Genomic DNA, 57,671 nt, shown 5'->3' on the forward strand with positions numbered 1-57,671 from the left:
CAGGATCATGATCGCGAGGACCACGAAGGTGTAAGGGCGCGACAGCGCGAGCTTCACCAGATGGAGCACCGAGATATTCCCCCGTCAGGCTGATCGCGTGCTGGTCTGGCGGATCGGATCCGCGCTGCGCCGCACCATTGCCGGGGAATGTCTCCCCGGTTACGCCGATGTGCCGAGTGAATTTGTGTTCATGTGCCGAAAATGACGGAATCCGTTCCTCAGCCGTCGATATCGGAATGGGCGCGGGCGATTATCGTTGCGATCAGGCCCGGTTTCGCATCGGCCAGAACCAGTCGAAACTTGTGCAGATGCACAATGGCGGTCACCACGCTGAGGCCCAGCCCCGTGCCCGGTCGATCGCGATCGCGATCCCGCCGGTAGAAGCGCCGCAGGACCGCCTCGCGTTCCTCCCCCGGAATGCCCGGCCCGTCATCGGCGATGCTCACCCAAACCTCACCATCCACGACATCTGTCGTAAGCGTGACGGTGGACCGCGCGAACTTGATCGCATTATCGATCAGGTTCGAAAGCGCTTCGAGTAGCAATTGGGGATCCGCCGTCACCATCGCGGGCCGGGAAGGCTGAACGGAAAGCATGATCCCGCCATCTTCCGCGACGGCCGCGTGAAGCCCCGCCGCCGTTTCCACGAGCCGGCCGAGATCGATCGCGGCAAAGCGCGAGGTGCGCGCGCTCGCCTCCAGTTCCGCGATACGCAGGAGCGCGGAAAAGCGTTCGAGAACGATATCCAGATCGCCGGTCAGCCTGTCCATGGCATCGGCCGACCCGGCGCCCTCGAGGCGCTCATGATAATCGAGCAGATTGGCCTTCACGCGGGCGAGCGGCGTGCGCAGATCATGGGCGATCGCATCGGTCACGCTCTTCACCTGGCTCAGCACACGACCGAGATCGTCGACCATGTCGTTGATCGTCATCGCGACCTGATCGAGTTCGTCGCCCTTTCCGGCGACCGGCATGCGCACATCCAGCTCGCCCTCCGCAATGCGCCGACAGGCCCGTTGCAGGTTACGGATGCGGGCCAGCGGCGCGCGGCTGATAAGCGCGCCGATCAGCAGCGTTCCGGGCAGGATGATGAGGACCGTGCTGGCGATCACCTCCGACACGACCTTCAGGAGATCGCGGCGTTCGCTGATGTCACGACCGATCAGCGTGATCCGGCCATCCACGCGCCGGCTCGCCAGGATACGCATCGCCGCCTGGCCGGCCTGCGCCGGCACATCGTGCGGGCGATCGAGACGGAGATCGGAAAAAGGGCCGATGTCCCCCGCGATCCGGCTGCGGCCATCGCTGGTCAGAAGGCCGAAATGATCCAGCCCCTTGGCATTGCGGGCCACTTCGGCCGTCACCTCTTCGGCAAGCCGGGACGAGGGATAGGCCGCCACGCGCTGCGCCTCGCGGTTGAGGATCCCCTCGCTCCGGGCGATCAGCTGGCGCGCGGTGATCAGATAGATCACCACCGCCATCGTCACCATGGCGGTCGCGAACAGGCCCCCCAGGATGCAGGTGAGCCTGAATGCCGAGGTGTGCCCCACCTCGCGCCAGCGCAGTCGCTCAGGCGAGATCGAGACGATAGCCCTCGCCTTTCACGGTGGCGATCGCCACACCGCGCGAGCCGGTATCCAGCTTCTTGCGCAACCGGGCGATGTGGACGTTGATGAGATTCGGGCCGGGATCGAAATAATAGCCCCACACCTGCTCGAAGATCACGCGCCGCCCCACGACCCGGCCAACATTGCGGACCAGGAATTCCAGCAGCCGGAATTCCATGTCCGGCAGCCGCAATTCCTTGCCGTCGAATGCAACCGCGCGATCCAGCAGATCGATCTCGAGCGGGCCTGCGCGCAGGATCGTCTCGCGTCTCGCATCGGTGGGGGAACGCCGCAGCAAGGCCTCCAGCCGCGCGACCAGCTCGGGATAGGCGAAGGGCTTGATCAGATAATCATCACCGCCCGCGCGCAGGCCGGCAATCCTCTCGTCCACATCGGAGAGGGCGCTCACCACCAGAACGGGCGTCAGGATCGCCCCTTCCCGGATCCGGCCGAGCACTTCCAGCCCATCCAGCTTCGGCAGCATCCGATCGAGCGTGATCGCATCGAAATATTCGGACCGGGCAAGCGAAAGCCCCGCCTCGCCATCGTCGGCGACGACGACGCTGTATTCGTGTTTCTCCAGATGCGCCTTGATCGAACGGGCGACCGTGGGATCGTCTTCGATGACCAGCACGCGCGGCATGGCGCCGATCTGCTCCTTCCGTGAATAGGAACGGGGGCTGTCGCATGCGCCTCTCCCCCTCGCAAGCGCTCGCCACGATCGATCGCGGATCGATGACCGGGATCGCGGGCCGGCGCCGGCGTCATGGCGGGACAACGGGTCGGCGGTCGGCGGTCCGCGCCTTCAGTGCCCCTGCACGAAGGCAATACGGCGCCGATTTCATGGGATTCACGCATTTTTCACGGTCTTTTCGCGCGCTCCCGGCCGCCAATTGGAGCATTCAGAAGCGGCAGGGCGGCATCGGCCGATGTAGCCGCCAGGATGCGGGACCAGAGTTCGAAGGGGATGGAACGAGGAGGATGGTTCGAATGTGTGCAGCGACATCTTCCGATTGCCGCGCATCGTCGGCCGTCCCGAGCATCCTGTGATCTATCCAGCACGCCCGTGCCGATCGGGGCGAGGGCCGTGTGAAACGGATCCCAACAATCAGCGGCTCGGGGGAGGAGCGTCCGCTTCGCTCGCCGCTGATGGGGGACGGGGCGGCGCATTGGGGGCGCCGTCCCGGTTAATTTCAACTCGTTATTACTGAGCATGTAGCTTGAGCGTTTTGTGCAGTAGCCCTGCTTTTGATCCCGCCCGCCACCAGATGTCGGCATGCCCTGCGCCGAAATCCGGGGTCCGGGCGCCCGCGCCCCTTGACCGATCCCGCGAAGTGCAGCTTTACCCCGCCGGGAGACCGGTTTACGCTTCACGGCCGGGAAAAGGGGCAGGCCGGCGATGCCGATCACGTCAAGGCAGGTCGAGCCGCGGGCTGCTGAAAGGCTGCAGCTCCGCCTGTTCGGCGAATTTGCCGCCCGTGAAGGTGACGGTGGCCCCGAAGTCACGCCGCGAGGCCGCAAGGCGCGCGGAATCCTTGCCTATCTCGCCCTCACCAACCGCCATCGCGCCAGCCGCGAAGTCATCGCCGAACTTTTCTGGAGCGATCGCGGAGAGGAACAGGCGCGCGCCAGCCTGCGCCAGTCGCTCGCCGAACTGCGCAAGGCGCTGGGCCTGTGCGCCGATGCGATCGAAATCACGCGCGATACGATGCTGCTCCACGCCGGGCTGTTCGAAAGCGACGCATCCACCGTCATCGCCGCTGCCCGCGACGGCAGGCTCGCGGAGCTTCCCGCTCTGTTGCAGCAGATCGATTCCGAATTGCTGCGCGATCTGGAGGGGCTCTCCCCGGCGTTCGACGCTTGGCTCATGGTCGAGCGCACGGCGCAGCACAATCGCCTCGTCGCATCCCTCCTGGAAGCCGCGGAGGGGCGGCTGACCATGGAGACGGCCAGACACGTTCGCGATATCGCCAACCAGCTCGAACGACTGGACCCGGGCAACGAGGCCGTGGCCCGGCTCGGCATGCGCGCCGATGCGCTGGAGGGCAATCTGGCTTCCGTCCATCGCCGCTTCCGTCGCCTGTCTTCCGCGCTGGAAAAGGAATTCGGCGTCACGCCCTCGGCCGAAACACATGCCGCCTTCACCGAGCTTACCGCGCTTCGCCCGATGCTGGATCAGCCGGAACTCGGGGCCGCCACCGCGCCTGCGGCCGAGGCGACGAGCGTGAAGGCCAAGGCGGGCACCGTCGTCGAGCCGCCGGTGGTGATCGTGGCGCCGGTGGCCTGGATCGGGCGGGGCGAGAATGGCGCGGCGATCGCCACGATTTCGACCGACGAAATCTCCACGCTGCTCGGCCGCCATCGCGATATCCGTATCCTGGCGATCGACAGTTCCGATCTCGATCGCGTGGCGGATGTCTGCAGCACGGCCGTGGTGACCTATCTCCTTTCCGGCACGCTCCGCGAAGTGGGTGAAAAATTCCGGCTGAACGTGAAGCTCGCCAGCAATGACACCGGCATGTTGCTCTGGTCCGAGCAGATCACGATCGAGGAAGCGGATCTCGACAAGGCCGTGGATCTGATCGTGCAGCGCACGGTGGGCGCTGTGGCCCCGGTGATCGAGCGCGACCTGATCCTGAATCTGCCGCCGCGCGTTCACGGAACCGATCACAGCTATGCCGTCTATGCCCGCGCGCGCAAACTGGCGCGGACCGGCGAGACCTTCGAGGAAATCAAGGAAGCGGCCGATCTGCTGGAGAGCATCGCGCTGCGCACGCCTTCGGATGTCCGCGCGCGATTGCTGCTGGTCCAGCTCTACAACACCGATTTCTGGCAGACATCCGCAGGCCACGACACGGTGGAGCTGCGCGCGCGCGCCCTGTCGCTCGCGCGCGAGGCATGGGCACTGGATCCGCATCATCCCGTCGTCCATCTGCGCCTCGGCTGGTGCCACTTGCGGGGCGGCAACTGGTCCGAATCCACCCAGGCCTTCGAAAAGGCGCTGGATCTGGGGCCGAACAATGCGCGGGTCATCAACGCGGTCGGCTCGGGCCTCGCCTTTCTCGGTGAGATTGCGGAGGCGCAGGCGCTGATCGCGCGCGCCTTTGCGATCAATCCCTTCCCTCCGCCTGACTATCATGCCGATGCCGCCGTTGTGCTGGCGCTGGCGGAGCGGACAGAGGAGGCGGAGGAGCAGTTTCGCGGCTCCACGCACACCGGCCTCCATTATCAGGCGGTACGGCTGGCCAATGCCGCCGGCCACCAGCCCAGGGATCGCGTGAGCCAGCTCGCAACCGATCTGCGCCAGCGTTTCGCGCGGGTCTGGCGGGGTGCCACCCCGCTGGACGATGAAACCATCATCGAATGGACCAAGCGCTTCATGCCGCTTCGGCAGAGGGCCCACCGCCGCCTGATCGACGACGGCTTGGCCCGCGGCCTCGCTCTGGCCGGGTAATTCACACAGTAGCGCAGCGCTCCGCACCACGTTCATCATAGGGAGGTTTTATGGACGATCTTCACGTTTATGTTTCTTCGGAGAAGACCGAAGGCGCGGAACCGGCGCTGGCGAAGCCCGTCTTCCTCATCGAGCATGAGGGCAAGCTCTATCTCACCAAGGCCGTGTGGGAATATCATGCCGGCGACGATGCCTCGGATGCGGTGAAGGTGGGCGTGGGCCAGATGCGCGAACTGTTCGAAAGCCATGTCGATCCCAGCCTGAAGGCCGCCGCCGTGCCGCCGCAGAAGCTGGAAGCCAGCTCCTTCGAGGTCAGCCGGCCCTAACACCGCCCGTGTCACGGGACATCGAGCAACGTGCCGCGGCCGCCGCGGCGCGTTGCGAGGTGACGCGCCTTGCCGACGTCACCGGGCTCGATCGGGTGGGGGTGCCCGTATGGCAGGCGGTTCGCCCCCTCAGCCGCGCTCTCTCCGTCCATCAGGGCAAGGGGCTGGATGCCCGTTCGGCCCGGATCGGCGCCTGCATGGAAGCCGTGGAATCGGCGACGGCCGAAGCCTGGCTCGGCGTCGGGCCGGATTGTTCTTGGCGCGCCTTGCCGCTCGACCGAAGATCCCCCGCCATCGATGATTTCGCGCGCGCGCGCGGCCTGCTCGATCCCGATCGGATCCTCCGATGGGTGGAGATGAACCCGATCGGCGAAAGCCTTCCCTTCTTCGTGCCCGAGATGATCGTCTCGATGGATTTCACGAGGGCCGATGATCGCGAGTTCGGCCGGTGCAGCACCGGGCTTGCCGCGCATTTTTCACGGGATGCGGCGATCCGTCACGCGCTGCATGAAGTGATCGAGCGCGACGCGCGCGGCGCCTGGCAGCGAAGCGGGCGCGCGGGATCGGCCGGATCGCGCATCGCGATCGACACGATCCCCCATGGCTGGTTCCGGGAACTTGTCGGCCGACTGCGTGACCTCGATATCCTGGTGCGCGTCAGCCGGGTCCCGGCGATCGTCGCCCTGCCCGTCTTCGTCGTGGAACTGCTCGACGGGGCGGAGCCGGAGGGCGATCATGCGGCGGCCGCCGGCGCCGGAGCGCACGAACAGGCCGAAGCGGCGCTACGCGCGGCCCTGCTGGAAGCGCTGCAATCGCGCCTCACGATGATCGCGGGCACGCGCGACGATCTGCCGATGCGGACGGCCGACCAGCATCGCCGCCCGCTGGGCCTCGGCTTTCCCACACCCGGATTCATCACGGAGCAGACCTTCCCCACGGACGACTATGCCCCGCTCGACGACGCGCGGGCCATCGATGATCTCGCGCGGGCGCTGGCCGCCGCCGGCTATCCCCGGATCGGCTGGCTTCGGCTGTCCGATCGGGACGCGGACGCGATCGTGGTAAAGGTCGTCGTGCCCGGCCTTGGCGATCTCTGGCGCGAGCGGCGGCGCGCGCCCGCATGACCATCATCGCCTTCGCCGGGCCGAGCATGCCTGCCGATCCGGATCCGGCGATCGACTGGAGGCCCCCCGCTTCGGCGGGAGACATGCTCACCGTCATGCCGGAGCGCCCGGAAAGGATCGTGCTGATCGACGGCTATTTCGCCGTCCGCCCGGCGCCCTGGCACAAGGAAATCCTGCTCCTGATGGAGCAGGGCATCCCCGTGATCGGCGCGGCGAGCATGGGCGCGCTGCGTGCCGCCGAGCTTGCGCCTTATGGCATGATCGGGGTCGGCGCGATCTTCGCCGCCTATCGGAGCGGGCGCCTGGTGGCCGACGATGAGGTTGCCGTGCTGCATGCGCCGCGCGAGCTGGGCTGGCGCGCTCTGACCGAGCCGCTCGTGAACGTGCGTGCGAACCTGCTCGCAGCGGTACGCGGACGGGTGATCCGTCCGCCCGATGCCAAGATCATTCTCCGGGCGGCGGCCACGCTGAACTTCCGCGACCGGCACTGGCGCCGCATTCTGGAGCATGCCGGCGCGCACCTCGACGCCGGCACGGCCGACACCTTCGGCGGCTGGCTCGCCGGGCACCGCATCGATCTGAAGGCGCTCGATGCGGCGCAGGCGATCCGCCTGGCACTGGACGCCGCCCTCCCCGCCATTGCGCCCGTTGCGGCACCGCGGACATCCTTCCTGCGTCACCTGAGCGAACATGTGGGGGTCGGCCTGCCGCCCCTTCTTTGACGAAGCCGATATCCTGCCCGCCCGCGCAAAGCCCCGTCGCGAGGCGATCGTTCAGCCGCGCGCGAGATGCGGGGCAGCGACATCCCCGGCTCCTTCCCGGTCCGCCGTTTCGAGCAGCCGGAGCAAGGACCTCGCGAACAGGATCATGAACAGTCCGCCTACGATCGGCAGAAGCGCCGTCATCAGGAAATAGAAAGACGGCCCCAGCGCCTCGTAATAGCGCCCGAGATAGCCCAGCAGGAAGAAGCCGCCCGCCGTTGCGAGATTGGAAGCGGCGAACATCGTGCCGTTCACGGAGGCGGGCGCGAAGCGGGAGATCAGCGCCTTTCCCGGCGGATCCCACCAGGCATAGGAAAGATCCAGCAGCAGATAGAAGCCGAGCCACCCGAGCAGCGGCACCTTCGCCAGCTGGGCCATCAGGCCGATCATCAGGAAGGCGGCGGCAACCATCAGATTGCCGATGCCGATCTTGCGCACATCGCTCGGCTCCAAGCCGCGCCGGCCGAGCCTCGCCCACAGCATGCCCACCAGGAGGATGCCGATGATCGTCATCATCCCATCCACGCTCATGATCCAGGTGACCGGCACCTCCCACGGGCCGACATGCCGATCGACCGAGCCATCCGCCCACACCAGCATGATGCTGTAGGCCTGTTTCGCGGCCGCGATGGCGAAGATGCGCGGCACCATCGTGATCGCCAGCGCGCCGATCGTGATCCATTGCGCGCGGCCCAGCCGCTTTCCCGCCCCGCCGCGGATCATGATCTGCGCCGGCAGATGGCGGCGCCCGCACAGATAGACGAGGAGGCCCAGCATCATGCCGATCCCCGCCGCCGCGAAGCCCCAGCGCCACGCGACCCTTTCGCCGAGCGTGCCGACGATGATGGGCGAGGCGAAGGCCCCGATGTTGAGCGCCACGAGATAGAGGCCAAAGGCGCGCGTGCGCCGGCTGTCCTCGGGCGCATAGAGGCTGCCCACCTGCGCGGCGAGATTGCCGATCAGGCAGCCGCCCCCCAGGATCAGCAACACCAGCGCTAGCAGGAAGGCCTGCTCGATCGCCATCGCGAGATGCCCGGCCGCCATCAGCACGGCCCCCAGCGTGACGGTCTTCGTGCGCCCGATCACGCGATCGCCCAGCCACGATCCGATCAGCGGCACGACCATCATGAAGCCCGAATAAAGGCCGAACGTCTGCGCGGCGAAGGCAAGGTCGCTCATCGGCCCGACGATCGCGCCGAGCGCCGCGCGGAACCCCGCCAGCCCGGCGACATCCCCCGCCACGCTCGGCAGGAGCAGATATTTCGTCATGTAGAGCATCAGCAGCGATTGCATGCCGTAGAAGGAGAAACGCTCCCAAAGCTCGGTGCCGGCCAGATAGCCCAGGCCGCGCGGATGGCCGAAGAAGGCGGTATCCTCACCGCCGGGTGATGGCCGCCCGGCCTCCCCCCCGCCCCGGCCCCCGGCGCCCGCTCCGCTCACCATCATGCTCCATCCTCACGTGCGGAGCATCGACCCTGCCTCCTCCGTCACGCTAGGCTGACCGGAGCGGCTGCTCAAGGCCAAAGGACTGAATCGAAGCGGTTTCACGCCGCGCTCAGGGGATTGCGGAGACCCGCAAAGATGCTCTCCATCCATCGTGGCCGGCGGCCGGACGAACCCCCGACCGGAGCCCGCCCGCAAATTGTTTCCTCGATTTTTGGCATCGATCGCGCGATGACAGGAACAGGCATCAGGTCTTGGACGATAGTCGCGTCATGCCACATGCAGGAATCGAACGGCCCGAGGGCGCGGCCGAGGATTGGACGATCGATCAGGCGTGGGAAGCGTACACGCCGGCGGAACATGCCATGTGGGATCGCCTCTTCGCCCGGCAGGCGGGGATGCTGCCCGATCGCGTGGTGCCCGAATTCATCGATGGCCTGGATATCCTGCGGATGACGCGATCCGGCATCCCGCATTTCGGCGAGCTTTCCGATCGGCTGATGAAGGCCACGGGGTGGCAAATCGTGGCCGTCCCGGGCCTGGTGCCCGATGATGTGTTCTTCGATCATCTCGCCCATCGCCGCTTCGTGGCGGGCCGCTTCATTCGCACGCCGGATCAGATCGATTATCTGGAGGAGCCGGATGTGTTCCATGACGTGTTCGGCCATGTCCCGCTGCTCGCGCACCCCGTCTTCGCCGATTATATGGAAGCCTATGGCCGGGGCGGGCTGCGCGCAGACAGCATGGGCGTGATCCGGAATCTCTCCCGGCTTTACTGGTATACCGTCGAATTCGGTCTGATCCGGCAGCAGGGCGCGCTCCGGCTTTACGGCGCGGGCATCGTTTCCTCGCACGGCGAATCCCTCTTCGCGCTCGACGATCCCTCGCCCAACCGGCTCGGCTTCGATCTCGAGCGGGTGATGCGGACGCGATATCGGATCGACGATTATCAGCAGACCTATTTCGTCATCGACAGTTTCGAGGATCTGCTGCGTCAGACGATCGAGACGGATTTCGCGCCGCTTTATGCCAAGCTGGCGGACGGACGGGAGATCGAAGCGGACGCGATCCTGCCGGGCGATCGGCTGCTCACGCGCGGCACGCAGGCCCACGCATCGCCCCCCGCCGCATAGCGCCCGAGACCGGGGGATCGGGCGCGCCGATCACGGCCGGTCGCGTTCACCATCTTGTTTCTCGCAAAATCCCCGAATGGCGTTAGGAGAATATCATTCTCGCGTGACTCGATCGCCGTCGCCCCGTTCGAGGCGCACGATTCCCGCCGCGCGAACGCCCGGGGGGGTGGATGCGCAGGTTGTGGGTTTTCACTTCGGGGGCTGCGCGGCTCATTGCCGCATCCCTCGCGCTCGCGTCCCCGGCGTGGGCGCAGGAGCGCGTGCCGGATAGCGTTCCCAGCCGTGAACAGATCCAGCCGCCGACACCGGAGCCCGATCCTGCGGCCAGAAGCCGCGTTCGCATCGATTCCGGCCGGGCCACCGCCACGCCGCCCTGCCCGTTCGACACGTCCACCGTCCAGGTCGATCTGCGCACCGTCCGTTTCGTCTCGAGCGACGGCAGGCCGCTTCCCGCCCGGGTGCTGCGCGAACTGGCAGGGGTGGCCGTGGCGCATCCCGGTGAACAGCCCGTCGCGATCGTCTGCCATATCCGCGATGCCGCCACCTCCGCCCTGCGCCGGGCGGGCTTCATCGCCTCCGTGCAGGTGCCCCCGCAGGAGATCACCGGAGGCGAACTGGCACTGGCGATCGTGCTGGCGCGCATCGTGGAGGTGCGGGTGCGCGGCGAGCCCGGCCATTATCGCCGCACCCTGCTGGAGCGTATCGCCCAGCTCAAGGCGCTGGATCCGCTGGACGAGCATGAAGCCGAGAGGATCCTGCTGCTGGCCGGTGACATTCCGGGGCTCGACGTCCAGCTCGCGCTGCGCCCGGCAGGAACGGCGCCCGGCGCCGTCATCGGCGATCTCACCATCGTCCGGCGGCGCTTCGCCTTGCTCGGCAACGTCCAGAATTATGGATCGAAGCAGATCGGGCGCACCACCGCTTATGCGCGCGGCGAGATATACGGCCTGCTGACCGCATCCGATCTCGCTTATGTCGGCGCCTCCACGACGCCCCGATCGCATGAACAGAAGGTGGGCCAGATCGGCTATATCACGGGGCTCGGCAGCGACGGCGCCACAGTCGGCGTGCGCGCGAATTACGCTTTCTCGCGCCCGGAGCTGGAGCAGCTGGATCTGCGCTCGCGTTCGGTGATCGGCGGTATCGATCTGACGGTGCCGATCGTGCGCGCCGTCTCCCACAATGTCACGCTGGGCGGCGGAGCGGAGCTGATCGAGCAGCGCACGCGCATCTACGGAGGCGGCATCTCCACGCCTCTGAACCGGGACAAGCTCAGGATCGCCTTCCTGAGGGGGTCGGCCAATCTCCGCCAGCGCCGGAGCGACGGCACGGATATCTATGCGCTCGGCGCGAGCATCGAGGTCCGGCGCGGCCTCGGCATCCTGGGGGCGACGCCACGCGGCACGGACGGCAGCGACGGCGGCTATACCTCGTCCCGCTTCGGCGCCGATCCGCAGGCATGGGTGGTGCGCGGCACCTTCGATGGCACGGTCCACGCCGGGCCGGTATCGCTGGCGGAAGGCATGCGCGGGCAATGGGCCAATCATCCGCTGCTGAATTTCGAGGAATTCTCGATCGGCAATCTTTCGATCGGGCGCGGTTACGATCCCGGCTCCAACAGCGCCGATCGCGCGATCGGCGTGCAAAACGAGCTGCGCGTGGATCTGCCGCTGCTGCGCGCGCTGCCGATCCAGATCTTCGGCTTCGGCGATATCGTGTGGCTGCGCAATCTCGACATGAACACCACCGAAGGCCATCGCCGCCTGCGTTCGGCCGGCGGCGGCGCCCGGGTGGTCCTGCCCGGACGGCTGCTGTTCGAAATCACCTATGCGCATCCCTTCGATCGGGCCTTGTCGTTTGACGATCGGCCGCCCCCCGCGCGCCTGCTCGCCTCGCTGACGGCGCAGTTCGCGCCCCAGATCCGCTGAGATGCGCGGCGCGACGCCCCTCCCCGGATGCCGTCGTCTCCGCCGGCGGCTGGGCCTGTCGACGGCGCTCGGCACGGGGCTGCTGCTTGGCGTCACGCCCGCGCAGGCACAGACGCTGCCTGTGGAGAGCGACATCGTCTCGGCCGTGAACAGCGCGGCGAACACCGCCGCCACGATCGACAAGAGTTTCGGCGCCGATGCCGTATCGATCGGCCTGCACGACGTGGCCACGGTGATCAACTGGACGCATTTCGACATTCCCGCCGGAAAGTCGATCGGCTTCACCGATGCCACCGCCACGCCCGGCACGGTCGGCCTTTCGGTGCTGAACCGCGTGATCGGGAGCGACAGCGTCACGCCGGGCACGTTCGTGGTGCCGCAGAGCCGCATCGACGGGCAGCTCAACGCCGCATCGAACATCTCGGTCTATCTCATCAATTCCTCCGGTATCCTCTTCGGGCCGGGCAGCGTGGTGAATGTGGGCGGCCTGATCGCCAGCAGCCAGGCCTTGCGCGACGCCGATTTCTTCACCGGCCAGCTCCGCTTCCGTCCCGAGGACGCGCAGGGACAGGCGCTGACCGGCGGCGGCATCGAGGTGAAGGCAGGTGCCACGCTGCGCGCGACCGGGGACAGGACGCTGGGCCGCAGCGATCTGATCCTGGTGGGCGCCTCGGTCGCGGTCGACGCGCCATCGGGCAGCGATCCCGCCGCGACGCTGACGGCGCAGACCGGCACCGCAGCCGCCGATACGGACGGAGACGTGGGCGTGATCGTGGCCGAAGACGTCACCATCACATCGGCGCCGGGCAGCCCGCTCGCGCTCACGATCACCAAAGGCACCAACGTCAGCGGCGCCTTCAAGGTGAACGGCACGATTTCCGGCCGCAACGTCACTCTGGCGCTGGCGACGCGCGACGCGGTCGCGGATACGTTGCTTTCAATCGACGGCATGGTCACGGCCACCGGCGTTACCGTCACGGATCGCGGCGTCGTGCTGAGCGCGGATCGCGCGGTCACGGGCGCGGTAGCCCATCTGCCCGACGATCCCGCCGACATCGGCGCCGTCGCCTCGGCCGATATCGGCGCATCTGTTACCAGCGGCGGCTCGATCGTCACCGCCACCGCCGGCACCATCGCCGCGCGCGGCGCGCTCAACACGGCCGGAGCGGGGGACGTGACGATCCTGTCCGGCGGGGCGGCCACGCTGGCGGGCAGCGTCACCGCCGGCTCCGACTATATCGTCAGCGGCGCCTCGATCACGATCGGCAAGGCTGGCGAAACCGTGGAGCAGAGCGCGGTGGGTCGGGTGGATCTCACCGCCACCACCGGGGGCATCGTGGCGGCAGGCACGCCCCGCATCACCTCCAACAGCGCCAATGCCGCCTTCTCGCCCGTCAATCGCGGGCTCTTCCTCGATGCCGTGAACGGCGGCATCGACCTCTCCGGTTCGTCCCTGTTCGCGGGCACCGACACGACCGGCTATTCGCTCCAGATACGCAACAATGCGGCCGATCCCACGAAGCTTGGCGCGCTCACGCTGGGCGATGTCACGGCGCACGGCATCACACTGGCCGGCACGGTGCGGATCGCGACGCAGGGCACCACCGCCTCCTTCGACGGCGGCGTGACGACCGGCGCGCTGACGCTGGCGGCGGCGGACTTCACGATCGCCGGCAGCGCCGCCATCGGCAGCCTTCACGCCATTTCGGGTGACGCCGCGATCACGACCACTGGCACCGGCCATGGCGTGACGATCGGCGCGATCGCGGCGGATGCGGGCGGGGTATCGATCTCGGCGGCAGGCGCGCTGGGCTTCGCCTCCCTCGCCGCGAGCGGACAGGCTACGCTCGACGGCGCCAGCATCGCCAGCGGCGGCACGATCGGCTCCGCCAGCCTGTCCGCCACGGCGGCCACCAATGCGACGCTCACCGGCGCGATCACCACGACGGCCGGGGATGCCACCATCACCGCGACATCCGGCACGCTGACTGTCAGCAGCATCGACAGCGCCGGGGGGATAACGCTCGGCGCGCCGGGCACTGCGGGCGATGCGCTGATCGGCGCCCTCTCCACCACCGCCGGCAACGCCACGATCGCCGCCGGGCGCCTCGCCTCCGTGATCGGAGACCTTGCCATCCACGGCGATTATGCCGTCAGCGGAACATCGGTGGTGCTGGGCGGCGACCAGAGCGCGACGGGCGCGATCACCATCACCGCCGGCCAATCGATCACCGCCGGCGGCGCGGGTTCGCTCGCCGCCAATGCCGATGGGCTCGACGATGAGGCCCTGACCCTGAACCTGACCGACGCGGCCCCGTCCGTAACGCCGGTTCTGGACCTCCTGAGCGGTGGCGGCCTTGCGATCCACGCCAACGCCAGCGCGGCCAGCGCTTTCCGGATCGGCCTTGCGAGCAGCGATGTCGCGATCCTGCTGGGCTCGGTGGAGGCCGGCCGCCTCCAGAGCCGGATCGGGACGAGCGGCCCGTGGATCGATGGGCTCACCTCGACGAGCACGAGCGGCATCCGGGCGGGCGACATCACATTGAGCGGCGGGCCGCTGCTGCTGAACACGCCGAACGGTGCGCTGGAAACCGGCCGGCTGACGGCGCCGACCATCACGCTGTCCGCCTATCGGATTCTGGCTGGAGACATCACCGCCACCGCCGGATCGATCACGATCGACGGCCGGGGGGGAGACGTGGCCGCCGGCATCCTCACCGCATCGGCCGCGACCGGCGATATCATCGTCGATGCGAGTGGCGGCACCGAATCCCTCGGCCTCCTCGGCCTGACGGCGGGCCGGGACGTGCTGATCGGGCAGACCGGCGCCTTCGCCAACGCCTTCACCCTTGCAAGCGCAGGCACCGCCGGGCGCGACTTCAAGCTGACCTCGAACGGCTCGGCCAGCTTTTCGGCGACCATCACCGCCGGGCGCGACATCGCCCTGGGCGGATATGACGGCCTTCAGCTGACCAGCCTCTCCGCCGGTGGCACGGTGACGCTCGCGAGCGATCTTGGCGACATATCGGGCAATGCCCTGAATGCGCGCAGCGTGGCGATCGACGCCGGCCGCGCGCTCCAGCTCGGCACGCTGACGACCACGGCCGGCGACGCCTCCCTTCTCGCGCGGGGCGGCGACGCGATCATATCCGGGGCCGTTACCGTGGCCGGCGGCGCCTATCAGATCAGCGGCCAGTCGGTCAGGCTCGGCACGAGCGGCAGCGCGATCGTCCAGAAAGCGAGCGGCGCGGTCACGATCGAGGCGCAGGGCGGCACGCTCGTCGGCCAATCGGGCCTCACCCTGCAATCGGACAGCGGCGGCGCGGGCAACCTCGCCCTGACATTGCTCACCGGCGGCACGAGCGGGGGAGACATCTTCTTCGCGGGCACCACCCTGCTCGGCGGATCGGCACGCCAGTCCGATGTGCGGATCGGATCACGGATCGCGGGCAATGGCGTGGCGCTGGGCGACGTTGCGGCCGCCAATCTGCTGGGCGCGAGCGGCGGCGCGACCTTCGGCGTGGGCATCGTCCGCAATGCCGCCATCACGATCGGCAATGTCGACTTAAGCGGCGCACTGACGCTGCAGGCGAGCGGCGATATCCTCACGGCCGGCACGCTTTCGGCGCGAAGCGTGACGCTCTCCTCCGGTTCGACGGGCAGCGCCGCCCCGATGTCGGCCGTCTCGATCACCGCACAGGCGGGCGCGGTCACGATCGTTGGCAATGGGGCACTCACCGTCAGCGGCGCGATCACGGCCGATGGATCCGGCCTCGGCGATATCAGCATCGATCGTACGGGCGCGCTGGCGATCGGCAGCCTTTCCGCCCAGCGCGATCTGCTGATCGGCCAATCGGCGGCTGCGACGAGCCTCACGATCGCCGGTGCGAGCGACGCCGGGCGCAACCTCGCCATCACCAGCAGCGGCGCTCAAGGCTATGGCGGCCTGGTGCGCGGCGCCGGAAACGTATCGCTGAGGGGCGGTACGCTTGCGCTGGGCGGTGGCGTGACCGCCACCACGGGGGCGCTGGCGCTGACGGCGCTGACCGGCAACCTTTCGGTGCCCACGCTGAGCGCCGGCGCGGGCGCGAGCCTCACCGCCGCGAACGGCACCGCCAGCGTCACCGGCGCGGTTTCGCTCACGGGCGATTATTCCGTCACCGGGAGCTCCGTCATTCTCGGCACGGCCGGCACGACGATCGTGCAGCAGGCGCAGGGTGCGATCACGATCACCGCCACCGGCGGCACGCTCACCGGCCTTTCCGGCCTCACCCTCCACGCCGACACCAACGGCGATGGCAATCAGGCGCTCTCGCTGGTGACGAGCGGCACGAACGGCGGCGACATCGCCTTCGGCAGCGTCACGCTCCGCGCCGGCAACGGCACGCACGGCAGCCCGATCCAGATCCGCTCGCGCCTTGCTACGAACAATGTGGCGCTGGGAGACCTGAGCGGCGGAAGCCTTCTGGGTGCGGTCGGCAATGCGGCCTTCACCACCGGGATCACGCGCAGCGCCGCGATCACGCTTGGAGACGTGACGCTTGGCATCAACGCGCTCTCCGGAACCGACAGTTCGCTCCGGATCAGCTCCGGATCGGGCACAATCGCAACCGGAGCCCTTTCCACCACCGGGGCCGTCCTGCTCGCCTCGAACGGCGCGACCGCGATCGAGACTATCTCGGCGGGCGGTGTCGTGCAGATCAGCGGCAGCGGCGCGCTGACCATTGCCGGTGCGATCGCCGCTGCGGGCGGAATCACGATCGATCGCGGCGGCACGATCGCCCTCGCCTCCCTCACCGCCCAGGGCGACATAGCGATTGGCCAAAGCACGGCTCCGGCAAGCCTGTCCCTGTCGGGCGGCATCACGTCCGGTGCGGGCGGAATCGCCATCAGGAGCAGTGGGGGCCAAGTCTATGGCGCCGCGCTCTCCGCCCGCAACGCGGTGCGCATCGCCGGCGCTTCCGTCCAGGCGACCGACATCGTCTCCGGGACCAACCTGATCGACATCGCGACATCGGGCGCGACGACGGTCGGGACGCTCACCAGCGCCACCTCCGCCACGATCACGGCGGGGAGCGTGGCGACCGTCAGCGGCGCCGTCGCGGCGGGCGGCGCCTATTCGGTGACGGGCGCGTCGGTGCTGCTCGGCAATGGCGCGGTCCCGATCTTGCAGCGCGCCGAGTCGATCCTCGCCGTCGCGACCAGCGGCGTCATTTCCGGCGGCGCGGGGCTCACATTGCGAAGCGACCTAACCGCCACCGGCGCGGGAACCCTCATCCTCGACGGCGCGGGCGGCATCGCGCTCGATTCCGCCGCGCGGCTGGAGGGCGGCGCGGACGGCACGGGCGATATCGGCGTGCGGGCCGGTGACGGGCAGGCGATCGCGCTCGGCGTGGTGAAAGCGCGTACCCTGACCGGCGTGGACAGCCTGCACGCGCTGACGGCCTCGCTCGCGACATCCGGCACGCTCTCTTTCGGTGGCACCGTCACCACACTGCGCACCCTCGATGCCTCCGCCGTGGGCGCGCTCACCACGGAGCGGATCGACGTGACCGGCGCGGGCCAAGATCTGCGGCTCGCGGCGAGCGGCACGGCCGGCGACCTGATCGCGCTCGGCCCGCTGAACGCGGCGGGCGCCCTGACGCTCGGCGCCGCGCGCACCCTCCGCTTCACCAGCGCCACCGCGATCGCCGGCGCGGCGAGCGCGATGGCCGGCGGCGCGCTCAGCGGACAGAGCCTTACCGGGGGCACGACGGCGACCGCGACGGCGGGCGGATCGCTCACGCTGACGACACTCTCGGGCCAGACCGGCGCCTCCGCGCGGGGCGCGAGCGTCGCTCTGGGCAGCGCGGCCAGCGCCGAAGGATTGCTCAGCCTCGTGGCGACGGCGGGGGACGTGGTGACGCCCGGTGCAATGTCCGCCGGCGCGATCCTGTTGCGCGCCAGCGGCGATATCGCGATCGATCAGGCCACGGCCGGCGCGGGGAGCGACCTCATCATCGCCGCCGCGACGAATGTTCGCGGCACGGCGGCGGGCACGCTCGCGAGCCTGTCGGCCGGTCGCGATATCATCATCACCGCGAGCGGACAGGTGAATCTCGCAGAGGCTGAGGCGGGCCGCGACATCACGATTGAAGGCGGCGCCCTCTCCCTTGGCCAGACCACCGCCACGACAGGCTCGGCCAGCCTTACCGCGAATGGGGGCGATGCCACGATCGGCATGCTCCTCACGGGTGCCGCCGCTCACATCACGGCCGACGGGGGAGCAGCCACCATCGCCTCGCTGACGGCCGGCGGCGATACGACGATCCATGCGGGCAGCATCGTCCTTCCGCTCGCCCGCATCGGGGGCGGCGCGGAATTGACGAGCGTCGCGGGCGGCATCCTCGCAAGCGATCTGATCGCAGGGTCGGCGATGATCGCGGCGAATGGAACCGCCACGCTGGGGCAGATCGAAGCCAGTTCCGGCGCTCTCGTCGCCGGCTCGCAGGGAGCGCTCAGCGCGACGACGCTGATCGCGCAGGGCGACGGCAGCATCAGCGGCGCGACCCTCGATATCGGAACCGCCACCAGCGGGGGAGCGCTGGGCCTGACGACAACGGCGGGCCTCCTCCGGATCACGCAGGCTTCGGGCGTGGCGGGGCTCTCCATCCTGTCCGCCGGCGCGGCGCAGATCGGCACGGCCATGGCGAGCGGCGGCACCGGCGATCTGGCACTTGCCGCGACCACCCTGCGCGGCCTGACGCCGGACACGGGAGCCATCCTGTCCGCGGGACGCGACCTGACCGTGAATATCAGCGGCGCGGCTTTGCTCGGGCAGGTCACCGCAGGCGGTGCGGCCTCCCTCGGCGCCGCAGCCCTCGATCTTGCGGTGCTCGACGCCGGGCAGGCGACGATCCTCGCCAGGTCCGCCGCCGCAAGGATCGGCGGAATCACGGCCGGCGGCAGCGTGACCATCACGGCCAGCGCGGGCGATGCCATCGTCGCGACGATCGGCGCGGGCGGCGCTGTCTCGCTCGACGCGGCGACCATCGACGCGACCAATGTCTTGGCCGGCGGAGCGCTCACGGCACGAAGCCGGGCCGGCGCGCTCGATATCGCCTCCTTCACGGCGACGGGAGACGCGACCCTCTCCTCCGCCACGGACATGATGATCGATCGGGGCGCGAGCCTGGCCGGCGGCATCGCCATCGACGCCGGTGGAACGTTGGTCGCGGGAAACCTGGCGGCGGCGACCCTGCTGCGGACGAACGCGGCCACCTCCACGATCGGAAGCGCACGCGGCGATCGCGTGGATATCACGGCTCGAAGCGGCGCCCTCCGGCTGACCGACGCGACGGCGGCGACCAGCCTGATCCTCACCAAGCGGGGAACGACCGGTGGCCTTGCCGGCAGCGGCCCCCTGATCGTGACGGCGGCTTCGGGCGATGCCACGATCGACAGCAGCACGACGATCGCTCTGGCCTCGCTGACAGCCGGTCGGGATGCGAGGCTGATGGCTACAGGCGCGATCACCGCCGCGACACTTCAGGCAACCGGCAATGTCATCGCCAGCGGCGCGGCACTCACGATCGGCACGATCGCGGGCGGCACGTTCAACGCCGCGGCCGGCCCCGGCGGCGCCGGCCTGGGCACCGCAACGATCGTGGGCGATGTCACGATCGCATCCGCAGCCAACCTCTCGATCGATACGCTTGTCACCACGAACGGTGCACTGGCGCTGGGCGCCACCAACGGCTTCGTGCGCGCGACGCGGCTGGACGCGTCAGGCGATATGGCCATCAGCGGCGCCACGCTGGATCTGGCGACGATCTCCGCCGGCGGCACGATCACCGCGATCGCCGGGGGCGGAGGGGGAACTCTCCGTTCCATCAGCGCGGCTGGCAACGTGAGCGTCGCCTCGGCGGCGGGGCTCACGATCGACACCATCGCCAGCAGCGGTGGCGCGCTGGCCGTGACCGCCGAGGCTGGCGATCTGGTGCTGGGCAATGGCAGCGCCGCCACGAGCGCCCGCCTTGCCGCCAGCAACATGGCGCGCGTCACGCAATTGCAGACAACCGGCGACGCCGGGATCAGCGGCTCCGGGCTGGATCTGGCGACCGCGACGATCGGTGGAGCCCTGAATGCGACGGCGGGCACAGGCGGCGCGACGATCGGCACGATCAGGACGGCCGGCGACGCGACGATCACCGCCGCCGCCAGCCTCGTGATCGATACGATCGCCAGCGCGAACGGCGCGTTGACACTGACGGCGACCGCAGGCGGCCTGACACTCGGCGACGGTACAGCGGGAACGACCGCGCGCCTGACCGCCGGGGGCGCCGCCCGCGTTTCGAAGCTTCAGGTGGCGGGCGATGCGATGGTCAGCGGGAATGCGCTGGATCTCGCTGGGGTGACCACCGGAGGGACGATCGAAGCAATAGCGGGCCTGGGCAGCGCCAAGCTCGGCACGATTGCCGCTGCCGGAGACGTGGCGATTGCCTCGGCGGCGGGGCTGACGGCCACCGCGCTCACCAGTGCGGCCGGCACGCTGATCCTCACCGCGAACGGCGGAGATATCGTGCTGGGCAATGGCAACGCCGGAAGCACGGCACGGCTCGCGGCCAGCGGCACTGTGCGCGTCGCGAAGCTCGAAGCGTCAGGCGACGTGATCGCCAGCGGTAGGGCACTCGATTTCGACATCGTAACCACGCGGGGAGCACTCGACGCGACCGCCGGCGCGGACGGCGGCACGCTCGGCATGATCGCGGTCGCCCGGGATGCCACGATCACGTCATCCGCCGGACTGACGATCGGCACGCTGGCCAGTTCGGGCGGCGCATTGGCGCTGGCGGCAGCCGGCGGAGATATCGTGCTGGGCGATGGCGGCGCGGGGACGATCGCGCGCCTCACGGCCAGCGGCACCGTTCGCGCTTCCCGCATCAACGCGGGGAGCGACATCATCGTCCGTGGCGATGGACTGGATCTCGCGACGCTCACCGCAGGCGGCTTGCTGAGTGCGGCGGCCGGCGCTGGCGGCGCCACGTTCGGCACCGTCAGCACGGCCGGCGACGCAGCCGTCAATTCCGCCGCCGGTCTCGCCATCGGCACGTTTGCAAGCAGCGGCGGCGCGATCACCCTTGCGGCGGCCGATCAATTGTCGGCGGACATGCTGGCCAGCGCGCGCGCCATCAGCGTCGCGGCCCACCGGATCACGCTGGGCACGGTCCGGTCCGGCGCGAGTTTCGCGGCGGCCACGCAACCGGCAACTGCCGCGATCAGGACCACCGCTCTTTCCATCGCCACCCCGACCGATGCGGCTGCGGACGGCACTTTGCAGATCGACACGCTTTCGGCGCGGGACGATGTGACCCTCACCACGGCGGGCGATCTGGTGATCGCATCCGTTACCAGCACCAGCGGCAGTGTCACGCTGGGAGACGCCGCCAGGATTTCCGTCGCGCTCGCCTCAGCCGCGCGCGACCTGACGATTTCGGCGGGCACCGTCTCGGTGGGATCGGCAACCGCAGGGGGAGCCATCCTCGCGACGGCGACATCCGGGGATATCGGCTTCGCCTCGCTGGGGGCATCCTCGGTCATGCTGAGCGCCGCCGGCACAGCCACGGTGAGCGGGGCGGCCCGCACCGCTGGCGACTATTCGATCGCGGCGGCGGCGATCATGCTGGGCGATCCCGGCGGGGCGGCCACCACGCAGAATGCCGGCGGACGCGTGACACTGACGGCGAGAACGGGTGCGATCACCGGACAGGCCGGACTGGGCCTTTCATCCGGATCCTCCGGCATCGCGATGACGGCGACGGGAACAGGCGGCGCGATCCGCTTCGCGCCCGCGACCATCAATGCCGGGGGCACGGGCAACGTTGCGATCGAAGCAGCCGGCGCGGCCATGCTGGGCGGCGTGACCGGCCGCGCGATCACGATATCGGCCGCCGATGTGGCGCTGGAAGGCGCCATGGCGGGCGACAGCATCACCCTCACCAACCGTACGCCGGCCAACCCCACGCGACTGGGCGATGCCCCGGCCGAAGCCGCGACCGAATTCAACGCGGGCGACACGGGTTTCAGCCTTTCCAATGCGGAAATCGCGCGGCTTTCGGCGGCGAGCCTCGTGATCGATGCGCAGGGCGGCGCGGTGCGGACGGGCGATCTTTCGCTCACGCCGGCTGCCGGCAGCACGCTCTTCCAGATCCGCACCAGCGGGCGCGTGGATGTGCTCGGCCGCTTCGTCGCCTCCGGATCGCCGCTCACCCGCCTGATCGTGCTCGGCGGCGGCGCCAGCGACGAGGGCCGCGCCTCCATCCTCCGCGTGGCGACGACGGCCGCCAATGGTGGGCGCCTGCTCGTGGATGGCGCGACGCTGGATCTGCGCGCCGACAGCATCGGCGTCGGGCTGGACGGTGGCTTCCTCGATGCGATCGGCATTCGCGGCGCCGCGCCGATCGCCGCCGCGGATGTCGCCTCCCGCTTCGTTTCCCAGCCCAATTCCTCGCTGTACAACGCGACGCTCGGCAATGCGCAGGGCATCTACAGCGATCCGCTGACGGTGCAGGCGGGCCGGCTGATCGTTCGCTACGCCAATTTCGCGCTTTTCCAGAATAGCGGCCAGCCCGGCACGCAGAGCGGCCTCGTGATCGGCACCGAAGGCCAGTCCCAATCGCTGCAACTGTTGCCGAGCGCCGGCACCAACGCCTTCGCGATGTTTGGCAAGATCAACAATATCGGCAGCACCGCCACATCGCTGCTCGGCGGCAACATGCTGGTCATCGGCGGCGAGGTTTCCCGTTCGAACAGCCGCGCCAACGGATGCCTGATCGGTGCCGCCGGCGGGGGCTGTCTTTCGGCATCGATCGTGCAGCCGACACTGAGCGTATTCGATACCAGCCGCGCCGCAATCTTCCGCACAGGCGACGATCTGACGCTGCCTTTCGATCCTTCGGTGGGCACGAGCAACGAGGCGCTCTTCTCCGACATCTCCTCCGTCCCCTGAGGATCGGGGCGGCGCGCGGGCTTCCGCCGATCAGCGCTGCCCGATCGAATGTTCGTTGGCCGCCACATGCTGCGCGGCGGGCAGGGGCGGCGTGCGGGAGAGCATGGTCTTGCTGGCATCGCCGACGAGGAAGAAGGCGGCCCAGAAGAAGGGATGGGAGACATCGGGCCGGGCGATCACCATCGTCTGGGCACGGCGCAGCGCCATGCCGATCGTATCCGTCCTCCCCGTGGCATAGAAAGTGCGGACGAAATCCACCGTCTGCGGGCCATCCGGCACCTTCCAGTATGTGGCCAGAACCGACCTGGCATTCGCGGTGATGAACGCCCGCACGAGGCCATCGAGCGTCGCGGCCGATTCATCCTGCCCGCCGAGGCGGCCGCCGCGCGTGGAAACGCCCGCCGCCGTCTCGCAGGCGAGCAGCACGACGAGATTGGCATCCAGCCGCAGCCGCGCGATTTCGGAGAAGGTCAGCAGCCCATCCGATTGCGGCTGATCGGGGGGTGCCGGCGCCGCCAGCGTGGTCAACAGCGAGGGCGGCACCACGGAGCAGCCCCAGTGCGATTCCGGCAGGCCATGCGTAGCGAAATGGATCACCTGATATTGCAGATAATCGCCCGCATCGCTTGCGGCCATCATCGCCGTATCGGTGAAGGCCCGGCCCGTCACCTCCGGCGCCTCGGGATTGCCGAGCGCCAGCGCTGCTATGCCCAGTTCGGCGGCGGATACGGGCCGCACGCGCCGCATGATCCCGGCCAGATCATCATAGGCCATCGCGCAGCCAAACCCGAAGGAGACGGGCCTTGGCGTCATGCCTGCGCTCGCCTCGATCGGCGGGGCATTCTGGCCGAAGCCGATGAACGGCCGCGGCGCCACCGATTCCGGAAGCGCGCGGGCGATCAGGAAGGAACGGGGCGACAGGGCATTCGAAATTTCCGCGCGGCTCGCGAGGAAATCGACATGGCTATAATCGTTCGGCTCCAGATCGAAGCGCGCGCGATAGGCCCGCACCGAAGCAGGATCCGCGACCATCACGCCCGCCGGAAGATTCTGGAGCGCGCCCGAAAGATCGAAGACGATGGCCCTGGCGTCCACGATCGCCTGCCGCGCCGGGCCGGCGACAAGCTCGAACAGATCATGCGCGGCGACCACGTCGAAGAAGGGCAGGCTGTCGCTATTGTCGCGGATCGAATTCAGGACCCGCGTGGCGACCTCGTCCGTATCCTCGCTGCTGCCGGCCAGCGGATATATCCACGCTTTCTCGCGATCGATCACCGTCGCCCAGGCATGGGTGCGCAGCCGGCTGATCTTCAGGTAAATTTCCCCCGGCCTCAGCGCGGCGCGCACCTCGCGCACCGTGGCGGGGCGATCGTCCACCGCGCGATAGCGGCTGTCGGAGGCGATGGTCGCGTTCAGATCGGTCAGCTTGGCTTCCGCCGTGCGCCGTTGCGCCTCCAGCGAGGCGAGCGAGACGGCATCGTCGGCCGGCGCGGCGGCGATCGCATAGCGCAGCTGCACGATCTGCCGCTCCACTTCGCCGCGATCGCGCACCTTCGCGCCCAGCGTGCCATCCGCCGTCACGACCGATTGAAGCTGCGCGAGCTGGCGCGCAATACCCGGCTCGCCCGCCGACTGCACGGCGCGGAAATAACGCTCGGCCAGCTCGGCGGTGGGCGCCTGGGCATACAGGGTCGTCAGCGTTTCGAGATAGGATTCCAGGGACGCGGGCACGATGCCGCCCGCATCCGTGGAGGCGATCAGCGCATCCACGCCGGCATCATAAGCGGTGAGCAGATCCCGCATGGAAACGCCCGGACGGCGGGCAAGGATGTTGGTACGCTCCAGCTCGGTCTCCGCGATCATCAGCCCTTCAGCATTGCCGGGCGCGCCGATCCTGCGGCCCGGCCGATCGAGCGGGCACGGCTTCTGTTCGGAAGGCGGCTGCCCCTGCAACGAGGCGATCGCGCAATCGAACAGCGACAGCGCCACATCCACCTTGCCCTCGCGCACGGCGACGCGCGCATATTGGCGCTGGACGCGGGATTTGATCGCGGTGAGCGTATCGGATTCGACGCTCCGCTGCAACTGGGCGATCCCTTCCGCCGCGCGATCCAGCTCGTCATTGCTTTCCTGCGTGCGACCGAGCGCGAGCAGGGCGACGCTGCGCGCCCAGCGGCGCTGCGCCTCCAGCATCAGTCGCGCGAGCTGCGCGCCATCGACAGAAGAGAGGGCCGCCGACACGCCGGCACCCGGCGGCGCCTGATTGAGCCGGCTGAGCGTGGCCGGATCCAGCAGGAACTTCGCCTCTCCCCCCCTATCCGCCATCGCGGCCAGCGCTTCCGCCCATTGGCGGCGATTGAGCAGATCCAGCCCGCGATAGACGGCGCGCTTCGCCTCCAGCGCCGCCGCGCGATCCGAACGGGCATTGGCCGTCAGCACGGCGCCGGCGCGGGCGAAATGATCGTCTGCGGCATCGAACTGGCGGATGTTGCTATCCGCGAGGCCTGCCTCCAGTTCCAGTTCGACACGCGTCAGCGCCGCGCCATCATTGTCGAGGCGCGACAGGGCATCGTTCAGCAGGCGCGAAGCCTCCACATAACGCCCGCGATGATTGAGCTGGATGCTCGCCTGCAGCGCCGCCGAGGCATCGAAGACGGCGCGCGCGCTCGAAACCTCCGCCATTCCCGCCGGTTGCGGCAGGCGCGCGGCCGAAAGCGTCGGCGTCACCACCACATCCCGATCGGCGGGCGACGGGGCAACCCGCGCCACGGTGCGCAGCATCGCCTCCAGCGGGCCGAGCGCGGTAGGCGCGGCCGCCCCCACATAATAACGCCCATCCCGCCGGAACTGCACGCGCACGGCGGCGGCAGCGAGCGTCGGATCATAGCAGGCCCGTGCCTCGACAGCGCCGATCCCGTCGATCGTCTGGGTAATGGCGGTGCCGCACTCCTTCACGTCGGCCGCAGCGGCATGGGCCGGATCCAGCCGAAGCGCATAGCCCTGCTGCCGGCTCGCGGCCACGCCACGGCAGGTGAGGCCCCATGCCGCATCGAATGCGTCACCCAGGCGGGGATCGCGCCAGTTGCGCGTGGCGGAACAGGGCTCGCCCGTCGCATCGCGGCCGAGCACGAACACATCAGGGGCCTGCCCACGGAGGCGTGGCGCCGCCCCGCCCGTCTGCGCCATCAGCACAGCGGCGGAGGCGATCGCGATCAGGCGCTTCATCGCGCGCGCCTCATCTGACGCGCGGCGCGGGCGTTGCCGCCGGTTCGGATCCTAGGCGGGCACGGGGAAAGGCAACCCGGCTGCCATAAGGCGCCGGGACGATCGCCAGACCCCGTTCCACATGATTCCATTCCCGCTTCCGCCCCCGGTCGCGCCCGTCATGGCCTTGCCACCCACCGACGATAGACCCGCGCCCCGCGCCTTCCAAGAACCAAAGCCCGGCCCTGCGACGATCCGAGCCGCGACGATTCGATCAGATCGCGGCGCACGCTGCCTCGGTTATTTCTTTTCGGGCACGGCCTCGTCCACCAGCCTGTCCAGCCTGGCGCGATCGCTGGCCGAATAATCCTTGAGCGCGCCGCACCCATCCTTGCGCGCGAGAAAGCTGTAGCACTGCCTGTCAGGCTGGGCCGCGATATAGGCATAGCGCGCGATCACGCCGAGCAGGCCGATCACCACCAGCCACAGCAGCCAGCGCATGGCGCCAGAAGGCGCGCCGCCCCCTCCCCGCCTCGTCCGCTTCGCCTTTGCCTTGGTCGCCACGTGCCTGCCTCCTGTGTGTCGCGGGCGAATAGCGCGCGCCGCCGCCGCCCGAAAGCCGCAGAAACGCGATCGATCCGGCGCCCGCCCGCACATCGACGCCCCTTCCCTGCGAAGGGGCCGCAGGCACGGCGCGCTATCCCGCCCTAGACGCCCATTTCCATCACGGCCGGGTCCGGCCCGATGCGGCCGTCGGCGCGATCCAGCGCCTCGATCGTGCGCAGATCCTCATGGTCCAGCGCGAAATCGAAGACATCCAGATTGGGCGCCAGCCGCGCCGGGGTGGCCGTCTTGGGGATCACGTTGAGGCCGCTGTCGATATGCCAGCGGATGATCGTCTGCGCGGGCGTCTTGCCATGCTTCTCCGCGATGCGGCCGATCACGGGATCGGCCAGCGCCTCGCCTCGCCCCAGCGGGCTCCAGCTGGTGGTGACGATGCCGTGGCGCTGATGGAAGGCGCGCAGCTCCCGCTGCTGGAAACCCGGATGCAGCACCACCTGATTCACGGCCGGCACCACGCCCGTCCCGTCGATGATCCGTTCAAGATCCTCGATCCGGAAATTGGATACGCCGATCGATCGCACGCGCCCTTCGTCGCGCAGCCGGATCAGCGCCTTCCAGCTTTCCAGAAAGCGATCGATGCGCGGCACCGGCCAGTGGATCAGGTAGAGATCCAGTTCATCGATGCCGAGCCGCTTCATGCTGGCATCGAATGCGGCGAGCGTCCGGTCATAACCCTGATCGGCATTCCAGAGCTTGGTCGTGACGAACACCCAGTCCGGGCAATCGCGCACCGCGGCGCCCACGCCCTCCTCATTGCCATAGATCATTGCCGTATCGACGTAGCGATAGCCCGCATCCAGCGCGGCGCGCACGATCGCCTCCGTCTCCACCGGCGGCGTCTGGAACACGCCCAGCCCGAGCTGCGGAATCCTATGCCCGTCATGAAGCAGCTGCGTGGGGACGTCCGTCATGATTTCCTCCTGATTTCCGCCGGCGCGGGCCTGAAATACAGGCTAGCGCCTCAACCGTTTCGCCAGCATCGCGATCCCGCCGATCGCACCGATTCCCGCCAGCGCGAGCAGGATGAAGCCCCCGCTCGTCCACAGCACGGCGGAGATCAGCAGCATCATGAAATCGCCGATCGCCAGAGTCAGGCCCACCATCTCAATCGTCCGGCCGCTCGAATTCGGAAATCACGCGATGCCCGCCGCGCAGCAGCAGCCCGCCGGCATGATCGCGGCAGGCGGCCTCCGCCTCCTCGGTGGAAAGGCAGGTCGCGATCGTCCGCCAGCCATACCAATAGCCTGCCTGCGCGAGATACCAGTCCCGGCTGCCGCGCCCGGAGACGAGCGCCTCCCAGATGGATTTGCGCTGGTGCACGACGCGATAACGCTTGGCCACGCGATATTACTCCGCCGCCAGCAGGGATTCCGCCCCGCCGAGGTCCACCGACACGAGGCGCGACACGCCGCGCTCGATCATCGTCACCCCGAACAGGCGGTGCATGCGGCTCATCGTCACCGCATTGTGCGTCACCACCAGATATCTCGTGTCCGTCTCTCTCGTCATCGCCGCCAGCAGATCGCAGAAGCGCTCGATATTGGCATCGTCCAGCGGCGCGTCCACCTCGTCCAGCACACAGATCGGCGCGGGATTGGTGAGGAACAGCGCGAAGATCAGCGCCACGGCGGTCAGCGCCTGTTCCCCGCCGGAAAGCAGCGTGAGGCTGCCGAGGCGCTTGCCCGGCGGCTGGGCCATGATCTCCAGCCCCGCCTCCAGCGGATCATCGCTGTCGATCAACGCGAGATGCGCCTCGCCCCCGCCGAAAAGCGTGGCGAAGAGTCGCCGGAAATGGCCGTCCACCGCCTCGAACGCGGCCAGCAGCCGCTGCCGCCCCTCGCGATTGAGGCTCCCGATCGATCCGCGCAGCCGGTTCACGGCAAGGCCCAGCTCCTCGCGTTCGGCGGCATTGGTCGTGCGCGCCTCCTCCAGCTCGGCCAGTTCGGTCTCCGCGACGAGATTGACGGGACCCAGCCGTTCGCGATCCGCCACCAGCCGATCGTGGCGGCCACCTTCCTCCTCGGCCGGGCGCAGCGTGGCGGAATCGAAGCCGATCTTCTCGGGCAGGGTGGCCGCCGGGCACTGGAAACGATCGCCCGCCGCCCGGCTCAGTTCGCCGCGCCGGGCCTCCTGATGCTCGGCATGGGCGACGAGCGTGGCCCGCGCCTCGCGCGCGGTGGCCAGCGCCTCCCCCGCCTGCGCGGCGGCGGCCTCGATCCGGCGCAATTCCATCTCGCGCCCGCTCTCCGCCTCGCGCGCGGCACGCGCCGCCGCCTCGGCGCTCGCCGCCGCCTCGCTGGCCTGCGCGATCTCCTGCGCCAGTTCGTCCGGGCGGGGCGCGAGGTTCGCATGCTCGGCCTCGGCGGAGGCGAGCCGCCGGGCCATCTCCTCGATCCGCTTGGCGGCATCGCCCGCACGCGATCGCCAGCCCTTCGCCTCGCCCTTCGCCGCCTCGCGCCGACGCTGATCGCGCGCGATCGTCTCGCCCAGCGCGGCCGCCCGCCCGCGCGCGGTGGCAAGCTCGGCGCGCACCAGATCCGCCGCCGCGTTCAGGCGATCCAGCGCCGCGCGCGAGGCCGCCCGGTCCGGCAGCGCCGCGACATCGACCTGCGCCGTCGATACGGCCTGCTGCGCCTCGGCCAGTTCACCGTCCGCCCGTTCCCGGCGGCCCTGCAAGGCTGCGAGCGAGGCTGCGTGTCGCTCGGCGGCGGCCTGCGCCTGATCCTCGCGCCGGCGGGCGTTGCGAAGCTGCTCCTCGGCCGTGGCCAGCGTGCGGCGCGCGGCATCCGCCTGATCGCGCGCCGCGCGCTGCATCGTGGTGGCGCCCTCCAGCGCCGCGCGCGCGGAGGCCGCCTCGTCGCGAAGCCCCCCAAGCCCGCCCTCGATCTCGCGCAGTCGATTGGCGCGCACCAGCCGTTCGGCCGCCGCCGCGCCGACATCGCGCGCGACATAGCCGTCCCAGCGGCGCAACCGGCCCGCCAGCGTCACGATCCTCTGCCCCACGGCGAGCGGCCAGCCTTCGTCCGTTTCGACCACGCCGACCTGCGCAAGCCGCCGCGCCAGCGCCTCCCCTCCCGAAACGAAGTCCGCCAGCGCGCCGACACCGTGGGGAAGCGCCGGATCGCCCGGCTGCACCTCCGCCCCCGACCAGGCCCGCGCGCCGGCGCCGCCGATCGGCGCGTCGAGATCATCGCCCAGCGCCGCCGCCAACGCGCGCTCATGGCCCGCCGCCACGGTGAGCCGCGTCAGGGCCCGATCACCCGCATCGCGCGCCAGCCCCGCCGACAGAGCCTTCGCCTCGCTTTCCGCGCGCGCCAGCGCCGCCGCCGCGAGGCCCGAGCGCGTTTCCGTCTCCTCCCGCGCGAGCGCCGCCTGCTCGCGCGCGGCCTCCGCATCGCCGATCGCGGCGCCCGCGCCCGACACCCGGCTCTCCGCGGCAGCGACCTGCGCCTTCGCCTCCTCCTGCGCGGCCACCAGCGGCGCGGCATCGCCCAGCGCCGCCACCTCGCGCGCCACGCGCTGCGCCTCGGCATCGGCGCGCGCCAGCCGCTGACGGGCCGCCGCGAGCGCCGCTTCGGCCACGCGCGCCTCCGCCTCCTCGGCCGCCGCCGCCGCCAGCGCCTGCGCGACCGCGACCTCCGCATCGCGCACCTTGCGCTCCGCCCCGGCCAGCGCGGCATCGTTGCCGGCGCGTTCGGCCGTGGCCTGCGCGATCGCGCCGCCGAGTGCCTTATCCTCCTCGTCCAGCGCCTTCAGCGCCGCCGCCGCATCGATCGCCAGCGCATCCTCGCGCTCCCGATCCCGCTTGAGCAGGGCCACCGCGCGGGACAATTCCTCCAGCCGCCGCTCGACGCGCTCATCCTCGGCGCGGATCGCCTCCAGCCTGTGCCGGGTGGCGCCCGCCTCCTCGCGCGCGGCATCCGCCTTGGTGCGCGCCTCGGCAAGGGCGGTGGTCGCAGCGCCGATATGCGCGGAGGTCGCCCGCTGCGCCTCCGCCGCCTGCGCCACGGCCTGTTCGGCCTGCGCCGCCTTGGCGCGCGCCTGTTCAGCGCCTGCGGCCGCCTCGCGCCAGCGCGCGAAGAGCGTCCGCGCCTCGGCTAGGCCGATCTCGGTGGAAAGCGTGCGATAACGCTCGGCGGCGCGCGCCTGGCGGCGGAGCGCGGTCGCCCGCACCTCCATCTCGCCCAGCATCTCATCGATCTTCTCGAGATTGGCCTCGGTGCCGCGCAGCCGGATCTCGGCCTCGCGGCGGCGCACATGCAGGCCGGCTATGCCCGCCGCCTCCTCCAGCATCTCGCGCCTCTGCTGGGGCTTGGCCGCGATCACGGCGGCGATCCGCCCCTGGCTGACGAGGGCAGGCGAATGCGCACCGGTCGCCGCATCGGCGAACAGCAGCGCCACGTCTCGCTGGCGCACATCGCGCCCGTTCAGGCGATAGGCGGAACCGGCGCCGCGCTCGATCCGGCGGACGACTTCCTGCTCGCCATCCGGCAGCTCGACGAGCAGGCTCACCTCCGCGAAATCGCGCGAGGGGCGGCTGGCCGTGCCGGCGAAGATCACATCCTCCATGCCGCCGCCACGCAGCGACTTGGGGCTGCCTTCGCCCATCACCCAGCGTATGGCTTCCAGCAGATTGGATTTGCCACAGCCATTCGGACCGACGATGCCGGTCAGCCCCGGCTCGATCAAAAGCTCGGCCGGCTCGACGAAGCTCTTGAAGCCCGCGAGCCGGAGCTTCCTGATGCGCATCGCCCCGGCCCCCGCGCGCCCGAGATCAGCTTCCGGCGAGCGCGGTGAGGCGTGCGATCAGCTGCGGCGCGACCGGGGATGTCGTATTCGGCACCGTCCACAGCTCATCATTGATGAAGAAGGTGGGCGTGCCCGTCACATTCTTCTCGGTGGTGGCGATATTGGTGTTGTTGGCGAGCGCCTCGGCCGCCGAAACGTCGCTCAGGCATTTGTCCTGATCCGCCGCGGAGATGCCGCGCGCGCGGAAGAAGGCGTCGAGGCCCATATAGGAAGCCATCTTCTTGAAGAGCTGGGCCTGCTCCGTTCCCTGCAGATCGGCCTGCTGCGCGGGCGTGAGCGCCATCGCCTTGCCCACCCATTCGGCCTGGGCGGCATAGGCCTGTTCAGCCAGCTTGAAGAAGGGCTCGGCCCCACGGCAGCGGGTGAGCAGGAAGGCCGGAATATCATAGCTGTTCAGCACGAACGGGCGATATTCCCAGCTCACCTTGCCGGTCTTCACGAACTTCGCCTGGATGGGCTCCGCGCCCTCGGCGGTGAAATCCTTGCAGTGCGGGCAGGTGAGCGACGCATATTCGACCAGCTTGATCGGCGCATCGGGATTGCCCATCCGCACGCCGCCCTCGGGCGTCATGCTCGCCACGTCGGTCCATTCCTTGCCGGCCGGCGGTGCCACGGCGGCGACGGGGCCGCTGGGCAGAGGGGCCGCATTGGTATCGGCCGCCTTCTTCGAGCAGGCGGCGAGCGAGAGAGCGATCACGAGAGCGGCGACGGGCCGGCGAGACATCATTCCAATATCCTCGACATGAATTCAGATACGGCGATCCGGGCGGATCAGCCCAGAGCGGCTTTCAACCTGGCTTCCAGCCCGGCCCAGTCATGCACGCCTTCCGCCCGCTTTCCATTGATCTCGAACAGCGGCGTGCCGGGGAAATCCGGCGTCCAGATCGCCTGCGCGGCGGCGGAGAGAGAGCGCTGCTCCTCCGCATTGGCGAGGCAGGCGTCGATCCTCTCGCGTGGCAGGCCGTGCTTGATGAAGAAGGTATCCAGCCCGGCGCCGGCCGCAATCGCCTTGCCGGCGTCCGCCTCGGTCATCTCATCCAGCTTGGGCGCGGTCTGGCCCCATTTATAGCCCTTCTGCAGCCAATCGGACTGGGCCGCGAACAAAGCAGGCTTCACCGCGAAGAACGGCACCGGACCGCTGCATCGCGCCAGCACGGAGGCGGCGAGATCGAAGGGATCGCGCAGCGCCAGCCGCACCTCATAGCTGACGAGGCCGGTGCGGATGTAACGCTGGGCGAGCGGGCTCGCCCCTTCCGCATCGAAGGCCGCGCAATGCGGGCAGGTGAAAGAGAGATATTCGATCAGCTTCACCTTAGCGGCTGGATTGCCCTGCACGAACGTGCCCGAAGCCGTGCGCGTGGCGACCTTCGTCCAGTCCTTTCCGGCGGGTGCGGCCGCGGCGGCGGGCTTCGCCGGAGCGGCGGCCGACACCGAGGGCGCGGCGAAGGCGAGAATCAGAAACGGCAGCAGCCGTCGGAGAAGGTGGTTCAATCGTTGCTCCCGCGCGGCCGGCCGGCCGAGAGTTTCGGAATACCGGTGGAGGCGGCGACCGCGCCCGCCAGCGCCGACAATGTTTCGCGCAATTCCGGATCGGCGATCGCGCGCAGGCTTTCGCCAAGCTCCACGGGCACCGGCTTCAGGGAGGGCGGCGCGCGGCGCGGCGCGGGCGCCGGGGCGACGGCGCCCTGCCGGATCGCCAGCTTCACCACAGCCGGATAGCCGAAGAAGCGGTTCACCCGCTCCACGATCGCCGGCGCAACATGCTGCATCATCGTGGCATGGCTGCCCTGCACGACGAGATTGAGCACGCCATCCTGCTTCTTGCCCTGCGGAAAGCGGATCGATTCGGGCGTGGAGACGTCGGCATAGCGCTGGCCGACGATCTCGGCCCAGCGCGAGACGATCGAGGACTGGACGAAACCGAAGCGCTTGAAGGCCATCGCCCCCACCTGGGGCACCATCTCCGCCACCGATCGCACGCCATTGGCGCGGGGTGCATCGGCGCGGGCGCCGGGCGCCTTGCGAGTCTTTCGTTCCGTCATCCCCGCCGCCATGCCATAGGCCCGCCATGCTCGTCGATAGCATGTCCCCGCGATCCGGCGCACCGACAGGCCCCGTGCCGCCTTCGGCGGCGCTGCTGGCATGGTATGACATCCATCGCCGGACGCTGCCGTGGCGCGCCGATCCGTTGGGGCCACCGCCCGATCCCTACGCCGTCTGGCTCTCCGAGGTGATGCTCCAGCAGACGACCGTGGCGGCGGTGAAGCCCTATTTCGCCCGCTTCCTTGCGCGCTGGCCCACGGTGGAGACGCTCGCGGCGGCGGCGGATGCCGATGTGATGGCCGCCTGGGCCGGGCTTGGTTATTATGCCCGCGCCCGCAACCTGATCGCCTGCGCCCGCGCCGTCGCCCGCGATCATGGGGGGCGCTTTCCCGATACGGAGGAAGGCCTGCGCGCCCTGCCCGGCCTTGGCGCCTATACGGCCGCCGCCGTCGCCGCGATCGCCTTCGGCCGGCGCGCGGTGGTGGTGGATGCCAATGTCGAGCGCGTCGTCGCCCGTCTGTTCGCGGTGGAGGAAGCCTTGCCGGCCGCCCGGCCCAAGCTGCGCCAGCTTGCCGACACGATCACGCCGGACGAGCGGGCCGGCGATTTCGCGCAGGCCATGATGGATCTGGGCGCGACGATCTGCACGCCGCGCTCGCCGGCCTGCGCCCTCTGCCCGCTGGCCGGAGGGTGCGCCGCCCGCGCCGCCTGTGCCCAGGAGGATTATCCCCGCAAGATGGCGAAGCGGGACAAGCCGGTCCGGCGGGGAACCATCTTCTGGCTGGAAGCGGAGGGGCATGTGCTGCTGCGGCGGCGGCCGCCCAGGGGCATGCTGGGCGGCATGCGGGCGCTGCCCAGCGGGCCGTGGCAGGAGCAGGATCCGGCCCTTGCCGATGCCCCCGCCCCGGCCGACTGGCGCGCCTTGGGCGGCGGACGCCATGTCTTCACCCATTTCGCGCTCGATTATGTCGTGGTGGGTTCACTGGCTTCCGATCGCCTGGCGGAGGGCGAATGGTGGCCGATCGGGCGGATCGAGGAAGCCGGCCTGCCAACCCTGTTCGCGCGCGCAGCCGCCCTCGCCCGATCGCAGACGGAGAAAGCGTGATGAGTTTCACCCCCGGATTCACCGGATCCGCGCTGGATCGCGTCGAGACCGAACGGCTGGCGCCCGACATCGTGCCTCGCCTGCTGGGGGACGGGGATGCCCTGTTCCTCGACATGCCCGATTACCTGCCCGCCACGAACGGGGCGGGCCTGCTGTGGACACCGCCGCCGGCGGACATTCCCGAGGACCAGTTCGTGCTGCTCGGCCGGATCGCCGGCCGGCCGCGCTTCACCCGGCTGGAACCGGGGCGGCAGGGCGCGCGGCGCAGCCCCGAGATATTCGCGCTGATCGATTCGCTTTCGGCGGCCGACGCCGCGACCTACGGCATGGCGCGAAGCCTGCTCGACTGGCATGCCCGCCACGGCTTCTGCGCCTTTTGCGGCCAGCCGAGCGCGCTGATCCGGGCCGGCTGGGCGCGGCAATGCCCGGCCTGCGGCACCGAACATTATCCGCGTACCGATCCCGTCGTCATCATGCTGGCCGAATATGGATCGGGGGCCTCGGCGCAGGTGCTGATCGGCCGGCAGCCGCAATTTCCGGCGGGACGCTATTCGGCGCTCGCCGGCTTTCTGGAGGTGGGCGAATCGATCGAGGGCGCGGTGGGACGCGAGCTTTTCGAGGAAGCGGGCGTTCGCGCCGGGCGCATCCGCTATGTCGCCAGCCAGCCCTGGCCCTTTCCCTCGCAGCTGATGATCGCCTGCATCGCCGAAGTGGCGGACCAGACGATCACACTCGACCGGAACGAACTGGAGGACGCCAAATGGGCCAGCCGCGCGGATGTCGCGGCGGCGCTGGAGCATGTCGAAGGTGCCGCCTTCCTTCCGCCCCCGCCCTACGCCATCGCCAACACGCTGCTGCGGGCCTGGCTGGAGGGAGCATAGCGCCCCACGGCGTTCTCCCGCGCACAGGACAGCCCCGGTCGACGCCTACGCGCCCCGCGCGCCGGCCTTCAGTAAAACATGGCGCTCGTCAGATGCGCTCGTCAGACGACGGTGCGCGCGCGCTCCTGCGGATAGGTGCCCAGCACGCGCATCCACTTGGTGTGGAACTCCAGCTCCTCCAGTGCGCGGCCGAGATTGGCATCCTCGGGCCGCCCCTCGACATCGCAATAGAATTCGGTCGCGGCGAAGCTGGCGCCGCGCTGGTAGCTTTCCAGCTTGGTCATGTTGACGCCGTTGGTGGCGAAACCGCCCAGCGCCTTGTAGAGCGCGGCCGGCACGTTCTTCACCTCGAAGATGAAGGTCGTCATCGTCGGCACGCCCTGCGGCGCCACTTCGCTGCGGGGCGCGAGCTTCACGAAGCGGGTGGTGTTGTCATCCGAATCCTCCAGGCCATCGGCGAGGATCTTCAGTCCATAAAGATCGGCGGCGAGGCGCGGCGCGATCGCCCCCACCTCTGGCCGGCCCAGTTCCGCCACCGCAGCGGCGGCACCCGCCGTATCGGGATAGGCGACCGGCTTCAGCCCGCGCTCACGCAGCCAGTGGCGGCACTGGCCCAGAGCCTGCGGGTGGCTCATCGCCTCCGTCACCTCGCCGCCCAAGCCCATCAGGCAATAACGGATCGGCATGAAATGCTCGCCCACGATCGAGAGGCCGGATTCGGGCAGCAGGAAATGGATGTCCGCGACGCGGCCGTGCAGCGAATTCTCGATCGGGATCAGCGCCTGGCCGGCGCGCCCATCGCGCACGGCATCCAGCGCATCCTCGAAATGGAAGCAGGGCAGAGGCAGGCAATCGGGCGCCACCGTCATCGCCGCGATATGCGAATTGGCGCCCGGCGCGCCCTGAAACGCCACCGCGCGATCCGGATCCTGGGCGGCGGCTCGGGTAAGCTCCGCGACGAGCGCGCGGGCGGGGGCGGGATAGCTTTCCATAATGGCCGCCGCGCTTAGGTTTCTCGGAGGCTCGCCGCAACCTTGCGGCCCCTTCGTTCGCTGATTAAAGCGAACCATAATAAATCTAAGTCTGGGGGCGGCATGAACGATCGAGGCAATACGATTGCGGGTTGGGTCCTCGCTGGCGGCATCGTCGCGCTGGGCCTCTCGATCGTCACCGGCGAACATTTCATGGCCGAACGCCCCGAGAAAATGGGCTATGAGGTAACCGGCGTGGAGGCCGAGCCCGGCGAGGGCGCCGCCGCCGCCGAAAAGCCCTTCGCCTTCTACATGTCCGCCGGCGATCCGCAGAAGGGCGCGGACGTCTTCAAGAAGTGCACCGCCTGCCACAATGCCGACAAGGGCGGCGCCAACGCGCTCGGCCCGAATCTCTATGGCGTCGTCGGCGAGGCCGTGGGCCAGGGCGCGGGCGGCTTCGCCTTCACCGATGCCCTGAAGAGCAAGGGCGGCAACTGGACCTTCGACACGTTGAACGAATGGCTGAAGAGCCCGAAAGCCTATGCGCCGGGCACCAAGATGACCTTCGCGGGCCTTTCCAAGCCCGAGGATCGCGCCAACGTGATCGCCTATCTGAACCAGCAGAGCGACCATCCCCAGCCGCTGCCGGCCGCTCCCGCCGCCGATGCGCCGGCTGCCGCCGCGCCCCCCGGAGATGCGGCCGCAAGCGAAGCCCCCGCCGCGACCCCGGCGGAAGAGACCCCAGCGACCGCTGCCGAAACGACCAACGAGGCCAAGTAAGGGTTGCGGGGCAGGCGCTCCGCATCCCGGCGCCCGCCCCGCCGGGTGCTCACCCGACCGTTCGATCGCCCACCTCGACTGTGGAAAGTGACATCAAGGTCGCGCTTTCGGGCGCATGCTCACGCGCGCGGCGCGAGCAGGCCAGACGTTCCATGAAATCCTACATTGCAACGCGGCAGAGCGAACAGCGAAGCCAGGATCAATCGGAGGAAAGAGATAAGGCCGCCCCACGGCTTGATCTCCGCTGCGAACCCTCCCAGATTCGCGGCAGGGGGTATATTCGTGCGTATCATCACTCGTTTCAGGTCGCTTTTGGCGGCAACGGCGGCGCTTGCACTATCGACAGTCGGTTTTCCCCCGGCCGTCGAAGCGCAAGCTCCCAAATCGCCTCAGGCGATCTTCAACGAAGCCCAGGCCAGCTTCGAGGCGGGCCGCTGGAAGGAAGCATCTGACCTGTTCGACCGGGCACTGCAAACACCGAAGCTCGGCCGTGCGGCGGCGGCGGCGATTCGGGCGCGACGTGCCAGTGCGCTATTCCACCTGTTCGATCGCGCCCTCGCCCGCGAGGAGGCCGAAAAGTCGATTGCGGCCTTCGAGGCATTAGGCGTGGCGAAGAGCGAAGATCTGGCGCTCGCTTATCTGACGCTGGGCGATATGGCGCGGGGAGATCTGGACGGCTCGCGCGCCGTGGCGATGTATGGCAAAGCACTGGCGGTGACGGAAGGCTCGGAGGAAGCCACACACAAGCGCTGGGCACGCGTGGGCACGGGCTATGCCGCGCTGACGAGCGATCCCGCACTGGTGGCGAACCTGATCGACCAACAGCTGGCCGACGATGATGCCGCCCAGATTCCCGTCGACAATGAACGTGGCAATCTGCTGGCGCTGCGAGCGCTTGCCGAGCTGAATCGCGGCGACGCGCGCAAGGCTGCCGGCTTCATCGAGAAAGCGCTGGACATCGTGGGGCGCGAGACGACCAAGGTGGGGCTGACGCAGATCCGCGTGCGGAGCGACGCCGCCCTGATCTATGCCCGCCTGGGCGACGAAGAGCGGGCGCGAAAATTCTTCGCTTATTCGGGCGCGGGACGGCTGAAGGAGGGCGCGAACCTGGTGCCGGCCGACGTGGACCTGCCTGTGTGCGGCGACGACATCTCTCCGAAGGACGTGGCCGTGATCGAGTTCGCGATCGGCGCGGACGGGCATGCGGCGGGCGCGGTGCCGGTCTATGCCAGCCGGACCGGAACGATGGGCGCGACCTTCGCCGAATCCGTCGTCCATTGGCGATGGCAACCGGAGACGCTCGCCAAGCTGGACCTGTTCTGGCGGGCCGCCGTGCGGATGGAATTGCGCTGCGTGAAGCGGCCGCCCGCGATCGACATCGCCGATGCCTTTCGTATCTCAACCGAGGCATGGTTGGCCGGCAAGGGCGTGACCGTGGCTCTGGACGATCCCACGGCGCGCCCGATCGCGGCCGGCGACGGCGCGCGGATGGCGGCGATCGCCAACGACCTCCTCGCGCTGAAGGGCCGTGACGAGGAGGCCGCCGCAGCAGCCGCGCAGACCCTGCCCGATCGACTGGCGAAGGCGAGCGCGCCCGCCGACGTGATGGCTTATGCCGCCTACAAGGCGATCCGGCCACGAACATCGGGATCGCGATCCTCTTATTATGCAGCCGTCGCGACCCGCTTCGCGCCGATCGTCGCCACGTTCGAGGCGCGCCCCGATGCCGGCCGTGCGACCGCATGGCTGCGCACCGAATATGCGCTAGCCCTGGAATCGAGCGGCGCGATCGGTAAGGCACCTCCGATCCTGCGTGCCGTGGTGGAGACATCGCCCGCGATATTGCCGGCCGACGATCCGGTGCGCAGCGTGGCCACGCTGCACCTGGCGATGCTGGACAAGCGCGCGGGCGATGCGGCTGGGGCCGAAGCCAGGCTGGCGGCCGCCGGCATGGACGCCGAGCAATGCTCGCTGCTGAACGTGCGCCCGGTGGCGCGCAACACGTCTCTTTCGAGCGGCATTTTTCCGGCGGCCGCCTTGCGCTGGGGATTCGAAGGCTATGTGCGCGAGGCCTTCGACATCGCGGCCGATGGCCATGTGGAGGATGTGCGCACGATCGTCGCCTACCCCCCCTTCATCTTCGGACCGGCAACCGAGAAGGCGATGACGGGATTCCGCTATCTGCCGCCGACATTGGGCGACCAGGCTGTCGGCTGCGTGGGCCAGACCCACGGCGTCCGGTTCAGTATTCCCTCGGGATAAGCCCGGAGGCAAGCCGATCGAACTCGCCAACGGCGAAGGCACCGGCCTTCGCCAGGGCGAGCCGGCCATGAGCATCGATGATATAGGTGGTCGGCACGGCATTGCGGATCGGGTGATAGGCTTCCGCGCCACGCGGGAGCGTTTTTGCGATGGGAATCCCCATCGCATCGGCCTGCGCCTTCAGTCTGGCGGGCGCCCGCGCCTTGTCGACATCGATCGCGAAGATCACCACGCGATCATTACCCTGCCTGCGGGCGAAGGCGTCCATCTCGGCCAGTTCACGCCGACAGGGTACGCACCAGATCGCCCAGAAATTCAGAATCACGAGTCTGCCGGCAAGATCTTCCGAGCGGATGATGCGGCCATCGAGAAGAGCGACGGTGAACGGTGCCGCCCGCTCCGGCGCGGGCGAGGCACTCATGAAAAGGAGCATCAGCATCGGAGCCACAAGCAGCCGGCACATCCTGCGATCCACGCCCAATCCCGGCTCCTCCCACCGCCCAAAGCCTCTTTTCCTCTTGTCCGCCCGGATTGGAAAGGGTGAGGATGCAGCAGGACAAGCGCGGGATCGAATGCGGACGAGGCTGAGCATCTGCCGGCGCAAGGCGCGCTTCGCATCGGGCGAGGAGGCGCTGGCGGCCGCGCTCGCCGCCAGCATCACGCTGCGCCCCTATCGCTGCGACCGGTGTGGTGCCTATCACCTGACCAGCCGCACCAAGGGAAAGCGCCCCCTGCCCGGCTCTGCCTGATCCAGGCGGGCACGAGATGGGCCGCTCCCCCCTCCGCGCCGCGACAGGCGGGGAGGAGAGGATCGATCAGCCCTTGCTCGCGGCCTTTTTGGCAGCCGGCTTTTTGGCCGGAGCCTTTTTCGCGGGCGCCTTCTTCGCAGCGGCCGCCTTGGGCGCGGCCTTCTTCTTCGCCTTGCCCTTGGCCGGGCCTTTCGCGGCGCGCTCGGCCAGCAGCGCGAGCGCCGCTTCCTCCGTCAGCGTCTTGGGATCCGTGCCCTTGGGGAGCGTCGCATTGGTCTCGCCATCGGTGACATAGGGGCCGAAGCGGCCTTCCATCACCTTCACCGGCTTGCCCGTGACGGGGCTGTCGCCGAAGGCGGCGATCGGTTCGCGTGAGGCGGTGCGCGCACCGCGCCCGCCGCCGGCCGCCGCCTCGGCCAGCTTGGTCACGGCGAGATTCATGCCCGTTTCGAACACCTCGGCGGTGGACTGGAGGCGCGCATATTTGCCGTCGTGCATCAGATAGGGGCCATAGCGGCCGATCGAGGCCGTAATCTCCTTGCCCGTTTCCGGATGCGCGCCCACCGTGCGCGGCAGCGAGAGCAGCCTGAGCGCCATTTCCAGCTCCACCTCGCCCACATCCTTGGGGATGGAGGCGCGCTTGGCATCCTTTTCATCACCCAGCTGGACATAGGCGCCGAAGCGGCCCGTGCGGCGCGTTACCTCCGCGCCCGTCGCCGGATCGCGGCCCAGCTCGACCGGGCCGGCATCGGCCGATTCCTCGCTGCCGCCCTGCGCGAAGCGCCGCGTATATTTGCACTCCGGATAGTTGGAGCAGGCGACGAACGCGCCGAAGCGGCCGCCGCGCAGCGCGAGCCGCCCATTGCCGCAATTGGGGCAGAGGCGCGCATCCTTGCCATCGCCCTTGTCGGGGAACAGGAAGGGCTCGAGGAAAGTATCCAGCGCAGCCGTCACTTCGGACGGCTTCTGATCGGCCACCTCCACCGTCTTGGGCTTGAAATCGCGCCAGAAGGCCTCGAGAACGGCCTGCCAGTCGGCCCGGCCACCCGATACGTCATCCAGCTGGTCTTCGAGGCCGGCCGTGAAATCATAGGAGACGTAGCGTTCGAAGAAGCGCTCCAGGAAAGCGGTCAGCAGTCGCCCCGTCTCGTTCGCATGGAAGCGATTCTTCTCCAGCTTCACATATTCGCGATCCTTCAGCGTCTGCAGGATCGAGGCATAGGTGGAAGGGCGGCCGATGCCGAGTTCCTCCATCTTCTTGACGAGGCTGGCTTCCGAATAGCGCGGCGGCGGCTGGGTGAAATGCTGTTCGGCCAGCACATCCTTCTTCGCCGGCGCATCGCCGTCGCCCATGCGGGGCAGGCGCCTGGCATCCTCGTCGCCCTCGCCCGCCTCGGCCTGTTGGCCGGACCGGCCCACAGGATCATCGCGGCCTTCTTCATAGAGGGCGAGATAGCCGGGAAAGAGCACGACCTGGCCGGTGGCGCGCAGCGTGTGACTGCCCGAGCCATCGACCAGTTCGACAGTGGTGCGTTCCAGCCGGGCCGACGCCATCTGGCTGGCGAGCGCGCGCTTCCAGACGAGTTCGTAAAGGCGCGCATGATCGCCGCCGCCGATCCGGTCGCGGCCGAAATCGGTGGGGCGGATCGCCTCATGCGCTTCCTGCGCATTCTTGGCCTTGGTGGTGTACTGGCGTGGCTTGTCCGGCACGTAACTGCCGTCATAGCGGTTCGCAATGGCGCCGCGCGCAGCAGAGATGGCGCTGCCATCCATCTGCACGCCATCCGTACGCATGTAGGTGATCGCGCCCTGCTCGTAGAGATCCTGGGCCACGCGCATCGTGTGGCTGGCGGAAAAGCCCAGCTTGCGCGCGGCTTCCTGCTGGAGGGTGGAGGTGGTGAAGGGCGGCGGGGGATTGCGCGTGAGCGGCTTGGTCTCGACACTCTCGACCGAGAAGCGGCCCGCTTCCACATCGCGCTTTGCCGCCTCGGCATCGCCCTGATTGCCGATGGAGAGGCGATCGAGCTTCTGCCCTTTCCAGCGGACGAGGCGGGCGGAAAAGCCCACGCCATCCTGCTCCAGGCTGGCGACGACCGACCAATATTCCTGCGCGCGGAACAGCTCTATCTCGCGCTCGCGATCGACGACGAGGCGGAGCGCCACCGACTGGACGCGGCCCGCCGACTTGGCACCCGGCAGCTTGCGCCACAGCACGGGCGAAAGCGTGAAGCCCACCAGATAATCAAGCGCGCGGCGCGCCCGATAGGCATCGATCAGATCCTCGTCGAGCGCGCGGGGATGGGCCATGGCATCCAGCACGGCCGCCTTGGTGATGGCGTTGAAGGTGACGCGGCGCACGTCCGCCGGCAGCACCTTGCGCTTCTTCAGCACTTCCTGGACGTGCCAGCTGATCGCCTCCCCCTCGCGATCGGGATCGGTAGCCAGGATCAGCGAATCGGCGCCCTTGGCCTCGTCCGCGATCGCCTTCAGCCGCGTCGCCTTGTCCGGATAGGTCTCCCACTCCATCGCAAAGCCCTGGTCCGGATCGACCGAGCCGTCTTTGGCGGGAAGATCCCGGACATGGCCATAAGAGGCGAGCACCTTGTGGCCCGGGCCGAGATAAGTCTCGATCGTTTTGGCCTTGGCGGGAGATTCTACGACGACCAGTTTCATGGAGTTCTTGCCGTTCCTTCACGTACGCGTGCGAGGGTGGCGACCGGATGAGGCCCTGGTCAAGCGTGGCTTGGCCGAAGCGGATGAGGGCCGAGCGGAATGGCGGCACAGACGTGCCCGCCGTCGCCTTTTCGGTTTCCCCGGCCGCCGCCGATCCGAATCGGGGAAGGGAATGTTCGATACGGATCCGAAATAGTTCCATTTCCGGAACTTTCAGTTCCTGCTAAGGAATCATGTTTAACACGGAGGCTCGTGAAAGTTTCCGGCAAAATATGGCGAAGGGCGTAGAGTTCGTGCGGGCTGTGGCGGCGTGTCTTGCTGGCCTTTGGGCCGTGCTCGCGCAGAGCGCGCCGGCGCAATCGCCAGTGGACCGGGCGCGCCTGGAGAAGGATGTACTTGCGGCACTGAATTCCGCCCGCACCGATCCCACCGCTTATGCCGGCGGCCTCAAGACCTATCGCGGTTTCTTCAAAGCCAATGTGGTGACGATGCCCGGCAATCCTGTCGATTTCGAAACCGTGGAAGGCACGGTGCCGGTGGATGAGGCGATCACCTATCTGGGAGGGCAGCCGCTGCTGGCGCCTCTCGCCCCGGCCGAGATCCTCACCGCCGCCGCCGCCGATCATGTCGCCGAACAGAGCGTATCGGGCCGCACGGGCCATTATGGCGCGGATGGATCCGCCCCCGGCGATCGCGTGATGAAGCATGGCGGCGGCCCGCTGGTAGCGGAGGTGATCGCCTATGGCGCGGTGGACGCGGCCGACGTGATCCGCCAGCTCGTGATCGACGATGGCGTGCCGGATCGCGGACATCGCACCGTGCTGTTCGCGCCGCGCCTGCGCTATGCGGGCGTGGCCTGCGGGCCGCATCCGGAATTCAAGACGATGTGCGTGATCGACATGGCCGATACGCCAGACGCGCTGAATCCCGGCGCGCTGCGCCGCGTGCGCGTGGCCGCGAGCGACGAGCGCGATAAGAAGAAGTAGGCGCCTTCCGTCCGGATCGCGATCACCGGTAGGAAACGGAGAGATCCAGCACGAAGATGGCGCGCTTCGTTGTCGCGCCGGACTGGAAGCGGGGCGGCGCCATCGCCACGATATTGCACAGATCGACCGAACGGCCCTGCATTTCCAGCGGACGGACGCTCGTGCATTTGCCCATCGATCCATCCGGATTGACCACGATCTCCGCCTCGGCCAGCAGCAGATAGAAATCGGGAGTTCGCTCGGCGCCATGCTGGGGCAGGCCCTCATAGCTCACCTGCAGGCGGACATCGCTGACCCGCGCCTTGCGATTGTCCGTACCCATCAGATTCGCGAGGAAGCCGCGCTCGCCGAACGGGCCGCAATTGTTGCCGCTCTGGCCGAAGCGCGTGGCGCCAGACCCGCTCATCGTGCATTCCACGACATCGCCGGCCGGGCCGATGATCGCATGCGCATCGAAGGTCCGCTCGCTGATCTCCTCCGTGGTGCGCGCGGGCAGCCGCCAGCGAACGACCTGCTCGAACGTGGCCGTGGTGGGACGTCCCTTGCGATCGACCATCGGGTGGAATCGCGCGCGCGCCATCAGCGCCTTGCAGGTGGCCGCTTCCAGCGCCGCATTGCCGACGCCCTTCACGATCCGGCAGGCACTGGGCTTGCCCTCCGTATCGATCTCCACCGCGAAGTGGATGACGCCTGCCGCCTTCTGGGCGATGGCGACGGGAGGATAATCGCCGGGCTGAAACCAGTTCGCCTGACTGCCGATGGGCACGAGCGTCCGATAGAGTTTCGGCGGAGGCGCGGAAGGGCCGGAGGCGGGCACGGCGCCCGCCGTCGCAGCCCCCGCGAGCATCGCCGCCATCCACGCCATCATCCGCTTTCTCCCCGCCTCCGGCCCCGCGACCGCCCCCGCGCGCGCCCGCTATCCCCATGCGCCGCCGACTGTGACGGCGCGGCGCGCTCACCTCAACCGGAAAGGCTCGCGCGGCCGCCGGCATGCCGATCCAGCCGGCCGGCCAGCTCCAGTTCGAGCAACACGATCTGCACCACGGCCGGCGCGAGGCTGGACAGGCGCACCAGTTCATCCACGTCCACCGGCACGGGGCCCAGAAGATCCGTGACAATACTCCGCTCCCGATCCGCGACGTCGAGCGGGACGGGATCCTCGCGGACGAGGCCGACGAGGCGGCCGGGGCCGCGTCCGAAGGGGGCCAGCGCCTCGATCACGTCGGCCGCGCCCTGCACCAGCGTGGCGCCATCGCGGATCAGCAGATTGCAGCCCTGCGCGCGCGGATCGAGCGGTGATCCGGGCACGGCCATCACCTCCCGCCCCGCTTCATTCGCGAGGCGCGCGGTGATGAGCGAGCCGGATTTGGGCGCGGCTTCCACCACGATCGTGCCCGAGGCGAGGCCCGCGATGATCCGGTTGCGATAGGGGAAGTGGCGCGCGCGAGGCTCCGTGCCCGGCGGCTGTTCCGCCACCAGCAGGCCGCGCTCGGCGATGGCGCGCTGGAGCCGTTCATTTTCAGGGGGGTAGAAAATATCCGCGCCGCCCGCGACGACGCCCACCGTACCGCCCTCCAGCGCGCCGACATGCGCCGCCGTATCGATCCCGCGCGCAAGCCCGGACACGACCACCCAGCCCTCCCCGGCCAGATCATGCGCGAGGGAGCGCGCGAAGCGGACGGCGGCGGCCGAGGCATTGCGCGCGCCCACCATCGCCACCAGCGGCCGCGCCGCGAGCGCGGGATCGCCCAGAACGATCAGCGCGGGCGGCGCATCCTCCAGCTCCGCGAGCAGGGGAGGAAAACCGGGGCGGCCCAGCAGCCAGTAGCGGCCGCCCAGCGCCGCCACGCGGCCAAGCTCGCGCGCCACATCGCCTTCGGCGGCGACGCGCGGGGCCGGTCCGCCGCCGCGCCGGGCGAGATCGGGCAGAGCGCGAATCGCGGCGCCAGCCGAGCCGAAGCGCACAAGGAGCTGCCCGAAGGTGACAGGCCCGATGGACGGGGTACGGATCAGCCTGAGCCGGTCGAGCGCGTCGGCGTCGAACGCCGCCGGATCGATCGCCTCAGCGCTGGCCAATGCGCGGCTCTGTGCCGGCGAAGAGTCGGGAAAGATTCGTGCGATGCGTCCACAGCACGGTGAGCGCGAAGGCAAGGAACATCATCGTGAGGCCGGGCTGGAAGAAATAGGCCGCGCACACCGGCGTCAGCAGGGCAGCCGCCATGCCACCGACCGAGGAATGGCGGGTGAGCAAGGAGGCGCCGATCCACACGATCGCGAAGGTGAGGCCACAGGGCCAGAAGAGCGCCAGCGCGATGCCGAGGTAGGTGGCGATCCCCTTGCCGCCGCGAAACCGCAGCCAGACGGGAAAGATATGCCCATAGAAAGCAGCGACGCCCGCAAGCGGCCCCAGCCCGGCCATCACCCATTCCGCGATCAGCACGGCGACCGCGCCCTTGCCGGCATCGAGGATCACCGTCGCGGCGGCCAGCCCCTTGCGGCCGGTGCGCAACACATTGGTTGCGCCGATATTGCCCGAGCCGATCGAGCGGAGATCCCCCGCCCCTCCGATCCGCGCCACCAGCAGCCCGAACGGAATCGAGCCGAGAAGATAGGCGCCGATCGCGACCAGCGCGGGAACCATCCAAGCATTCAAGAGATCGTCCCCCACGGCGCTCAGGGTAGAGCAACCGGGGCGGGATGCAATTGATCTGAATCAGCCCGCGAACAAAAGGCAAACACCATGCGCGCGCCACGCATGTAGCGCCGCGCATCGCATGGGCCAGCCCGCCGCCGCGCGAACGGCGGACCGACAGATCGGATCGGGGCCGAGTGGCCAGCCCCGATGCCGATCTTCCCGGTCAGATGCGGTTGATCGCGCCCTTCACGGCGCCCTTGGCCTTTTGCAGATCGCCCTTGGCTTCCTGCGCATCGCCTTCGGCGCGAAGATCGGGCCGGTCGGTCGCGTCGCCGATCGCGCGCTTTACCTTGCCGATGGTCTCGTTTGCCGCACCCTTCACCTTGTCCGCAATCTCTCCCATGACGCTACCTCCACCAAGACGATCCAGCGGAATGCTGAAATCATTGGGAAAAACGGGCGAGAGACGGTGATGTTCCGGCGGCGGCTTCCGTCTCGTCGCACAATCGGCCATGGGTTTCGCCGTGACCAGATTCCTGCCCCTCGCCACGGCGGCGCTGCTGACGTCGCTTCTCGCCGGCTGCGCGACGCCGCTCGCGCCCAAGCCGGCGCCAGTGACAGCGCCACCGCCCCCGGCCGCTGCGCCTGCGCCACCACCGGAGGCGCAGGAGTGGCGCGATCTGCCGCTCTCGCCGGGCGACTGGGCCTATGCGCAGGATGCGGCCGGATCCTCGGCCCGGTTCGGCCCGGCCGGCGCACCCGCGCTCACGATCCGCTGCGACAGAGCCACGCATCGCATCCGCTTGCTGGTGACGGGGGCCGGGGCTGGCACGATGACGGTGACGACATCCTATGCCGGCCGCGATCTGCCACAGGCTGCGGGATCGGGCGGCCAGATGGAGGCGAGCCTGCCGGCAGCCGACCCCTTCCTCGACCGGATCGCCTTCAGCCGGGGCCGCGTTTCCTATGCCGTGCCCGGCCGGCCATTGCTGATGGTGCCCGCCTGGGCGGAGCCGGCGCGCGTGATCGAGGATTGCCGGGGCTGATCGATCGCCGCGGCGACGGCGGCCCGAGCCTGCCCCGCGAAGCGCAGTATCCTGACGCGAAAAAACTTTGAATCAAGGCCTTGCGACGCGCCAAAATCTGACTCACATTCGCTTTGCTCTTCAACATAGCGAAAGGAGGTGATCCGATGTCTCATGGTTCAGCTTGGGGGTCGGTTCAGTCCGTTCGGGAGACGCGCTGCTGAAATCTTGATCCTCGCCGGGGCCGTCGCGGATGCGGGGGCGTTGGCGATATCGATCAAGGTGTTCAGATAAGCGCCGGGGGTCTCCCGGGCCGATTATCCGGCCGCTGACCATGTATGAAGGGCCACCGGGGCATTGCCGCGGTGGCCCTTTTGGTCTGGAGGCCGATCACCGCCACGCCACCATCGGCGGCGACGGATGGCCCGCTTTCCCGCTGGTGACGCTGGACGGGCAGCCGCCGCTTTCCGCCGGCCCTCAGGATCGCTCCAGCAGTTCATCCCGCACGCGGATCGCCGCCACGGCGATGCGGACCTCGATCAGGAACAGGGTGAGGCTGGCGATCAGCAGCATCAGCGAGACGGCGAACAGCAGCGAGAGCGTGCGCGCAAAGCCGACGCCCACCAGCCGCGCGAGGAAGATGCCTGCAACGAGGCTGCACAGGAGCACCGCACTGGCCGTGCACAGGAAGATCGAATTGCTGACGATCGCCATGCGCCGATCGAGCAGCCGCAATTCCCGCACCTGCCATTCGTGGCGGGGATCGCCGCGCGGCGTGAAATTCTGTTCGATATCGCGCGCGCGATCCACGATCCGGGCCAGCCGGCCCGTGAGCATGTTCAACACCAGCCCGATGCCATTCAAAAGAAAGACCGGGGCCAACGCGAACTGGATGTCGCGCGCGAGCCCCGGCAGGCTGGAAATGCGAAAGACGTCGTCCAGGCCGACGGGCAGCGCCATCAGCCCGCCCGCAGGCCCGTATTGACGCCCATCGACTGGAGATATTTCTTCACGTTGCGCGCCGCCTGGCGCAGGCGCTGCTCATTTTCGACGAGCGCGATGCGCACATAGCCCTCGCCATTTTCGCCATAACCGACGCCCGGTGCCACCGCGACCTTGGCATGGGTGAGCAGCTGCTTCGAGAATTCGAGGCTGCCGAGATGGGCGAGCGCCGGCGGCAGCGGCGCCCAGGCGAACATCGAGGCGCGGGGGCTTGGAATATCCCATCCGGCCCGCGCGAAGCTTTCCACCAGCACGTCGCGGCGCTTGTGATACAGCTGGCGGTTCTGCTCGACGATATCCTGCGGGCCATTGAGCGCGGCGCAGGCGGCAGCCTGGATCGGCGTGAAGGCGCCATAATCCAGATAGGATTTCACGCGCGTCATCGCCGCGATCAGCTGCTTGTTGCCCACCGCGAAGCCGATCCGCCAGCCAGCCATCGAGAAGGTCTTGGAAAGCGAGGTGAACTCGATCGCCACGTCCTTCGCACCCTTCACCTGCAGAATCGATGGCGTGGGCTTTCCATCATAATAAAGCTCCGAATAAGCAAGATCGGAGATGATCCAGACCTTGTGCTCCTTCGCCCACGCCACCAGCCGCTCGTAAAAGGCGAGGTCCACCGTCTCGGCCGTAGGATTCGACGGATAGTTGACGACGAGGATCGACGGGCGCGGCACCGTGAAGGCCATCGCGCGATCCAGCGCGCGGAAATAATCCTCGTCCGGCGTGGTCGGCACGGCGCGGATCGTGGCGCCAGCGATGATGAAGCCGAACGTGTGGATCGGATAGGAAGGATTGGGCGCGAGGATCACGTCGCCGGGCGCCGTGATCGCGGTGGCGAGGCTGGCCAGCCCCTCCTTCGATCCCATGGTGACGACCACTTCCGTCTCGGGATCGACATCCACGCCGAAGCGGCGCGCATAATAGCCGGCCTGCGCCTTGCGGAGCCCGGGAATGCCCTTCGACGCCGAATAGCCGTGCGCATCCGGCTTCTGCGCCACTTCCACCAGCTTCGCGATCACGTGCGGCGGCGGCGGCAGATCGGGATTGCCCATGCCGAGATCGATAATGTCCTCTCCGCCCGCGCGCGCCGCCGCCCGCATCGCATTCACTTCGGCGATGATATAGGGTGGCAAACGGCGGATGCGGTAGAAGTCTTCGGTCATTTCGTCCTCGATAGAAAGGCCCGGAAAGAGGCGGCGCGGATCGCCCGTTCTTTCCGAAGCGGTTGCGCTATAGGCGGTTTGCTGGCCAATTGGCAGTGCGAAGGCCAGACGGGAGAGATTGATGGCGAAGGCCGGTGACAAGCCGCATGACGGCGGCGCGATCCTCGACGAAATGGCTCACTGGACCGGTGTGATCGGCGAGGCGCAGCAGATGCTGATGGAGCATGGCGCGAGCGCCGCCATGAAGGCGGGCGATGATTTCATGGCACAGATGGCGCAGATGCCGCCGATCGATCCCGCTGGCATGGCCAATGCCCCGGGCACGATGTGGGCCGAGACGCTGGGCTTCTGGCGATCGATGCTGCCGGCGAGCGAGGGGCTGGGCGCGGACCGCCGCTTCGCCGCGCCGGACTGGCAGGAGCCGCTGTTCGATCTGATCCGCCAGAGCTATGCGCTCGTCGCGGACCAGTTCCTTTCGGTGATCGATCATGCGCCGGGCCTCGACGCGCGCCAACAGGAGCAGCTGCGCTTCGCCGCGCGCAATTTCGTCGACGCGATGAGCCCCACCAACTTCCCCTTCACCAACCCCCAGGTGGTGGCGAAGATCGTGGAGACGCGCGGGCAGAATCTCATCACCGGGCTCCAGCGGATGCTGGAGGATGCCGCCTCCGGCCAGATCCGCCATGTCGGCAAGGACGCGTTCGAGGTGGGCCGCGATATCGCCACCACGCCGGGCAAGGTCGTTTACGAAGCGCCGCTCTTCCAGCTGATCCAGTATAGCCCGACGACCGAGAGCGTATCGGAAATCCCGCTCATCATCTTTCCGCCGTGGATCAACCGCTTCTACATCCTCGATCTCAGCCCGCAGAAGAGCTTCGTGAAGTGGGCGACGGACCAGGGTCTCACCGTCTTCATGGTTTCGTGGAAATCGGCGGACGCCAGCATCGCCCATGTGATGATGGACGATTATGTCATCAACGGGGAATGGGAGGCGATCGAGGTCGTCACCCGCCTGCTGGACGTGCCGAAGGCGCATGTGATCGGCTATTGCGTGGCAGGCACGGCGCTTTCGATGCTGCTGGCCTGGGCAGCCGCGACCGGCAATGCCGAAAAGGTGGCGAGCGCGACCTTCTTCACCGCGCAGGTGGATTTCAGCGAGGCGGGCGATCTTTCGCTGTTCGTGGACGATGCGCAACTGGCCCTGATGGAATCGATCGCCAAGGACGGCATCTTCGACGGGCGCTTCATGGCGGCAACCTTCAACCTGCTGCGCAGCCGCGACCTGATCTGGAACTATGTCGTCAACAATTACCTGCTGGCGGACGACTATAAGAGCTTCGACCTGCTCCACTGGAATGGCGACGTCACCAACCTGCCCGCCGAATGGCAGCGCCGCTACCTGACCGAGCTTTATCGCGACAATCTGCTGGTGAAGCCCGGCGCGCTTTCCGTGGCGGGCACGCCGATCGACCTGACGACGGTGAAGACGCCAGCCTATGTGCAGGCGGGGCGCGAGGATCATATCGCGCCGCCCGGCAGCGTGTGGAAGATGACGCAGTATCTGGCCGGGCCGCTGCGCTTCGTGCTCGCCGGATCGGGGCATATCGCCGGCGTGGTGAACCCGCCCTCCGCCAACAAATATCAATATTGGATCAACGATAAGCCGGCCGCGTCGCTCGAAGAATTCGTCGCGGGCGCGGTGGAGCACAAGGGAAGCTGGTGGCCGGACTGGATGGCGTGGATCGCCACGCTCGACGGCAGGACGGTGCCAGCGGAGGGCGCGCGCATCCCCGGCGAGGGCGTGCTGCCCGCGATCGAGGATGCGCCGGGCCGCTACGTGCGGATGCGATAAGGGGGCCGGGCGGCCCATCTCAGCCGGATCGATATTCCTCGTTGCGGCGGATGCCGCGCGCGACGCGCGCGACAGTCTCCGCGATCCGCTTCGCGCGCGTCTTCGGCCGCTTCGCGCCGATCACCCATTCGATATAATCGCGTCGCTGGCCGGGCGCGAAACCCGCAAACCGGGCCTGCGCCCCGGCATCGGCCGCGAGCGCGGCGGCCAGATCATCCGGCACCGGCAGATCGGGCTTCGCCGCGCGGGGCGCGGCCGCAGGCTTCGGCGCGCGTGCATCCGCCGCCTGCGCGCGGATCAGGGCGACCAGTTCCCGGCGCGGCGGCAGATCGGCCGATGAGAGCAGCCGTCCGAACTGGCCGGCGCCCTCCGCCTCACGCCCCGTTTCCGGCCCGCGCCAGAAGCCGAAGCCGCAATGGGCCTTGAACGCCGCCATGAAGGCGAAAGGCCGCCCGTCCAGCTCGAAGAAGGGGCGGCCCCATTTGATCGTCTCGCTCAGTGTCGGCTCCGCCTCATGCAGCGCGGCGCGCAGCTCGATCAGAATCGGCCGGGCGAAATCGCCCGCCTTCGCGATCGCGGCATCGATGCGGGGGTCGCTCGCCATGCCCCATCCTGCGCCCGCCGGCCGCCGCCACGCAAGATGAACGGCACGTAGTTTTCGGTTCACGCAACCGAGGCCGCGCGACTTCGTTCTCCCCTCGTAATAAAAAGAGGAACGGACGATGAAGACCTTCATTCTCGGCGCCGCGCTGGCCGCCATGACCCTGCCGCTCTCCGCACCCGCGCTGGCCGATCCGCCGCGCGATCATGGCCGCGGCGATCATGACAATGGCAGGGGCTGGCGCAAAGGCGGGAATCGCGGTCGCGACGATTGGCGCGGCTATCGCAACTATGACTGGAATCGGCCCGACCAGCGCTATGGCGGCTATGATGCCGCCCGCTATTATCGCGACGGGCGCGGCTATCGCGAACGCCGCATCGGCCGCAACGACCGTATCTATCGCGGCAACAACGGCCGTTATTATTGCCGTCGCACCGATGGCACGACCGGCCTGATCGTGGGCGGCGCGCTGGGCGGCCTGCTCGGCAACACGCTGGCCAATGGCCGCTCCAGCACGGTCGCCACGCTGCTGGGCGCCACCGGCGGCGCGCTGCTGGGCCAGTCGGTCGATCGGGGAAATATCCGCTGCCGCTGAACGACAGGCTAATATCGGGCTCAGCCTCCGTTAAGTCGCTGCCCGATATTCGCCATGACAGCGTCGGATAGCTCCGATCGCAAAGGAGACAGGGAATGCGTCAGTGGATTTTCGCCGCGTTGATCGCCGCGACCGCGCCGGTGGCTTTCGCCACGCCGGCCGTCGCGCAATCGCCGGCAGCGGTGGAGCAGCGTTGGGCCGATGCCCAGCGCCGCTATCAGATCGAGACGGATCGTTATTACGCCGAGCGCGATCTTTATTATGCGTCGCGTCGCGGCGGCTATCGTCAGGCTCCGCCGCCTCCGGGCGCCTATGGCGCGGGTTATGACGATGATCGCTATGATCCGAACTTCGATCCGGCCCGCCACTATCGCCCCGGCGATCGCGAGCAGGTGCTGAGTTCCGACGACCGCGTCTATGCCGGCAATGACGGCCGCTATTACTGCAAGCGTTCGGACGGCACGACCGGCCTGATCGTGGGCGGCGCGGCCGGCGGCGTGCTGGGCAACGTGATCGACGGCGGCCATTCGCGCACCGCGGGCACGCTCATCGGCGCCGCGATCGGCGCGCTGGCCGGCAAGGCCGTCGACCAGAACCAGCAGCAGATCAAGTGCCGCTGAAGCGCTGACGATCGAAGCGAAAAGAGGAAGGCCCATCGCCCGGAAGGACGGTGGGCCTTTTTCCATGCCGGCCGATGCGCGGCATCGTGCGCGCCCACGTTCGTGAGAGCGCCGCTAGGCGACCGGCCTCAGCTTCGCGCCGATGATGTGCCAGCTCCTCTGCGCGGCGGTGGCGCCATCCACATCATTCACCCGGCGCAGCGTGAAGCTGCCCGCATAATGCTGGCGGCGGCCATCCCGCAGCGCCGCATCCACCCTCACCCGGACCTCGCAATAGACGCTGCCAGCGGCACCTTCCGCCACAAAGGGCGGCAGCGGCGTGACGCGCACATGCGCCGTATCGGCATAGCCGGCGCGAAGCTGCGCGAGCGTGGAGCGCCCGTGCCAGAGCCGCCAGGCGGCACGATAATCACGCGCCTCGACCGCCGCATAATAATGCCGCACCACGGCGGTCGCCGCCTCCGGCGAGGCTTCGGCAGGCGGCGTGGCGGATGCGGGCCATGGCGCAAGGGCCGCCAGGGCGGCGGCGAACGGCGCGATCATGCGGATCAGGCCGCCAGCGCGGCGATCCGCGCCGGGGCGCCCTTGCCCGGCTCGTCGAGCGAAGGGCGGCCGCGCCCCATCGACCAATTGCCCTGCATCCGCACCTTGGGATTGGGCGCGCACCAGATCTCCCCGCTTTCATCGAGCACGACCACCCACAGCAGATCGAATTCCTGCCCGTAATCGATCACGGCGACGGCATAGCCATCGCCTTTTCCGACGACGGTCATCGGCAGGGGCGGTTCAAGCTGGGTGAAGGTGGAGGACATGGGCATCGCCTCGGAAAGGATCGATGCGAAAACCCGCCCGGATCGCCCCGGTTCCCCCACAGGCTTTTGAAAAGGCGCGACTTCAGGCCGCTCGCCAATCTTCGATCCGCACCGCATAGTCTGCGGCCGCCGCCGCGCGCTGCGCCTCGTCCAGCCGGTTGGCGCGATAGACGAGGAAGGGATCGCTCCACGCGAGCGCGCAGCGATGCGCGGTGGAATGGAGCGGCTTCAGCAGATCCGCGAGCGGAAAGAGGTTCACGCCCTCCGGGCTGTAAGCCTCCGGCGTGTTGCCGGCGGTGGCCGCCACAAGCAGCGGCATGCCCTTGATCCGCGCACCCTCCTCCTCCGGCTTGATATAGAACATGCGCGTCAGCACGCTGTTCTGCCATGCGAGCAGAAGCGGCGGCGGCAGATACCAGTGGATCGGAAATTGCAGGATGAGCCGGTCGGCCGCCAGCAATCGCGCCACTTCCACCCCGACATCCAGCGTCCGGATATCGGGATAGAGCGCGGCCATGTTGACGAGCGTGACGCCATCGAGCGCGGCCGCCGCATCGGCCAGCGCGCGCCCGGTGCGCGACTTTTCATGCTCGGGATGGAACCAGAGGAGGAGCGTGCTCATGCGCCCCGCCCCCTCACGCCGTTTCCAGCAGGCGCTCCTTGGCGATCTTCTCCCGCCAGACGAGTGGCCCCGTGGTGTGGACGCTGGTGCCCGTCGCATCCACCGCGACGGTGACCGGCATGTCCTTCACCTCGAATTCGTAGATCGCCTCCATGCCGAGATCCTCGAAGCCGACGACCCTGGCGCCCTTGATCGCGCGGGCGACGAGATAGGCGGCGCCGCCCACGGCCATCAGATAGGCCGACTTCGCCTCCTTGATCGCCTCGATCGCTGCGGGGCCGCGCTCCGCCTTGCCGACCATCGCCAGCAGGCCCTGATCGAGCATCATCTTCGTGAACTTGTCCATGCGGGTCGCGGTGGTGGGGCCGGCGGGGCCGACCACCTCATCCCGCACCGGATCGACCGGGCCGACATAATAGATCACGCGGCCGGCAAATTCGACGGGGAGTTCCTCGCCCTTCACCAGCATATCCTGGATGCGCTTGTGCGCGGCATCGCGGCCCGTGAGCATCTTGCCGTTGAGCAGCAGGCGATCGCCCGGCTTCCACGAGGCGACCACCTCGGGCGTGAGCGTATCGAGATCGACGCGGATCGATTCCTTCGACGGCGCCCATTCCACCTTCGGCCATTCATTGAGATCCGGCACCGGCATATAGGCCGGCCCTTCGCCCTTCAGCGTGAAATGCGCGTGGCGGGTGGCGGCGCAGTTCGGGATCATCGCCACGGGCTTGCCCGCCGCATGGCAGGGCGCGTCCATGATCTTCACGTCGAGGATGGTGGAAAGCCCGCCCAGCCCCTGCGCCCCGATGCCGAGCGCGTTGACCTTGTCGAATATCTCGATGCGCATCCGCTCGATATCGGTCTGGGCGCCGCGCTGCTTGAGCTGACCCATGTCGATCGGATCCATCAGCGCCTTCTTGGCGAGCAGCACGCAATGCTCCGCCGTGCCGCCGATGCCGATGCCGAGCATGCCGGGCGGGCACCAGCCCGCGCCCATCTGGGGCAACATTTCCAGCACCCAATCGACGATCGAATCCGAGGGATTCATCATCTTGAACTTGGACTTGTTCTCCGAGCCGCCGCCCTTGGCCGCGACATCCACCGTCACCTTGTTGCCCGGCACCATTTCGACATGGAGGACGGAGGGCGTATTGTCCTTCGTGTTGCGGCGCGTGAAGGCGGGATCGGCCAGTACCGAGGCGCGCAGCCGGTTTTCAGGGTGGAGATAGGCGCAGCGCACGCCTTCATCGACGACCTCCTGCAACGAGCGGCCGCCGGCATCCATGCGGCACTCCATGCCCCATTTCACGAAGACGTTGACGATGCCCGTATCCTGGCAGATCGGGCGATGCCCCTCCGCGCACATGCGGCTGTTCGTCAGGATCTGCGCGATCGCATCCTTGGCGGCCGGCCCCTGCTCCGCCTCATACGCCTCTCCTAGCGCCCGGATATAATCCATGGGGTGATAGTAAGAGATGTACTGGAGCGCATCGGCGACGCTCTCGATCAGGTCTTCTGGGCGGATGGTGACGGTCATGAGACTTCCCCGGATGCGCTTTTGAAAAATCGCTTAGCGGCTTTCTCGCGATTGCGAAATGATCTGGCCGGCCGGCCCGGCGGCCCGATCAGGCAGCCTCCGGCCCTTCCCCGAACAGGCGCAAGCCGGAGACCTCCTCGGCCGTGAGATCGATGCCGAACATCAGGCTCAGCCGCATGCGCAGCACGCGCGGATCGGTGATCTCGCCCTCGTTCGACTGATCCTTGCTGTGGCGCCGATAGGCGAGGCCGTTCAGCGTGGCGAAGCCATGCGGCAGCGGGATGCTGATGATCGGCGCCACCAGGAAGCGGCTCTGGGGTGATTTGTTGACCCAGAAATTGCCCAGTTCCAGATCCGACGGGAAGGCCGTTTCCAGCGTGAAGCTGAACTGATTCTGCCAGCCTTCGCCCGGGCTGCGCCCATCCGTGCCGCCGGCATGGCCCTCCCGGCTCAGCATCCAGCCGAATTCGGGATCGCGGGCGAGGCGGAAGCGCGCGCCATCGGGTGCATCGGCTTCCTCCCCGTCCGCCAGCGGCATGGGCAGGGCATAGCTGCCACCGAAGCCCGCATCGGCGATCCAGTCCTGCCCGTCGATCGTGACGAGCGCGAGCGTATGCGTGAGCGGCGGCACGGCCTTCGGCTGCCCCAGCCAGACGCGCGCGAGCAGCGGCCGCGCCTGAAAGCCGAGTGCCTCCAGCGCATCCAGGAACAATTGGCCATGTTCGAAGCAATAGCCGCCGCGCCGCTGGCTCACGAGCTTGGCGAAGACGCTGGTCGAATCGATGCGGATGTCACGGCCGAGCAGGACATCGAAATTTTCGAACGGGATCGTCAGGCGATGCGCGCGCTGGACGGCGGCGAGCCCCTCCGCATCGGCGGCGGGCCTTTCCTTGAGACCGATGCGGGCGAGATAGGAATCGAGGGCGAAGGGGAGCTTGAGCAAATCCATGCCGGGCCTATCGCGCCGCGCGGCGGAGCGGGCAAGGCTTGTAGCGGCCTGCGCGGCTCCGTCGATCCGGATCCTAGCGCAGCGGCTTCCTTGCATAACGCTGGAGCCGCGCCGGCACCCAATCGTCGACGAAGTGGGCGTAGCGGACGCGCCAGTCCGTCTTGTCGGTGCTGGCGGGCCGCGTCTGGAAGGTGGTCGTGCGGGTGGGCACCTTCTTCGCGTCGGTCGGGAAGGCCGTGTAATAATAGGTCGCAATCGACCGGCGCGACCGATCCGGCGGGCAGGTGAGCGGCTCGGGCTGGCCATGGAAGCTCTGGAGCGTCGTGCTGAACACCACGGCGCGCGACAGCACCGGCAGGACGGACGTCGCCGCCTTGCGCATCTTCTTGTCCCACAACTCCAGATGGC

Annotated in this window: 46 protein-coding genes (2 of these 46 only partly in view); 17 read left to right on the top strand and 29 right to left on the bottom strand. The window is 68.5% G+C overall.

The features are described from left to right. From DI605_RS05885 to DI605_RS05895, 3 genes are all read right to left on the bottom strand, one after another. Positions 1-69, bottom strand: the 5' end (the start) of a protein-coding gene (locus DI605_RS05885) for an efflux RND transporter permease subunit (protein WP_293970481.1). It extends 3,162 nt beyond the left edge of the window; 69 of the gene's 3,231 nt are visible here — the first part of the coding sequence; it begins with the start codon at positions 67-69; the stop codon falls past the left edge of the window. Between the two features lie 149 nt (positions 70-218). Next, entirely contained in the window at positions 219-1,550 is a 1,332-nt protein-coding gene (locus tag DI605_RS05890) for a HAMP domain-containing sensor histidine kinase (protein ID WP_293970484.1), read from the bottom strand. A gap of 19 nt (positions 1,551-1,569) precedes the next feature. Further along, a complete protein-coding gene (locus DI605_RS05895) occupies positions 1,570-2,250 on the bottom strand; it encodes a response regulator transcription factor (protein ID WP_293970487.1) in 681 nt (226 codons plus the stop codon). 756 nt (positions 2,251-3,006) lie between these two features. On the opposite strand from DI605_RS05895, the gene DI605_RS05900 reads away from it, so the two are divergent. From DI605_RS05900 to DI605_RS05915, 4 genes are read left to right on the top strand one after another with little or no spacing between them, the layout of a single operon-like run. Continuing rightward, a complete protein-coding gene (locus tag DI605_RS05900; protein WP_293970490.1) occupies positions 3,007-5,061 on the top strand; it encodes a tetratricopeptide repeat protein in 2,055 nt (684 codons plus the stop codon). Between the two features lie 50 nt (positions 5,062-5,111). Next, positions 5,112-5,387 (top strand): hypothetical protein, encoded by a 276-nt coding sequence (locus DI605_RS05905; protein WP_293970493.1) that lies wholly within the window; start codon positions 5,112-5,114, stop codon positions 5,385-5,387. Between the two features lie 59 nt (positions 5,388-5,446). Further along, positions 5,447-6,511: a YcaO-like family protein gene (locus DI605_RS05910; protein WP_293970496.1), complete on the top strand. Its 1,065-nt coding sequence runs from the start codon at positions 5,447-5,449 to the stop codon at positions 6,509-6,511. Beyond that, positions 6,508-7,233, top strand: a complete 726-nt coding sequence (locus DI605_RS05915; RefSeq protein ID WP_293970499.1) for a TfuA-like protein — start codon at positions 6,508-6,510, stop codon at positions 7,231-7,233. Before DI605_RS05910 ends, DI605_RS05915 begins: the two co-directional genes overlap by 4 nt. Before the next feature lie 51 nt (positions 7,234-7,284). Here the strand turns inward: DI605_RS05915 and DI605_RS05920 are convergent, their stop codons facing one another. Further along, the gene (locus DI605_RS05920; protein ID WP_293970502.1) at positions 7,285-8,718 is read right to left on the bottom strand and encodes a peptide MFS transporter; all 1,434 of its coding nucleotides are present in this window, start codon (positions 8,716-8,718) and stop codon (positions 7,285-7,287) included. A gap of 269 nt (positions 8,719-8,987) precedes the next feature. Here DI605_RS05920 and phhA point away from each other — a divergent pair, with 269 nt between their 5' ends. The 3 genes from phhA to DI605_RS05935 all read left to right on the top strand — a co-directional run bounded on the left by phhA (position 8,988) and on the right by DI605_RS05935 (position 22,763). After that, on the top strand, positions 8,988-9,848 hold the full coding sequence (phhA, locus tag DI605_RS05925; protein WP_293970505.1) for a phenylalanine 4-monooxygenase: 861 nt from the start codon (positions 8,988-8,990) through the stop codon (positions 9,846-9,848). 260 nt (positions 9,849-10,108) lie between these two features. Further along, positions 10,109-11,776 (top strand): ShlB/FhaC/HecB family hemolysin secretion/activation protein, encoded by a 1,668-nt coding sequence (locus tag DI605_RS05930; protein ID WP_293970508.1) that lies wholly within the window; start codon positions 10,109-10,111, stop codon positions 11,774-11,776. Between the two features lies 1 nt (position 11,777). Further along, complete coding sequence (locus tag DI605_RS05935) at positions 11,778-22,763, top strand: filamentous hemagglutinin N-terminal domain-containing protein (protein WP_293970511.1); 10,986 nt, start codon at positions 11,778-11,780, stop codon at positions 22,761-22,763. Between the two features lie 30 nt (positions 22,764-22,793). Here DI605_RS05935 and DI605_RS05940 read toward each other — a convergent pair whose 3' ends face one another. The 9 genes from DI605_RS05940 to DI605_RS05980 form a co-directional block, all read right to left on the bottom strand. Continuing rightward, positions 22,794-25,988: a CHAT domain-containing protein gene (locus tag DI605_RS05940; protein WP_293970514.1), complete on the bottom strand. Its 3,195-nt coding sequence runs from the start codon at positions 25,986-25,988 to the stop codon at positions 22,794-22,796. Between the two features lie 279 nt (positions 25,989-26,267). Then, positions 26,268-26,531 carry a hypothetical protein gene (locus DI605_RS05945; protein ID WP_293970517.1) on the bottom strand — a complete coding sequence of 88 codons (264 nt, stop codon included), beginning with the start codon at positions 26,529-26,531 and terminating at the stop codon, positions 26,268-26,270. A gap of 143 nt (positions 26,532-26,674) precedes the next feature. After that, positions 26,675-27,502, bottom strand: coding sequence for an aldo/keto reductase (locus DI605_RS05950; RefSeq protein WP_293970520.1), 828 nt, complete (start codon positions 27,500-27,502; stop codon positions 26,675-26,677). Between the two features lie 42 nt (positions 27,503-27,544). Then, positions 27,545-27,694, bottom strand: a complete 150-nt coding sequence (locus tag DI605_RS05955) for a hypothetical protein (protein ID WP_293970523.1) — start codon at positions 27,692-27,694, stop codon at positions 27,545-27,547. A 1-nt stretch (position 27,695) separates the two neighbouring features. After that, complete coding sequence (locus DI605_RS05960; protein ID WP_293970526.1) at positions 27,696-27,932, bottom strand: hypothetical protein; 237 nt, start codon at positions 27,930-27,932, stop codon at positions 27,696-27,698. A gap of 6 nt (positions 27,933-27,938) precedes the next feature. After that, the gene (locus tag DI605_RS05965; RefSeq protein WP_293970529.1) at positions 27,939-31,340 is read right to left on the bottom strand and encodes an AAA family ATPase; all 3,402 of its coding nucleotides are present in this window, start codon (positions 31,338-31,340) and stop codon (positions 27,939-27,941) included. Positions 31,341-31,365: 25 nt separating this feature from the next. After that, positions 31,366-32,127 (bottom strand): thioredoxin domain-containing protein, encoded by a 762-nt coding sequence (locus tag DI605_RS05970; RefSeq protein ID WP_293970531.1) that lies wholly within the window; start codon positions 32,125-32,127, stop codon positions 31,366-31,368. Positions 32,128-32,171: 44 nt separating this feature from the next. Beyond that, entirely contained in the window at positions 32,172-32,891 is a 720-nt protein-coding gene (locus DI605_RS05975) for a thioredoxin domain-containing protein (RefSeq protein WP_293970533.1), read from the bottom strand. Then, positions 32,888-33,442, bottom strand: coding sequence for a DUF721 domain-containing protein (locus tag DI605_RS05980; protein ID WP_293970534.1), 555 nt, complete (start codon positions 33,440-33,442; stop codon positions 32,888-32,890). Before DI605_RS05980 ends, DI605_RS05975 begins: the two co-directional genes overlap by 4 nt. A gap of 41 nt (positions 33,443-33,483) precedes the next feature. Here DI605_RS05980 and mutY point away from each other — a divergent pair, with 41 nt between their 5' ends. Then, the gene (gene mutY, locus DI605_RS05985; protein ID WP_293971387.1) at positions 33,484-34,548 is read left to right on the top strand and encodes an A/G-specific adenine glycosylase; all 1,065 of its coding nucleotides are present in this window, start codon (positions 33,484-33,486) and stop codon (positions 34,546-34,548) included. Continuing rightward, positions 34,548-35,429, top strand: a complete 882-nt coding sequence (gene nudC, locus DI605_RS05990) for an NAD(+) diphosphatase (protein ID WP_293970535.1) — start codon at positions 34,548-34,550, stop codon at positions 35,427-35,429. The genes mutY and nudC overlap by 1 nt, the downstream gene beginning before the upstream one ends. Before the next feature lie 101 nt (positions 35,430-35,530). Here nudC and DI605_RS05995 read toward each other — a convergent pair whose 3' ends face one another. Beyond that, positions 35,531-36,421 (bottom strand): prephenate dehydratase, encoded by an 891-nt coding sequence (locus tag DI605_RS05995; RefSeq protein ID WP_293970538.1) that lies wholly within the window; start codon positions 36,419-36,421, stop codon positions 35,531-35,533. Positions 36,422-36,523: 102 nt separating this feature from the next. Here DI605_RS05995 and DI605_RS06000 point away from each other — a divergent pair, with 102 nt between their 5' ends. Beyond that, positions 36,524-37,180: a cytochrome c family protein gene (locus DI605_RS06000; protein WP_293970541.1), complete on the top strand. Its 657-nt coding sequence runs from the start codon at positions 36,524-36,526 to the stop codon at positions 37,178-37,180. Positions 37,181-37,462: 282 nt separating this feature from the next. After that, positions 37,463-39,442, top strand: coding sequence for an energy transducer TonB (locus DI605_RS06005; protein WP_293970544.1), 1,980 nt, complete (start codon positions 37,463-37,465; stop codon positions 39,440-39,442). Here DI605_RS06005 and DI605_RS06010 read toward each other — a convergent pair. After that, positions 39,423-39,905: a TlpA disulfide reductase family protein gene (locus DI605_RS06010; RefSeq protein WP_293970547.1), complete on the bottom strand. Its 483-nt coding sequence runs from the start codon at positions 39,903-39,905 to the stop codon at positions 39,423-39,425. The two genes, DI605_RS06005 and DI605_RS06010, sit on opposite strands and share 20 nt — an antisense overlap. Positions 39,906-40,014: 109 nt before the next feature. On the opposite strand from DI605_RS06010, the gene DI605_RS06015 reads away from it, so the two are divergent. After that, positions 40,015-40,191 carry a hypothetical protein gene (locus DI605_RS06015; RefSeq protein ID WP_293970550.1) on the top strand — a complete coding sequence of 59 codons (177 nt, stop codon included), beginning with the start codon at positions 40,015-40,017 and terminating at the stop codon, positions 40,189-40,191. A gap of 66 nt (positions 40,192-40,257) precedes the next feature. Here DI605_RS06015 and topA read toward each other — a convergent pair whose 3' ends face one another. Continuing rightward, on the bottom strand, positions 40,258-42,864 hold the full coding sequence (gene topA, locus DI605_RS06020) for a type I DNA topoisomerase (RefSeq protein ID WP_293970553.1): 2,607 nt from the start codon (positions 42,862-42,864) through the stop codon (positions 40,258-40,260). A gap of 272 nt (positions 42,865-43,136) precedes the next feature. On the opposite strand from topA, the gene DI605_RS06025 reads away from it, so the two are divergent. Then, positions 43,137-43,850, top strand: a complete 714-nt coding sequence (locus DI605_RS06025) for a CAP domain-containing protein (RefSeq protein WP_293970556.1) — start codon at positions 43,137-43,139, stop codon at positions 43,848-43,850. A 22-nt stretch (positions 43,851-43,872) separates the two neighbouring features. Here DI605_RS06025 and DI605_RS06030 read toward each other — a convergent pair whose 3' ends face one another. The 4 genes from DI605_RS06030 to DI605_RS06045 all read right to left on the bottom strand — a co-directional run bounded on the left by DI605_RS06030 (position 43,873) and on the right by DI605_RS06045 (position 46,888). After that, positions 43,873-44,718 (bottom strand): energy transducer TonB, encoded by an 846-nt coding sequence (locus tag DI605_RS06030; RefSeq protein ID WP_293970558.1) that lies wholly within the window; start codon positions 44,716-44,718, stop codon positions 43,873-43,875. Between the two features lie 92 nt (positions 44,719-44,810). Continuing rightward, entirely contained in the window at positions 44,811-45,926 is a 1,116-nt protein-coding gene (dprA, locus tag DI605_RS06035; RefSeq protein ID WP_293970561.1) for a DNA-processing protein DprA, read from the bottom strand. Then, a complete protein-coding gene (gene plsY, locus DI605_RS06040) occupies positions 45,913-46,491 on the bottom strand; it encodes a glycerol-3-phosphate 1-O-acyltransferase PlsY (RefSeq protein WP_293970564.1) in 579 nt (192 codons plus the stop codon). Before plsY ends, dprA begins: the two co-directional genes overlap by 14 nt. A 217-nt stretch (positions 46,492-46,708) precedes the next feature. After that, entirely contained in the window at positions 46,709-46,888 is a 180-nt protein-coding gene (locus DI605_RS06045) for a CsbD family protein (RefSeq protein WP_293971390.1), read from the bottom strand. Positions 46,889-47,009: 121 nt separating this feature from the next. On the opposite strand from DI605_RS06045, the gene DI605_RS06050 reads away from it, so the two are divergent. Then, on the top strand, positions 47,010-47,531 hold the full coding sequence (locus DI605_RS06050) for a hypothetical protein (protein WP_293970567.1): 522 nt from the start codon (positions 47,010-47,012) through the stop codon (positions 47,529-47,531). Between the two features lie 456 nt (positions 47,532-47,987). Here the strand turns inward: DI605_RS06050 and DI605_RS06055 are convergent, their stop codons facing one another. Then, the gene (locus DI605_RS06055) at positions 47,988-48,470 is read right to left on the bottom strand and encodes a DUF2721 domain-containing protein (RefSeq protein WP_293970570.1); all 483 of its coding nucleotides are present in this window, start codon (positions 48,468-48,470) and stop codon (positions 47,988-47,990) included. Continuing rightward, positions 48,470-49,675 carry an LL-diaminopimelate aminotransferase gene (locus DI605_RS06060; protein WP_293970573.1) on the bottom strand — a complete coding sequence of 402 codons (1,206 nt, stop codon included), beginning with the start codon at positions 49,673-49,675 and terminating at the stop codon, positions 48,470-48,472. Before DI605_RS06060 ends, DI605_RS06055 begins: the two co-directional genes overlap by 1 nt. 121 nt (positions 49,676-49,796) lie before the next feature. Here DI605_RS06060 and DI605_RS06065 point away from each other — a divergent pair, with 121 nt between their 5' ends. Next, complete coding sequence (locus DI605_RS06065) at positions 49,797-51,527, top strand: class I poly(R)-hydroxyalkanoic acid synthase (RefSeq protein WP_293970576.1); 1,731 nt, start codon at positions 49,797-49,799, stop codon at positions 51,525-51,527. Between the two features lie 19 nt (positions 51,528-51,546). Here DI605_RS06065 and DI605_RS06070 read toward each other — a convergent pair whose 3' ends face one another. Further along, positions 51,547-52,131 carry a YdeI/OmpD-associated family protein gene (locus tag DI605_RS06070; protein WP_293970579.1) on the bottom strand — a complete coding sequence of 195 codons (585 nt, stop codon included), beginning with the start codon at positions 52,129-52,131 and terminating at the stop codon, positions 51,547-51,549. 118 nt (positions 52,132-52,249) lie between these two features. On the opposite strand from DI605_RS06070, the gene DI605_RS06075 reads away from it, so the two are divergent. Continuing rightward, entirely contained in the window at positions 52,250-52,723 is a 474-nt protein-coding gene (locus DI605_RS06075) for a glycine zipper 2TM domain-containing protein (protein ID WP_293970582.1), read from the top strand. Between the two features lie 95 nt (positions 52,724-52,818). Beyond that, the gene (locus tag DI605_RS06080) at positions 52,819-53,343 is read left to right on the top strand and encodes a glycine zipper 2TM domain-containing protein (protein WP_293970585.1); all 525 of its coding nucleotides are present in this window, start codon (positions 52,819-52,821) and stop codon (positions 53,341-53,343) included. Between the two features lie 114 nt (positions 53,344-53,457). Here the strand turns inward: DI605_RS06080 and DI605_RS06085 are convergent, their stop codons facing one another. From DI605_RS06085 to DI605_RS06110, 6 genes are all read right to left on the bottom strand, one after another. Next, on the bottom strand, positions 53,458-53,886 hold the full coding sequence (locus tag DI605_RS06085; RefSeq protein ID WP_293970588.1) for a hypothetical protein: 429 nt from the start codon (positions 53,884-53,886) through the stop codon (positions 53,458-53,460). A gap of 5 nt (positions 53,887-53,891) precedes the next feature. Then, complete coding sequence (locus DI605_RS06090; RefSeq protein WP_293970591.1) at positions 53,892-54,155, bottom strand: hypothetical protein; 264 nt, start codon at positions 54,153-54,155, stop codon at positions 53,892-53,894. Positions 54,156-54,237: 82 nt separating this feature from the next. Then, positions 54,238-54,777: an NAD(P)H-dependent oxidoreductase gene (locus tag DI605_RS06095; RefSeq protein ID WP_293970594.1), complete on the bottom strand. Its 540-nt coding sequence runs from the start codon at positions 54,775-54,777 to the stop codon at positions 54,238-54,240. Between the two features lie 13 nt (positions 54,778-54,790). Beyond that, entirely contained in the window at positions 54,791-56,314 is a 1,524-nt protein-coding gene (locus tag DI605_RS06100; RefSeq protein WP_293970596.1) for a fumarate hydratase, read from the bottom strand. A gap of 88 nt (positions 56,315-56,402) precedes the next feature. After that, positions 56,403-57,263: an arylamine N-acetyltransferase gene (locus DI605_RS06105; RefSeq protein WP_293970599.1), complete on the bottom strand. Its 861-nt coding sequence runs from the start codon at positions 57,261-57,263 to the stop codon at positions 56,403-56,405. Between the two features lie 73 nt (positions 57,264-57,336). Then, a protein-coding gene (locus tag DI605_RS06110; protein WP_293970602.1) for a 2OG-Fe(II) oxygenase crosses the window boundary here: on the bottom strand, positions 57,337-57,671 show its end. Its footprint extends 499 nt past the window's final position; 335 of the gene's 834 nt are visible here — the last part of the coding sequence; its start codon lies off the right edge, out of view; its stop codon occupies positions 57,337-57,339.

The organism is Sphingomonas sp. (assembly GCF_003248515.1).
Classification (GTDB): Bacteria; Pseudomonadota; Alphaproteobacteria; order Sphingomonadales; family Sphingomonadaceae; genus Sphingomonas_I.

Coding starts and splice junctions, on each gene's coding strand:
- DI605_RS05895 (WP_293970487.1), bottom strand. CDS start 2,250: ATGCCGCGCGTGCTGGTCATCGAAGACGATCCCACGGTCGCCCGTTCG.
- DI605_RS05900 (WP_293970490.1), top strand. CDS start 3,007: ATGCCGATCACGTCAAGGCAGGTCGAGCCGCGGGCTGCTGAAAGGCTG.
- DI605_RS05905 (WP_293970493.1), top strand. CDS start 5,112: ATGGACGATCTTCACGTTTATGTTTCTTCGGAGAAGACCGAAGGCGCG.
- DI605_RS05915 (WP_293970499.1), top strand. CDS start 6,508: ATGACCATCATCGCCTTCGCCGGGCCGAGCATGCCTGCCGATCCGGAT.
- DI605_RS05920 (WP_293970502.1), bottom strand. CDS start 8,718: ATGATGGTGAGCGGAGCGGGCGCCGGGGGCCGGGGCGGGGGGGAGGCC.
- phhA (WP_293970505.1), top strand. CDS start 8,988: ATGCCACATGCAGGAATCGAACGGCCCGAGGGCGCGGCCGAGGATTGG.
- DI605_RS05935 (WP_293970511.1), top strand. CDS start 11,778: ATGCGCGGCGCGACGCCCCTCCCCGGATGCCGTCGTCTCCGCCGGCGG.
- DI605_RS05940 (WP_293970514.1), bottom strand. CDS start 25,988: ATGAAGCGCCTGATCGCGATCGCCTCCGCCGCTGTGCTGATGGCGCAG.
- DI605_RS05950 (WP_293970520.1), bottom strand. CDS start 27,502: ATGACGGACGTCCCCACGCAGCTGCTTCATGACGGGCATAGGATTCCG.
- DI605_RS05955 (WP_293970523.1), bottom strand. CDS start 27,694: ATGGTGGGCCTGACTCTGGCGATCGGCGATTTCATGATGCTGCTGATC.
- DI605_RS05965 (WP_293970529.1), bottom strand. CDS start 31,340: ATGCGCATCAGGAAGCTCCGGCTCGCGGGCTTCAAGAGCTTCGTCGAG.
- DI605_RS05970 (WP_293970531.1), bottom strand. CDS start 32,127: ATGATGTCTCGCCGGCCCGTCGCCGCTCTCGTGATCGCTCTCTCGCTC.
- DI605_RS05980 (WP_293970534.1), bottom strand. CDS start 33,442: ATGACGGAACGAAAGACTCGCAAGGCGCCCGGCGCCCGCGCCGATGCA.
- mutY (WP_293971387.1), top strand. CDS start 33,484: ATGTCCCCGCGATCCGGCGCACCGACAGGCCCCGTGCCGCCTTCGGCG.
- nudC (WP_293970535.1), top strand. CDS start 34,548: ATGAGTTTCACCCCCGGATTCACCGGATCCGCGCTGGATCGCGTCGAG.
- DI605_RS05995 (WP_293970538.1), bottom strand. CDS start 36,421: ATGGAAAGCTATCCCGCCCCCGCCCGCGCGCTCGTCGCGGAGCTTACC.
- DI605_RS06000 (WP_293970541.1), top strand. CDS start 36,524: ATGAACGATCGAGGCAATACGATTGCGGGTTGGGTCCTCGCTGGCGGC.
- DI605_RS06010 (WP_293970547.1), bottom strand. CDS start 39,905: ATGTGCCGGCTGCTTGTGGCTCCGATGCTGATGCTCCTTTTCATGAGT.
- DI605_RS06015 (WP_293970550.1), top strand. CDS start 40,015: ATGCGGACGAGGCTGAGCATCTGCCGGCGCAAGGCGCGCTTCGCATCG.
- topA (WP_293970553.1), bottom strand. CDS start 42,864: ATGAAACTGGTCGTCGTAGAATCTCCCGCCAAGGCCAAAACGATCGAG.
- DI605_RS06025 (WP_293970556.1), top strand. CDS start 43,137: ATGGCGAAGGGCGTAGAGTTCGTGCGGGCTGTGGCGGCGTGTCTTGCT.
- DI605_RS06030 (WP_293970558.1), bottom strand. CDS start 44,718: ATGATGGCGTGGATGGCGGCGATGCTCGCGGGGGCTGCGACGGCGGGC.
- plsY (WP_293970564.1), bottom strand. CDS start 46,491: ATGGTTCCCGCGCTGGTCGCGATCGGCGCCTATCTTCTCGGCTCGATT.
- DI605_RS06045 (WP_293971390.1), bottom strand. CDS start 46,888: ATGGGAGAGATTGCGGACAAGGTGAAGGGTGCGGCAAACGAGACCATC.
- DI605_RS06055 (WP_293970570.1), bottom strand. CDS start 48,470: ATGGCGCTGCCCGTCGGCCTGGACGACGTCTTTCGCATTTCCAGCCTG.
- DI605_RS06060 (WP_293970573.1), bottom strand. CDS start 49,675: ATGACCGAAGACTTCTACCGCATCCGCCGTTTGCCACCCTATATCATC.
- DI605_RS06065 (WP_293970576.1), top strand. CDS start 49,797: ATGGCGAAGGCCGGTGACAAGCCGCATGACGGCGGCGCGATCCTCGAC.
- DI605_RS06070 (WP_293970579.1), bottom strand. CDS start 52,131: ATGGCGAGCGACCCCCGCATCGATGCCGCGATCGCGAAGGCGGGCGAT.
- DI605_RS06075 (WP_293970582.1), top strand. CDS start 52,250: ATGAAGACCTTCATTCTCGGCGCCGCGCTGGCCGCCATGACCCTGCCG.
- DI605_RS06080 (WP_293970585.1), top strand. CDS start 52,819: ATGCGTCAGTGGATTTTCGCCGCGTTGATCGCCGCGACCGCGCCGGTG.
- DI605_RS06085 (WP_293970588.1), bottom strand. CDS start 53,886: ATGATCGCGCCGTTCGCCGCCGCCCTGGCGGCCCTTGCGCCATGGCCC.
- DI605_RS06090 (WP_293970591.1), bottom strand. CDS start 54,155: ATGTCCTCCACCTTCACCCAGCTTGAACCGCCCCTGCCGATGACCGTC.
- DI605_RS06095 (WP_293970594.1), bottom strand. CDS start 54,777: ATGAGCACGCTCCTCCTCTGGTTCCATCCCGAGCATGAAAAGTCGCGC.
- DI605_RS06100 (WP_293970596.1), bottom strand. CDS start 56,314: ATGACCGTCACCATCCGCCCAGAAGACCTGATCGAGAGCGTCGCCGAT.
- DI605_RS06105 (WP_293970599.1), bottom strand. CDS start 57,263: ATGGATTTGCTCAAGCTCCCCTTCGCCCTCGATTCCTATCTCGCCCGC.